Source organism: Mesorhizobium sp. M8A.F.Ca.ET.207.01.1.1, assembly GCF_004794715.1.
GTDB lineage: Bacteria > Pseudomonadota > Alphaproteobacteria > Rhizobiales > Rhizobiaceae > Mesorhizobium.
The window spans coordinates 226,718-284,388 of the sequence record NZ_SRUS01000006.1 but is presented as its reverse complement, the minus strand read 5'-3'; the positions used below and the strand labels follow the sequence as shown (position 1 = coordinate 284,388).

The following is a 57,671-nucleotide window of genomic DNA, read 5'->3' as shown; positions in this document are numbered from 1 at the left end:
GCGCGACGAGCAGTCGCTGGACGGCGTCGAAGTCGCCGACGGCCTGACCGGCAGCGTGCTGATCATCGGCTTCGGCCGCTTCGGCCAGATCGCCAGCCAACCACTGCTCTTGCGCGGTATCGACGTCTCGATCATCGACAACGATGTCGAGATGATCCAGGCGGCCGCCGATTTCGGCTTCAAGGTCTACTATGGCGATGGCACGCGGTTGGACATCCTGCACGCGGCCGGGGCCGGCCGGGCGCGGGCCGTGCTGATCTGTGTCGACAAGCCCGACGCCGCCATCCGCATCGCCGAACTCGTCAAGGCGGAGTTTCCCTTGCTTACGGTGTTGGCACGTGCGTTCGACCGCGGCACGGCGCTGCAGCTCATCCGCGCCGGCGTCGATTATCAGCTGCGCGAAACCTTCGAATCGGCGCTCGTCTTTGGTGGCTCGACCCTCGAGGCGCTGGGCGTCGATCCCGAAGACGTCGCCGAAACGATCGAGGACGTCAGGCGTCGCGACACGGCTCGCTTCGAGACCCAGCTCGCCGAAGGCATCCGCTCGGGACAGCGTTTCCTGAAAGGCAATATCGGCACGCCGATCCCGACCCCGCTTTCCACGCCCCGCCGTCCTGGCCAGGCGCTCAACGAGGAAACGGCCGGCGTCCTGCATAAATCCGAACCGGCGGATTGAACGGGGAAATCAACGATGGAACTGAACAGCAGAGCCCTCTCGGTCACCAAGTTCTGGCGCGACGCCGGCGAGGATGCCTGGTTCGAGAAGAACGACGCATTCGATGCCGATTTCCGCGCCCGCTTCCTCGACCTCCATTACGCCGCCGCGCGGCGCGAATGCGACGACTGGTCAGGACATGCCGAAGGCTCGCTGGCGCTGATGATCCTGCTGGACCAGTTTCCGCGCAATTGCTTTCGCGGCACCGGCCATATGTTTGCGACCGACCCCCTGGCAAAGCATTTCGCGCAAAAGGCGGTCGCTGCCGGCCACGATTTGGCGCTGGAACCGGAGGTCCGCGTGTTCCTCTATTTGCCGTTCGAGCATTCGGAAAATCTTGCCGACCAGGACCGGTCGGTTGAACTTCACACAGCCAGGGCCGAGTTCAATCTGAAATACGCCCTGGAACATCGTGACATCATCCAGCGCTTCGGCCGTTTCCCGCACCGCAACAAGATGCTTGGGCGCGAAACGACCGCTGAGGAAAAAGCATTCCTGGATGACGGTGGTTTCTCCGGCTGATACCAGCGGTCTAGCGCAGCCACCAATCCTGGCCTGACGGCAGGCGCTCGATGCCCGCGGCATCGACCGAGCCCAGGCGATCGACAACGCGTTTGCCGCCAATGGTGAGGTCCGGCGCGATCTCGGCCAGCGGTGCCAGCACGAAGGCGCGCTCCAGCATGCGCGGGTGTGGCACTTCCAGGCCCGTTTCATGGATGATGCGGTCGCCGAACACCAGGATGTCGATGTCGATCAGGCGCGGCCCCCACCTCTCCTCGCGCACGCGCTTGAGCTTTCGCTCGGCATCGAGGCAGAGGTCGAGCAATGCCCGCGGCGACAGCCGCGTCGACAGTGCTGCGGCCGCGTTGAGGAAATCCGGCTGGTCGAGCTTGCCCCAGGGCGGCGTCCGGTAGAGCGAGGAAACGGCGGCCATGTCAGTGTCGGCATCGGCGTCGAGCAGGCGCAACGCAGCCCCCATCGACTTGGCCGGATCACCGAGATTGCCGCCGAGGCTCAGATAGACGGTGTTACTCGGGCCAGACAACGGTCACCTCGACGTAATCGAGCACGCCAGGCACCGGCGCATTCGGCTTGCGAACGGTGACCTCGGCTTTGCGAATCTGGGGAAAGCGCCCGGTGAGGGCCTTTGCGACTTCCAGGGCCAGGGCCTCGATCAGGAAGCGCCTGTGTCCCGTGATGATCTCCTCGATGACGGTGAAGGCAACGCCGTAATTGACGGTTTCCCCGATGGCGTCATCGACGAGCGCACGTCCGGGCTCGACGGTGAGCGAGGCATCGACATAGAAGCGCTGCCCGAGCGCTTCTTCCTCGTCCAGCACGCCGTGCCGGGCAAAGAAGGCGCAATTCTTCATGCGGATGACATACATGGCTCAGCGTTCCGATCCGGTGTCCCGCGCCAGCATAGCATCCGCCACGGCCAGCGCGTCCACGTTGATTGCGACATCATGGACGCGAAACAGATGCGCGCCCTTGAGCCTGAGTATGACGCTGGTCGCCGCCGTACCGGCCGCCCGGTCGGCTGCGTCGCGGCCGGTGACAGTGCCGATAAAGCGTTTTCGCGACGTACCGGCCATCAGCGGGAAGCCGAGCGCGCCAAGCTCGGAAAACCGCGCCATCAGATCGAGGTTTTCCGCCGCCGTCTCCTTGGCGAAACCAAAGCCGGGGTCGAGCACGACATGGTCGTCGGCGACACCCTGCCCGCGCCCGATCTCCAGCGATTTTCCCAGGAACGCCAACTGGTCGGCGATCACGTCGGGCAGCTTTTCGCGGTCGCGGCCGGTATGCATGATGACGAGCCCGGCGCCGGTTTCGGCCGCCACCCGAGCAATGTCTGGCTCGCGCTGCAGACCCCAGACATCATTGACGATGTGCGCGCCGGCTGCCACCGCGAGCCGCGCTGTCTCCGCACGATAGGTGTCGACCGAGATCAGCACGTCGCCGGCACGCGCCAAGGCCTCGATTATCGGCAGGATACGGGCCTGCTCCTCGCTGGCCGAGATCGCCGCCGCGCCCGGCCGGGTCGATTCGCCGCCGATATCAATGACCGCGGCGCCTTCGCCGATCATGCGGCGCGCATGGACCAGCGCGGTTTCGGGAGCCTCAAACAGGCCGCCGTCGGAAAAGCTGTCGGGCGTGACATTGAGGATGCCGACCACCACGGCCTTGCCGCCAAGCTCGAGATGACGCCCGTGCGCCAGCTGCCATCGCCTCGCCGTCATTGCGCATCAACCATAGGCTCATCAACCAAGGGGGTCATCAACGATGTGTGATCCGCATCGGATCAGTTCCGTTGCGCCGGCAAAGGCCGTAAAGCAAGGTGACCGAAGAGGCAACATGATGACACGATCCCTGCTCTGCGCACTGCTGCTTACCGTCGCCGTTCCGGCGGATGCGGCCAATCTGGTGAAGACATACAGCTATTTCGCCATTGGCGGCAGAACGCTGGAGGATATCGAGCAGCAACTCGCCAAACACGGGCCGCAGGTCAAAAGCACGGGGTCGCGCCACCCGGGCGCCACCCAGATGGCCTTCACGACACGCATCAGCTACGCCAGCCAGTCCGGCTCCTGCCGGATCGCCGACGCGGTCGTGACCGTCAAGGTCAAGGTGATCCTTCCCGAATGGCGCCGCCCACGCAAAGCCGATGCCGATGTACGGCTGTTCTGGGATACATTGTCCGCCGACATCAAGCGCCATGAAGACCGCCATGTCGAGATCGCCAAGAACCACGGCCGCGCACTGGAAGACGCGCTGAAGGCAACCCATCCGCAGAAGGATTGCAATGCGGCAAAGGCCAAGGCCGCCGAGATAACGGCGGCCGAGCTTGCCAGACACGACCAGGACCAGTTGCGGTTCGACCGTGTCGAAGGCGTCAATTTCGAAAGCCGCATCCTGCGGCTGATGCGCTACCGGATGCAACGCATCGAGAGTGGCCAATTGCCGCCGCCAACCTGAATTTCCTCGCCGGCTCCGTTCGCCTGGATGCAAGCCAACCGGGCGGAAGCGTAGTGCCAGCTTCGAATTTTTTTCGAGCGGCGGTCGAAATCGGTCTATAGGGAACGACATATCCAGGGTTGCCTCGGGCACAAGCTGGAAGCACGACCATCACGATCGATCGCGCCGCGAATGCACCACAAAGACCCGATGGTGATGCGGCAGCGCAAGGCGCATGGACGAGAAATATGGACCAGGCAGTCGACAAGCAGGCCGTGGCGGCCGCGAGCGCGCCGCTGACCGAAAGCGAAAAGAACGCCATTATCGGCGGCGTCCTTCTGTCGATGCTGCTGGCGGCCCTCGACCAGACCATCGTCGCGCCCGCCATGCCGACCATCGGGCGCTCGCTCGGCCATGCCGAATACCTGCCCTGGATTGTCACCGGCTACCTCTTGACCGCAACCGCCGTGGCACCGCTCTACGGCAAGATTTCCGACGTCTATGGGCGTCGGCCGACCGTCTATGCGGCAATCCTCATCTTTCTTGCCGGATCGCTGGTCAGCGCACTGGCTCCCAACATGTTCGTCCTTATCCTGGGGCGCGCGATCCAGGGGGCCGGTGGCGGCGGCCTTTTCGCGCTGACGCAGACCGTGGTCGGCGACCTTGTCCCGCCGCGCGAGCGGGCGCGCTATGCGGCGTGGTTTTCCGGCACATGGGCCGTCGCCAGCGTCGCCGGGCCGCTGCTGGGCGGCACTTTTGCCGAACATCTGCACTGGTCCCTCATCTTCTGGATCAATATCCCGCTGGGCTTTGTTGCGATGGCGATCATCAACACGCCGCTCAAGAAGCTGCCGATCGCGGCCAAGAATCACAGCATCGATGGTCTTGGCGCATTGCTGCTCATCGTGGCCACGGCGCTGTTGCTGCTGGCGCTGAACTGGGGCGGCAGCGCTTACCCGTGGATGTCGCCGGAAGTCGTCGGCGTCCTGGCCGGCTCCGCGCTTTTCTGGGGAGCCTTTGCCCTGCGGCTGATGCGGGCGGCCGAACCGCTCATTTCGCTGGAAGTGCTGGGCAACCCGATCGTCCTGGCCGGCACTCTGTCGATGTTCCTGCTCCAGGCCTCCAGCGTCGGCCTTGCCGTCTATCTGCCCGTCTATCTGCAATCGATACTTGGCCTGACGGCCAGCGAGTCGGGCATTGCAATGCTAGGCCTTCTGCTTGGAACCGTGGGCGGCGCCGCTTCCAGCGGCCGCCTGATACCGCGCTTCACCCACTACAAGCGCATCGCCATGGTCGGCGTCCTCTTCGCCATCCTGTGCATGGGCCTGCTGGCCTTTGTCGCCGGCCAAGCATCGTTGCTGGTCGTCGAAGTCCTGACCATCTGTATCGGGCTGGGGACCGGGACGACATTTCCGGTAACCACCGTCTCCGTGCAGAATGCCGTCGACCGCATGCATCTTGGTGTGGCGACGGGGGTGCTTACCTTTCTGCGGTCGCTGGGCAGTGCATTGGGGGTCGCGATGCTCGGGGCCGTCGCTCTGGGCTTTGGGTTGCCTCTGGCCGGTGAAGGCGTTGCGGTGGCTGGACATGTCGCATCGGCCCAGCCCTTCGTGATGATCTTTCTCGTCGCGGCCGGCACTCTGGGACTGGGCCTCATCACGCTGACGCTGATGCCCGAGAAAGAACTTCGAGGCCACGTCGACGATCCGGCGCCCATCCTGGCGGAATAGCTAGCCGGAGACGCCGAGCTTCTTCTGCAGGCTGGTGGACGAAGTCGTATACTGGAACACGATTCGTTCGCCGGGGCTGACGACGCGCTTGGCGGCCTGCGCCATCAGCGCCACCTCGTGGAAACCCGACAGGATCAGCTTCAGCTTGCCCGGGTACCAGTTGATGTCGCCCACCGCGAAGATGCCGGGCACCGATGTCTGGAATTTCTCCGTATCGACCGGGATCAGGTTCTCATGGAGATTGAGCCCCCATTCCGCGATCGGGCCGAGCTTCATGGTCAGGCCGAAAAACGGCAGCATGCGGGTGCAAGGCACCTCGATGTCGCCATTCGGGCCTCCCTTGATGGTGGCCGATGCCAGCTGGCCATCGGCTCCGGTGAGCCCGGTCACCTGGCCAACCCGAAATTCCAGCTGCTTCATCTCCTGCATGGCGTACATCTTGTTGACGCTGTCGGGCGCCGCGCGAAACTCGGGCCGCCGGTGAACGAGTGTCACGCTCTTTGCCACCGGCTGCAGGTTGAGCGTCCAGTCCAGCGCCGAGTCGCCGCCGCCGACGATGACCAGGTCATGGTCGCGAAAATCCTCCATCCGGCGAACCGAATAGAAGACGCTCGTGCCTTCATAGGCCTCGATGCCGGGAATTGGCGGGCGCTTCGGCTGGAATGAGCCGCCGCCGGCGGCGATCACCACCACCTTGGCTTCGAACACCTCGTTCTCGTCCGTGGTCACGCGAAAGCCGCCGTCGTCCAACTTTTCGAGACTGGAGACCATGCGGTTGTAGGTGAAGTCAGGCTTGAACGGCTCAACCTGCTCAAGCAACTTGTCGACGAGCCCTTGCGCCGAGATCGAGGGCCAGCCGGGGATGTCGTAGATCGGCTTTTCCGGATAGAGTTCCGCGCATTGGCCGCCCGGTTTGTCGAGAATGTCGATCAGGTGGCACTTGAGGTCCAGCAGGCCGAGTTCGAACACGGCGAACAGGCCGACCGGCCCTGCCCCGACAATGAGGACGTCTGTGCTGATGATGCCGGTCATGATGCGCCTCGCTGCGAAAGTCCCGGCGAGACTGCATGACCATTGCCCCGCTGCCAAGCGTCAGCGGCAAAAATCGCCGATGCAGGCTTTCAACCCTGACGTTCGGGCACCCGCACGATCAGACCGTCGAGTGCGTCGCGCACCTTGATCTGGCAAGACAGGCGCGAGTTCGGCTGGACCTCATAGGCGAAGTCCAGCATGTCTTCTTCCATCGCCTCGGGCTCGCCGACTTCGGCCCTCCAGGCCTCGTCGACATAGACATGGCAGGTCGCGCAGGCGCAGGCGCCACCGCACTCCGCTTCGATGCCCGGAACGGCGTTGCGAATGGCGTTTTCCATGACCGTCGAGCCGTTTTCGGCATCCACGTCGAAATGTGTGCCGTCATGGGCGATGAAGGTCAGTTTGGTCATTTGTCACCTGAAGGGAGTTTCGCCCGGGACGAAGAGCCTTTCGCCTGGGACGAAAGAGAGTTTCGCCCGAGATAATCACTCCGGCAAACAAGTCAACTGCCGCGCGAAAGCGGCGCTCGGTGACGTTTTTGTCGCAAACCGGAATCAGCGATTGATGGCGGCGATGAAGTCGCGCATTTCGTCGATCAGCCGGCCGAGCCGCTTGAGGGTCTGGACGTCCTCCGGACGGCGTTCGATATCGGTGGCGCAATCGGCGATGGCGAAGGCGCCCACGCCGCGTGCCGATCCTTTCAAACCATGAGCCAGCAGCAGCCGGTCCTTGATGTCGGCATCGACTATTTTGTCGCGCACCGACAATGCCTGCTGCACAAACAGCGCCAGCACCTCCTGCTCAAGGGCGCGGTCGCCCATCGTTTGCCGGGCAAGGTGTGCCAAATCGACCGGCCGGGACTGCCTCGTTCCCGATACGTCGCCCCCGGGCATTGAGAAGGCAATGCCGCTTTCGCCACGCATGAACTCGAACTCCATTTTCTTCGGCCGCCTGAAAAACTAGGCGATTCCAGTGGACAACGGGTTAATGAATGGCCGGGAAAAATGTTGCGAAAACGGCGCCCAAATCACGGTTCCGTTAACCCTATATTTAAAGTTTTACGTATCCCGCGGAATGCATGTTTTCTTTACCCCCCTGTGTCATTACGATACGAGGGTCCATTTTCAGCCTCCTGCGCGGGGGTAAGATAACCAGAATTATAAGCCCCCGCGGCAGCTAGTACAGGGTAGCGAAGGCATGGCGAAGAAACCAACGACGACCAGAACTCTCGACAGCGACGTAGCCAGGGAACTCGAAAAAGCGCTCGATCTCGACCTGAGCAGCGATACCGACAGCGGCGACCTCGATATCGCGGCTTCGATGGAAGATCTGGAAGCGCAGATATCGCAGGCCGCCGACGAGCTGGCACGCGAGGGACGCAATCAGCAGCCGTCGGCGCCCGTCGTCAATCAGGCTCAGGCCGCAATGCCCGCGCCAAAGGCCAAGCCGGCCGAACTTCGCCCGGTGGAGACGCGCAATGGTGGCCAGCCCGCTGGTTTCGCGCCAGCCAACGACGATCGCCAGAAAGATTACAAGACCCTTCTGCACAGCCTGAACAGGCGCGCCTCCAACACCATCTACTGGGTCATCGCCTTTGTCTCGCTCGCCTGGATAGCGGGCGCCGGCGGACTGGCCAACCTGCTTTTTGGACCGGGAATCTGGCGGATACGCACGCTGGACCAGTTTTTTGCCCGCCCCGAACTGATCGGCCTCGCGGTCGCGGCAATCGTGCCCGTCATCCTGTTCTGGGCCTTCGCGGCGATGATCCGCCGCGCCCAGGACATGCGCATCGCCGCGCAATCGATGACGGAAGTGGCCTTCCGCCTGACCGAGCCGGAAAACATGGCCCAGGATCGCGTCATGATGATCGGCCAGGCCGTCCGCCGCGAGGTGGCCGCCATGGGCGAGGGCATCGAACGCACGCTTGCCCGTGCCGTGGAGCTGGAAACGCTGGTCCACAGCGAGGTCAACCAGATCGAACGCTCCTATTCGGAAAACGAAACCCGGATTCGGTCGCTGGTCGACGGATTGGGCAGTGAACGCGAAGCCGTGGTGTCTCATGCCGAACGTGTCCGCGCCTCGATCTCCGGCGCGCACGAGACCTTGCGCGATGAAATCGGCGCGGCAAGCGACATCATCCGCGACAGCATACTCAATGCGTCGACCAAGCTGTCGATGACGATCACCAATTCCGGCGACACGCTGATCGACCGCATCAATGAAAGCTCGATGTCGATCTTCGACTCGGTGGAAGGCCGGCTCGACAACATCACCGACCGGCTTTCGACCTCCGGCGAGGCTTTCGCCAGCCTGCTCGATACCCGCATCGCCAAGCTGACGGACACCACGGACGGCTTGACTCGCTCGTTGACCGACCTGCTCGACGACCGCACCACCGGCATGGTGTCTCTGCTCGGCGGCGCCGCGCGCACCCTCAATTCCGAGTTCGAGGCCAGCCTCAACGGCATCGAGCGCACCTTGGCCGAACGCGGCCAGGCGCTGATCAGCGAATTTCAGACCCGCGCCGAAGCGCTGGACACCGGCACGCAGAAGCTCAATGCGGCGCTGGAAGCCCGCGCCCGTCAGATCAACGAAACGCTGGTCGAGCGTGCGCGTGAAATCGCCCACACCTTCGCCGAGAGCAAGGACACGCTGTCGGCCATGATCGATCAGGGCAAGACCCAGATCGGCGCCGACATGGCCGACATCGTCACCTCGACCTCGTCGATGCTCGAAGCGCGCGCCAGCGATTTCGCCGGCCGCATGGAGGCAGCCCGCCACGTCGTGTCGCGCTCCTTCGACGCCGACATCCAGAGACTTGCCGACGCCCGCGTCGGTATCGAGGAAGCCGTCGAAAACCACAGCCGCAAGCTTTCCGAGAGCCGCGAGCGCATGGCGGAAGCCATGCAGGCGGACCTGGCGAAATTCGCCGAGGGCCGCGCCGGCATTGATGCCGCGGTGACCAACCAGGTGCAGAAGCTGGCCGAAGGCCGCGGCCTGATAGCGCGTGCGCTCGAAGAAGACCTGCGCAAGGTCAACGAATCGCGCGCCGCCATCGATGCGTCGCTCGGCAGCCACCTCGAAAGGCTGGAAGAAGGCCGCAACCGGCTCTCTCTGGCCCTCAACGAAGACTCTGGTAAATTGGTGCAAGCTCGTACGATCATTGATGAAATGGTCGCCGGACATGTCGGAAAACTGGCTGAAGGCCGCAACATCCTGTCGCGCGCGTTGGAAGCTGATCTTGGCAAATTGTCCGACAGCCGCGCCGACATAGACGGCCTTGTCGCCGGCCAGGTCGAGAAAATCGCCGAGGGCCGCGCGGTGCTCGCCAAGGCGCTGGAAAACGACATTGCCGGTATCAAGAACCTCATCGAGGCGCATTCGGCGAAACTGGCCGAAGACCGCACGCAGCTCGGCCGCTCGCTCGAAAGCGACCTGTCGGGCATACGCGGCCTGATCGACAGCCATTCGGGACGCCTGGCGGAAGACCGCGGGCTGCTGTCGCAGACGCTTGAAGCCGACCTCGCCAAGCTGGCCGAAAGCCGCGCCAGCATCGACGGGCTGGTCGCCGGCCAGGTCGAGAAGCTCGCCGAAGGCCGCGACATTCTCAAGCGTGCGCTGGAATCCGACCTCAACACCATCAAGAACGTCATATCGAGCCAGTCGGACAAACTTGCCGAGGATCGCGGGCAGCTCTCGCGCGTTCTGGAAGCCGATCTGCAGAATGTGAACAGCGTCATCGCCGACCACATGAACAGGCTGGTTCAGGATCGCTCGACCTTGTCGAAAGCGCTGGAAGACGATCTCGCGAAACTGGCCGAAAGCCGCTCCAGCATCGACGGGCTGGTCGCCGGCCAGGTCGAGAAGCTCGCCGAAGGTCGCGACATCCTGCGCCGCGCATTGGAAGCCGACCTCAACACGGTCAGGAACACCGTTGCCGACCAGTCCCAGAAACTGGTCGACGACCGCGCCCAGTTCGCCCGCGCGCTTGAGGCCGATCTCGAAACCGTCAACAGCCTTGTCAACAGCCACTCGGACCGGCTTGCCCAGGAGCGTTCGACATTGTCGAAGGCGCTTGAGGCCGACCTCGAGACTGTCGGCAGCCACGTCAACAGCCACACCGAGCGGCTCGCCCAGGATCGCTCGACCTTGTCGAGAGCGCTCGAGGCCGACCTGCTGACCGTTAGCGGCCACGTCAACAATCACGCGGAACGGCTTGTCCAGGAGCGTTCGACCTTGTCGAAGGCGCTCGAAGACGATCTTGCCAAGCTGGCCGAGAGCCGCTCCAGCATCGACGGGCTGGTCGCCGGCCAGGTCGAGAAGCTCGCCGAAGGCCGCGATGTCCTCAAGCGTGCGCTGGAGGCCGATCTCGCCAAGCTGGCCGAAAGCCGCTCCAGCATCGACGGCCTGGTCGCCGGCCAGGTCGAGAAGCTCGCCGAGGGCCGCGACATTCTCAAGCGCGCTCTCGAAGCCGACCTGCAGAGGCTGACCGAAAGCCGCGGCGATATCGACGACATCATCGCCGGGCATGTCGGCAAGTTGTCCGAAGGCCGCAATATGCTCAGCCGGGCGCTGGAAGATGATCTCGGCAAGCTCGCCGAGACCCGCAAGGACGTCGATCGCTCGCTGTCCGGCCATATCGACCAGATCGCGGCCCGGAGCACGGACATTTCCGCCGCCATCGCCGCCGATGTCGACAAGATCGAGCAGGCGTTCAGCCGCCAGACCGGCATCATCGAGGAACGCGCCGGCACCATGGAGCGCGCCCTGTCGACTGGTGTCGACAACGTCCGCAGCGTCCTCGAGAAGAGCGCGGTCTTCGTCGCCGGCGCCTTGCGCGAAAAGGTCCTGGAAGTCACCAGCACGCTGCACGAGCAGGCCGGTGCGGCCTTCAGCGACGCCGATCGCAAGATCGCCGAGCGCGCCGAACAGACGTCCGCCGCCCTGCTGGCACGGGCCGAAGACATTGCCCGCACCTTCGAGGAGGCCGATCGTCGCCTCCACGCCCGCGCGGAAGATACGTCGAACGCCTTGCTCGCCCGCGCCGACGACACGTCCAGCTCGCTGCTGGCCCGCGCCCATGAAACCGCCGATCAGCTCGCCGCTCGCGCTGGCGAGATCGCCGGCACCTTCGACATGACGGACCAAAAGCTCGCCGCCCGTGCCCAGGAGACTGCGGATCAGCTGGCCGCCCGCGCAAGCGAGATTGCCGGCACATTCGACGCGGCCGACCAGAAGCTCGTCGCCCGGGCCGTGGAAACGGCGCAATCGCTGGCCGCCCGCGCCGGCGACATCCTGCGCAACTTCGAAAGCGCCGACCAGCGGCTCGGCATGCGCATCGGCGAATCCGCCGAGGCGCTCGCCGCCCGCGCGTCGGACCTTGGCCGCATCTTCGACGCCGCCGACCAGCATTTGGTCTCGCGCATCGCCGAGGGGTCGGACGCGCTGTCCAGCCGGGCGTCCGAAATCGCCCGTATCTTCGACGACGCCGACCAGCGCCTGGTTTCGCGCATCGCCGACAGCACCTCGACGATCGGCGAGCATGCGCAGACCATTGTCGGCGCCTTCGCCAGCACCGAGCAGAGGGTCGCCGATCGTGCCCGCCAGACCGGCCAGGAACTGGCCGTGCATGCGCGCGAAATCGAGCAGGCGCTTGCCGGCGCCGACGAGCGTCTCGCGTCGAGCGCGGCGGCCGCGGCCGCCCGTGTCGAGGAGCAGATCGCCGGCGTCGAAAACCGGCTCGCCTACACGGCCGAGACGATGGGCCAGAAGCTCAACGAGCAGGTATCGACCGCCGAGGCGCAACTCGTATCGCGTGCCAATGTGATCGCGGAGACCTTCACCGCGGTCGGCCAGCATATCGGCCAGAGCACCAACGATGCCGCCAAGACGATCGGCGCCAACACCCGCGAGCTCAACACCATGCTCGCGGCGCGGTCCGCCGAGATGTCGAAGATCCTCGACGAAACCGCGCGTCCTTTGGTCGAGCGCTTCACCCAGGGCGGCTCGGACCTGCAAAAGAGCATGGAAGAGGTCACGGAACGCGCGACCGAGAAGCTGCGCAGCGAGAATGCGACCCTGGTCAACGCGCTGGCCAGCCGCACCGCCGAAACCTTGTCGGCGGTCGAAGGCGCCCGTTCGTCGCTGTCCGACAGCGTCGCCGATCTCATCGGCCGGATGACCAAGTCCAGCTCGCAGCTCGGTCAGTTGATCGAGCAGGCCGCGGTCAACCTCGGCGAGGTCGATCAACGTCTGACCGGCAGCACGCAAAGCTTCGCGGCAACCACCGAAAAGGCGGCGCAGACCTTTGCCAGCTCGGCGCGTCTGGTCGATTCGAACACGACAAGGCTGACGGAACTGTCGTCGTCGACCTTGCGTGAGGTCGCCTCGATCGCCACCAAGTTCGACGAACACAGCCGCCTGCTCGCCGGCGCCTCGGACCTCCTGAGCTCGGCCCAGAGCAACCTCGAACACACGCTGGAAAGACAGTCGTCGCTCGAGGATCTCGCCGTTGGCCTGGTCAAGAAGTCGGAAGATCTCGAAAGGGTCATGCGTTCTTTCGAAAACCTCGTCGGCCAGACGCTGCAGAACGCCGAAGGCAAGACGCTGGAATCGGCCGACAAGATCCGCAACGCCATCACCGAGGTCGTCGAGTCGGCAACCAAGCGCTTCGCCGATGCGACCGAGGAAATGCGGCGCACGGCGGGCTCGATCAAGAGCGAGCTCGACCTCACCCGCGCCGAGCTCAAGAAAGGCGTCATCGAGATGCCGGAAGAGGCCAAGGAATCGACCTCGGCCATCCGACGCGCCGTTTCCGAGCAGATCAACGCCTTGAAGGAGCTTTCGGATATCGTTGCGAAATCCGGTCGTGGCGGCGACTCCTCGGAACCGCGTCCCTTGCGTCCGGCGCCGCAGGCACCGGCGGCACGCGCCGCCGAGCCGCCCCGTCGCGCTCCGGCACCGCAGCAGGCGGATCTGCGCCCGCCGCAGGCACCGCTGGGCGGCGCGGCACTGCGCGGCACGCTCGATCTGGAGCGTCCGGCGGAGCCAGCACCACGCCAGCGTGCCACCGACGCCGGTGCCCGCGCGCCGCAAGGCGGCTGGGTGCGTGATCTGCTGACCGCCGCGTCGAACGATGCCGACCTCAGGCCGGCGGCCCCCCAAGCGCCCGCGGAAGCACCGCGCCCGGCCCATGCCCAGCGTTCCCCGCTGCATGTCGTGGAATCGCTGAACTCGCTGTCCGTCGATATCGCGCGGGCCATCGATCACGATGCGTCGATCGAGCTGTGGAACCGCTACCGGCGTGGCGAGCGTGACGTCTTCACGCGCAGGCTCTACACGCTGAAAGGCCAGCAGACGTTCGACGAAATCCGCCGCAAATACCAGGCGGAGGCCGAATTCCGCGCCGCCGTCGACCGCTATTGCGACGATTTCGAGAAGCTGCTCAAGGATGTCTCGCGCAACGACCGCGACAACATCATGGCGCAGACCTATCTCACGTCGGACACCGGCAAGGTCTACACCATGCTGGCCCATGCCAGCGGCCGCCTGCATTAAGCGGTCGCCAAGCCAAAACGAAAAAGGCGGGGGATTTGTCTCCCGCCTTTTTTCTTGAAGGGACTGATCTCGCCACCCGGAAGACGCATCCGGGTTTGGTCTCGCTTTTCCGGAACCGGATACTGACTTGTGAAGACGGCAATCATCTTCGACTGCGAGTTTCTCTGCCTTGAGGGCTCACAACGCAGATACTGGTGCGCGGCCCATGACCCGGATCCGGTCATCGCCCAGATCGGGGCTGCAAGGCTCGGCCTCGAAGGCGACTTCCCCGTGCTGGGCACGCACAAGGCCTACATCACGCCGATAGACCGATTCGGCGAGAGATACGCGCTTGATCCGTTCTTCACCGGGCTGACCGGCATCACCGAAGAAATCATCGAGGCCGAAGGCGTCGGGCTGGAAGAAGCCCTTGCCGGCGTCGATCGGTTTTCCGATGGAGCTCGGTTCTGGTCCTGGGGCAAGGACGAACTGAACATGATCGCCATCAGTTGCTATGTCGCGGGCATCAAGCCGCCCATCCCGGCCACCCGGTTCGACAACGCCGTGAAACTGCTGATCGCGGCCGGCATGCCGATCGAGGACCTGGCAAGGACACCGAGCAACAAGCTTGCGCAATATTACGGCGTCGAACACCCGCCATTGCAGGGGCATGACGCGCTAGACGATGCGCTGTCCGTCACCTACACCCTGCAGCACCTGATGAAGACTGGAAAGCTGCGGCCGGACGTCTTCGACCGTCCGTAGCCCGAAAGATGGAACTCCTGCGCGTCTGGCGCTCAGATCACCGAATCGGTCCAGCGGACGATCTGCTTGGCCGCATCGCCGAAGGCCGCGTCGAGCGCGCCGACATAGGCCGGGTTGCCGCTGCCTGATACGGGTGCGGATGCGGTGAAGTTCTTGGAAGCCTTCACTTCGCCGTTGCGGTCGTTGAGCAGGCGCACGAACAGGTCGACCTCGGCATGTTCGCCGCCATTGACGCGGACCTCGAAGGACCGGACCTCGACGATCACCTGATAGTCGATCGCCAGCCCCTCGCCCGGCTTGCCGACGCCGGCAAAGCTGCCCGAGCGCTGGAACGTCTCGGCCAGCCGCGCCTGCACGATCAGCGGCAGGCGGTCGGCCCATTGCGCGCCCTTCAGATACTGGATCGAGCGGTCGGAGGGTTTGATGACGATGTTCTGGCTGTCCAGCGCCTTCAACGCCGAAGGCTGGGCGATCAGGATTTGCTTGCGGCTATGGCCATGCGCGTCGACCGATGGCGCCGACAGTTCGAACGTGTCGAGCGGTGCCGGCTTGCCGCCGAGAGCCGCGCAACCGGCAACCGCCAGGACAGCCAGCAGCGCAGCTGATTTCAACCCGCCTGTTCCAAGCCTACTCAACGCCACGCGTGATCCCCGCTGTCCCCGATCGTAAGATCAAACCCGCATTCACGAGCACTGTTCTTGCGGCGGGGCGGCGCCGAAGTCAACGCCGCGCCCTGCCGTCGAACTGACGAACCTCGCCCTCGCCACCCGAAAGGATGCGCTGCGGATTGCGGCTGAGATCCGTCACCGCCTCCTCGATGCGGTTGATCGAGCGGCGGCTGTCCTGCACCAGCGCCTCGACATTCTGCAGCCCCTGGCCCGAGAAGCGCGCCAGATTGTCGGTGATGACCCCAAGGCGGGCGTTCAGCGTATCGGCGACCTGCTTGAAGGATTTCAGCGTATCCCTTGCGTCGGCCATCACGCCGTCGGCCTGACCCGAGCCGAGCAGCTTGTCGACCTTGGCGAGTATGCCGTCGACCCGCACCGAGGCGTCGTTGAGCCGTTGCGCCAATTGCCTGGCGTCCTTGATTGTCTGGTCGATGTCGTCGGCCCGATTGGCGATCTTGCCGGTCACCTCAGCGATATCGGCAGCCGCCTTGTTGGCGTTGTCGCTGGCCTTCTGGATGTTGGCGAGCGCTTGGCGCACCTGCGCCGGGTCGATGCCGTCGAGTACGCCATCGACCTTGGCCAGCGTGCCTTGCGTCTGCTTGGCGAAGTCGTTGACCGATCCGACAGCCGTATCGACGTTCTTGATCACGCCATCCAGCTGCCGCGAGGTTTCCTTGAGGTTCCCCGTCACCGTGTCGACATTGGCAACGATGCTCTTGATCTTGTCTTTGTCGACGGCATTGAGCAGGCCCTCCGCTGCCTTCAACGTGCCGTCGAGCTTGCCTGAAACGCCTTTCAGCTCATCGGACAGCGCGCTGACGGCGGACAAGAACTTGTCGATGCCGTCGGAATTCCTGGCCAGTGCATCGGAAAACGTCCGTACGTTCTGCACGGTCTGCGTCAGCGGCCCGCGGACATCCTTGGTGAAGCCCTCCAGCTCCGTCAGCACCTTGTCGGCGCGGGTAAAGATGTTCTGCGCCGTCTGCAGCAGATTGGTCACGGCCGAAGGATTGGCGATGATCTCGGCGACCTTGCCCTCCTTTTCAGCCTGGTCGAGCAGCTTCACTTCCTTGGGGTCGGCGCCCTTGAGCTCGATATTGGCCTGCCCGGTAAGGCCGGCAAGGCCGATATCGGCCTGCGTCGACTTGGTGATCGGCGTCATCCGGTCGATCTCGGTGTCGGCGATGGCGACAGTCGGATTGTCGACGTCGATATAGACACGCTTGACGTCGCCAACCTTGACGCCGTTGAACAGCACGAAGCTGCCGCGGCCGAGACCAGAGGCCGAGCCCGGAATGCGCACCCGCAGCAGCGTCGTCTCGCCCCTGTCGCCGATCGCGGCCGTCCAATAGACGAAGCCGAAAGCCGCCAGGATCGCAACCAGCGTGAAAATGCCGACAATGACGTAGTTGGCTCTGGTTTCCATTGCTTCACTTATGGCTATGCACGAGCGGCAAGATCAAGTTGCCGTGCGCGTTTTCCGCGGAAATAGGATTTCACCCACGGTTCCTCGCTCTTCAGCATGTCGTCGATAGTGCCTTCGACCAGGACCTTTTTCTTGCCCAGCACCGCCACGTGGTCGCAGGCTGTAAACAGCGTATCGAGGTCGTGGGTCACCATGTAGACGGTCAGATCCATGGTGTCGCGCAGCTTGACGACGAGTTCGTCGAACTCGGCCGCGCTGATCGGGTCGAGGCCCGACGTCGGCTCGTCGAGAAAGACGATGTCGGGGTCGAGCGCCAGCGCCCTGGCAAGCGCGGCGCGCTTGATCATGCCGCCGGAGAGTTCGGAGGGAAACTTCTGCGCCGCATCCGGCGGCAGCCCGACCAGCTCGATCTTGAGCAGCGCCAGCTCGTCCATCAGCTTCCTTGGCAGGTCGAGATATTCGCGCATCGGCACCTGCACGTTCTCCATCACGGTCAGCGCCGAAAACAGCGCACCATGCTGGAACAACACGCCAAGACGCATGTCGATGCGCAGCCGCTCGATGTCGCTTGCCTTGTCGACGTCGACGCCGAACAGTTTGATTGTTCCCGACTGCTTGGGCATCAAGCCCAGAATGGTGCGCAACAGCACGGACTTGCCGGCGCCCGAGGCCCCGACGAACCCCAGTATTTCGCCGCGCGTGATGTCGAGCGACAGCTTGTCGAGGATCAGTTTGTCGTCAATGGCAACGGTGACGTCGTGCACCGAAAGGACGATTTCGCTGTCGACCTCGTCCTTCACCTCGACCCCATTGCCCTTCGCCATCTTGTCAGAACTCGATCGCTGCGTAGAACATGGCGAAAAGCCCGTCGAGGATGATGACGACGAAGATCGACTTCACCACCGAAGCGGTCACGTGCTGGCCGAGCGATTCGGCGCTGCCGCCAACCTTCATGCCCTCGACGGAGGCGATCGTGCCGATGATCATGGCCATGAACGGCGCCTTGATCAGGCCGGCGAAAATCGTGCTGAGATCGATTGCGACACGCAACCGGTCGATGAAGGCAGCGGGCGGGATATCGGAGTAAAGCCAGGCGGCGACAATGCCGCCGCCAAGTGCGGCAAAATTCGCGATGATCGTCAGGCAGGGCAAGGCGATCACCAGGGCAACCAGCCGCGGAAAGACCAGGACGCCGATCGGATTGAGGCCGATGACCTTCAGCGCATCGACCTCCTCGCGCATCTTCATGGAGCCGATTTCGGCAGTGATCGCGCTGCCGGAGCGGCCGGCGATCATGATTGCCGTCATCAGCACGCCGAGTTCACGCAGGATCAGCACGCCGACGAGATCGACGACGAAGATGTCGGCGCCGAAATAACTGAGCTGATAGGCGCCCTGCTGGGCGACGATGGCCCCGACGATCGCCGACATCAGCACCACCACGGGGATAGCGCCGACGCCCATGCGATCGATCTGGTTGAAGATCGCTGCCGGGTTGACCGCATGGCCGCGGCCGAGCTTCATCTGCGCGCCGCGGATGGTAGCGCCCAATATGTTCATCGAGGCAAGGAAATCGTCACGCATCTCGTAGACGCGCCGGCCAACCGCCTCCAGCGCCCGAATGACAATGTTGGGCGGCCGCGCCGGTCCGGATTCGGGCTCGCGCCGGACGGCTTCGCCGACTGCTTCGAGCAATATGGAAGCGACATCACTTTGGCCTTGCAGCCGGACCTCGACATTCTTCTTCTCGAAGACGCTGACCAGCCGGTCGATCAGCCAGGCGCCGGCGGTATCGATCTTCTCGATTTTCGAAAGATCGAGCGCCAACGTCTTGAAACCGCTTCGCTTCTCGATCTTGCGCATCTCGGCGTCGATCAGCGCCACGGTCCGTGTCGTCCAGACTCCGGAAAACGCGCAGCCGAGGACGCCACCCTCCTCGCCGACCGCCACGCGCGGGTCGTGATCAGCCCCCGAGGCGGTCGTGCCGCTTGCGTCGCGTTTACCGATGGTCAACATGGCGTCCTGTTTAGCCTGATGGGTCCGACCTTGTCGATTTGCCGACAACCCTTCTCGCATAGCCGGAGCAGAAAAATATGGCGCGTGTCATTTCGGTCGAGGCCGAGCGTTTTCCGATCGCCGGGACCTTCACCATTTCGCGCGGCTCCAAGACCGAGGCCGAGGTCATCACCTGCACGATCAGCCAGGGTGGCCATAGCGGGCGTGGCGAATGCGTTCCCTACAGGCGCTATGGCGAGACCATGGCTGGTGTCCATGACGCGATCCAGGCGATGAGTGACCGGATCGCCGGCGGGATGGACCGCATCGCCCTGCTCGACGCAATGCCTGCCGGGGCGGCGCGCAACGCTGTAGACTGTGCCCTTTGGGATCTTGAAGCCAAGATCAGCGGCAATCCGGTGGCGAACGCAATCTGGCCGGACCCGTTGCATCGGCTCGAAACCGCTTACACGCTGTCGCTCGGAGAACCCGAGGCGATGGCGGCGCAGGCCCGCGCCAACGCCGGCCGGCCGCTGCTCAAGGTCAAGATCGGCGGCGACAACGACATCGCCCGCATCCGGGCGGTGAGACAGGCCGCGCCCGAGAGCCGGTTGATCCTCGATGCCAATGAAGGCTGGACCGACGACAACATCGTCGCGAACCTCGCCTTTGCCGCCGAGCAGGGCATCGCCCTGATCGAGCAGCCGCTGCCGGCGGGCCGTGACGGCATCCTGCGCCACATAGCGCACCCGGTCCCGATCTGCGCAGACGAGAGCGTTCATGAAGCAGGAAACCTCGAATCCCTTGTCGGACTCTACGATGCCGTCAACATCAAGCTCGACAAGTCCGGCGGGCTGACGGCGGCGCTAACCTTGCGCGACCGCGCTCGCGAACTGGGTTTCGGCGTCATGGTCGGCTGCATGGTCGGCACCTCGCTGGCAATGGCGCCGGCCGTTCTGCTCGCGCAAGGAGCCGATTTCGTCGACCTCGACGGCCCGCTGCTGCTTGCCCGGGATCGTGTGCCGGGTCTCGTCTACCAGGGATCGCTCGTCTCACCCCCGGACCGGGCGCTGTGGGGCTGAGCGGGCCGCAAGCCCGATCAGCACGAGGCCAATGATCGCGATCGGGATCATCGCCAGGAAGCCATCGACGCCGAGGCGGTCATAGAGCGGACCGGAGGCAAGCGTGACGGCGGCCATGAAGAACCCGTTGAAGAAATAGGCGATGCCTTGCGCGGCGCCCGTGCGTTCTTCTGAGACGGTTTCGGCGATCATCTTCTGCAGGCCGATCAGCACCATTGCGACAGACACCGAATGCAGCGACTGCACTGCGAAAAAGCCGCCGACGCCAAGGCCGAGCGGCCACACCAGCGGAAAGGCGATCCAACGCACGATCGAGCCGATGCCGGCAATGAGCATAACCCGGACGACGGGTACGGAGGCGAATATTCGATTGAAAAACAGGAACATGCAGACCTCGGACACCACCCCCCACGCCCATAGCAGGCCGACGACGGAATCGCTGATGCCGATCGATTTCCAATAGATCGAGACGAAGCCATAAAGGAAGGCGTGGCTGGCTGTGATGATGCCGACACCAAGCGTGAAATAGAGGAAATAGGCATTGAACAGGCCCGGCGCCGCCTGCTGGATTTCCGTCGCCGACAGCGGCGAGGCCTTGCGCGGCTTCCCCAGGCGCGGCGCCATCAGGCCTGCGGCGAGTGCCGCGCCAAGGGCAAGGAATATGATCACCGGAACGGCCCGGGGACCAGTAGCCGCCAGAATGAAGCCGCCCGCGACATTGGCCAGGAGATAGCAGATCGATCCCCATTTGCGCATGCCCGCATAGTTGGACCCGAAGCGGCGCACGCCCGAAAGCGCCAGTGAATCGGCGATCGGCGAATGCGGCGTCCAGACAATGGTCAGCAGCAACGACACCGCCAGCACCGTCGCGTAGGTCGGCGTCAGGAAATACCCCGCGGACAACAGGAACGAGGCCGCCACGAGCACGACATAGACATCGGCGCGGTCCCTGGCACGATCGGCAAGCGTGGTCAGCAGCGGTGTCGTCACCACGCGCAGGAACATGGGCGCCGCAAGGATGACGGCGATCTGCTCGGCGTGAAACCCCTTGGCCTGCAGCCAAAGCGGGAAATAGGGCAAATGGGTGCCAAGCGATATGAACAGCGTGCCGAAGATGAGGCTCATGCGCAGCTCAAAACGGCTCGGCTTCACGAGTTGTTCGGGCGAAAGCGGCGGCAGCGGCATGAATCGATCCAATGACGCTGCGCTCAACGACCGGCGAGCAGCGCAAACCGATCCTTAACATGAGGAAAAACCGGACGAAACCGGCTGGACCAGTCGATTAACACCAGAAAGTACAGGGCCGGCTTCCACCTCAGGCCGCATGCACCACCCTGTCCTCGATCAGCATCGGGATGAAGGGCTCGTCAGGCGCCTTGGGCAGCACATGCGCCCAGGTCAGGATCTCCATGCGGCCGTCGAAATGCTCGACCACGGCGGTGCAGCTCTCCACCCAGTCACCGGTATTGATATATTGCACGTCGCCATAGCTTTCGATGGCGGCATGGTGGATGTGCCCGCAGATGACACCGTCGACATGCGAGCGTCGCGCTTCCTCGCTGAGCACCGTCTGGAACGAGCCGATGAAGTTCACGGCCTTCTTGACCTTGACCTTGGCCCAGGACGAAAACGACCAATAAGGCAGGCCGAGCAGTTGGCGCAGCCGCGTGATCACCCGGTTGACCTGCATGGCGGCGTCATAGGCATGGTCGCCGAGATAAGCGAGCCAACGCTGGTTGTGGACGACGGTATCGAATTGGTCGCCATGGATGACCAGCAGTCGCCGACCATCGGCGGTTTCGTGGATGGCGCGGTCGGCCACGACGATGCCGCCGAAATGCACGCCCTGGAACTGACGGGCGAATTCGTCGTGATTGCCGGCGATATAGGTGATCGAGGCGCCCTTGCGCGCCTTGCGCAGCAGTTTCTGCACGACGTCATTGTGGCTTTGCGGCCAGTGCCAGCTGCGCCTCAGGCGCCAGCCGTCGACGATATCGCCGACCAGATAGATGATGTCGGCATCGTGGTAGCGCAGGAAATCGATCAGGAAATCGGCCTTCGCCGCTTTCGAGCCCAAATGGACATCGGAAATGAACATGCTGCGGAAAGTGCGGGGCTCTTGGCCTGACATCGGATTCACCCTTGCTTTCGAGCAGCCTATGCCCCGATTCATGCAACAACCGTATGACGGTTGCGATTGGTCCAGCGCTGGCGCTAGCCTGCCGGGCAAATCAAAGGAGAAATCGTCATGGATCTTGGTATCCGCGGAAAGAAGGCCATCGTCTGCGCTTCGAGCAAGGGGCTCGGGCGTGGCTGCGCCATGGCGCTGGCCGAGGCAGGCTGCGACATCGTCGTCAATGGGCGCAATGCGGAGCTGGTCGCCAAAACCGCCGCGGAGCTGCGCCAACGCCATGGCGTGACGGTGACGGAAGTCGTCGGCGACGTTTCGAAGCCGGAGGTACAAAAGGCGTTGCTCGCTGCCTGTCCGGAACCCGACATCCTCGTCAACAACAATGGCGGGCCGCCGCTTCGCGATTTCCGCGAACTCGATCGTGGAAAAATCCTCGAAGGCGTTACTCAGAACATGGTGACACCGATCGAACTGGTACAGGCGGTCATCGACGGCATGGCGGCGCGTGGCTTCGGACGCATCGTCAACATCACCTCGCTGTCGGTCTACGTCCCGATCCCCGGCCTTGACCTCTCATCGGGGGCGCGCGCCGGCCTGACGTCGTTCCTTGCCGGCGTGGCGCGCACGGTGATCGAGCGCAACGTGACCATCAACAGCCTGCTGCCGGGCAAGCTCGACACCGACCGGCTGCGCGGCCCGCATGAGGCCGGCACGTCGGAGGACCCCAAGGCGGCCACGGCGCGCAAGACCCGCATCAGCGCCGACGTACCGGCCAAGCGGCTTGGCACGCCGGAGGAGTTCGGCCAGATCTGCGCCTTCCTGTGCTCTGTCCATGCCGGCTATCTGACCGGGCAGAATATACCCGTCGACGGAGGCCTCTACGTCAGTGCCTTTTGACCGGCGCGCCTGCGAAGCAACGCAATCTGACTTTTCATGAAACAGCCGTAACCATCTGGCAAATATCGCATTTTGATGCTCCGGCATTTAAAGCTGCCGGCGCGTCAATTAGCGTCGCGAAAAACCTTGGCCTCATGCTAAAAGGACTCCGAAGCAGGTTTCGAGGAGCGGCCGCATGGAAGGCGAGAACAAGAAAACGGCACGTTCGGACCTCGACGAAGCCGCCCTCTATTTTCACAAGCACCCGACGCCGGGAAAGCTCGAGATTCAGGCCACCAAGCCGCTCGGCAACCAGCGCGACCTGGCGCTCGCCTATTCGCCCGGCGTCGCTGCTCCTTGCCTGGAGATCCGCGACAACCCGGCGACCGCCGCCGACTACACGGCGCGCGCCAACCTGGTCGGCGTCGTGTCGAACGGCTCGGCCGTGCTCGGTCTCGGCAATATTGGGCCGCTTGCCTCCAAGCCGGTGATGGAGGGCAAGGCGGTCCTGTTCAAGAAGTTCGCCGGCATCGACGTCTTCGACATCGAGATCGACGCGCCTGAAATCGAGCGCATGGTGGAAACGGTCGCCGCGCTGGAGCCGACCTTTGGCGGCATCAACCTCGAGGACATCAAGGCGCCGGAGTGTTTTGAGGTCGAGGAACGCCTGAAGGCCCGCATGAGCATACCGGTGTTCCATGACGACCAGCACGGCACCGCCATCATCGTCGCCGCCGCCGTGCTCAATGGGCTGGAATTCGCCGGCAAGACCATTTCGGAGATCAAGGTCGTCACCTCCGGAGCAGGTGCCGCCGCCCTTGCCTGCCTCAATCTGCTCGTTTCGCTCGGCGTGCGCGTCGAGAACATCTGGGTCACCGACCGTTTCGGCGTCGCCTACAAGGGCCGTGTCGACGAGATGGACCGCTGGAAAGACCCTTATGTGAAGGAAACCGAGGCGCGCACGCTGGCCGACGTCCTCCCGGGCGCCGATGTGTTCTTGGGGCTATCCGCCGCCGGCGTGCTGAAGCCGGAGCTGCTGCAACACATGGCGCCGAAGCCGTTGATCCTGGCGCTGGCCAATCCCAATCCCGAGATCATGCCGGAAGTGGCGCGCGCGGCGCGTCCGGACGCCATGATCTGCACGGGCCGTTCCGATTTTCCCAATCAGGTCAACAACGTGCTTTGCTTCCCCTACATCTTCAGGGGTGCGCTCGACTGCGGCGCCAGCGCCATCAACGAGGAGATGAAGATGGCGGCGGTGCGGGCAATCGCCGCCCTTGCCCGCGAGGAACCTTCCGATGTCGCCGCGCGCGCCTACTCCGGCGAAACGCCGATCTTTGGCCCCGAATTCCTGATTCCCTCGCCCTTCGACCCGCGCCTCATCCTGCGCATCGCGCCGGCCGTCGCCAAGGCAGCCTGCGACACCGGTGTCGCGACGCGGCCGATCACCGACTTCGCCGCCTATATCGACAAGCTCAACCGCTTCGTCTTCCGCTCCGGCCTGGTGATGAAGCCGGTATTCTCCTCCGCCAAGGCTTCCAGCGCCAAACGCGTCATCTACGCCGACGGCGAGGACGAGCGTGTCCTGCGTGCCGCCCAGGTTGTGCTCGAGGAAGGCATCGCCGAACCGATCCTGATCGGCCGCCCGCATGTCATCGAGGTCAGGCTGAAGCGTTACGGCCTGCGCATCAAGCCCGGTGTCGATTTCGGCCTGATCAACCCGGAGGACGATCCGCGCTACCGCCACTATGTCGACCTCCTGATCGAACTCGCCGGCCGCCGTGGCGTGACGACGGAGGCCGCGCGCACCATGGTGCGCACCGACAACACGGTGATCGCGGCGCTGGCGCTCAAGCGCGGCGACGCCGACGCCATGATCTGCGGCCTCGAAGGCCGTTTCGAGCGGCATCTGCGCAATGTGACGCTGATCATTGGGCCGCGCACCGGCATCAAGGACCGGGACCTGTCGACCCTTTCCATGCTGATCTCGCAGCGCGGCATCATCTTCCTCACCGACACTCACGTCTCCGTCGACCCCACGGCCGACGAAATCGCCGAGATGACCGTGCTGGCGGCCGAGGAAATCCAGCGCTTCGGCATCGAGCCGAAGGCGGCGCTGCTGTCGCATTCGGATTTCGGCTCGCGCGATTCGCCGAGCGCCCTGAAGATGCGTCAGGCCGCGGCCATTCTGGCGCGCATCGCACCGGAACTGCAGTGCGATGGCGAAATGCACGCCGATTCCGCTTTGTCGGAGCATCTGCGCCAGCGCGTCTATCCGCATTCACGCCTGAAGGGCGAAGCCAATCTCCTGGTGTTCCCGAACCTCGATTCGGCCAACATCACGCTAACGGCACTGCGCGCCATGATGGATGCCCTGCATGTCGGCCCCATCCTTCTCGGCACCGACAAGCCGGCGCACATATTGACGCCCTCGGTGACCTCGCGCGGCGTCGTCAACATGACCGCACTGGCGGTGGTCGAAGCGGCGCACAAGGCGCAAGCGATCGCCAATCTGGACTGAACTGGCTCTCGCGACCCGATTGATCCAGCCCCGCGTTGGGCGGATCAAGTGTTGCGAGCCCACAACTCTTGATCGAGAAATCCCGCATTGAACGAATGCGGATTTCACGGCACGGATCAATTTGATATGGTCAGGCCGTCTGACTAGGCCGTGAGAATGTCATGAGAGCCCTGTTGCTCGCTTCGGCAATGCTGATTGTGACTGGCGCAGAGGCGTTCGCCGCCGACGCCATCGGGTCCGAGCCGACCGTGCATGACTGGTCCGGCGTCTATGTCGGCGGGCATCTCGGCTATGGTTTTGGCAGCACCGACGCGACCTACAACCTGCCAAACACGCCAACGATCCGGGGCACGCAGGATTATGACACCGACGGCTTTCTGGGCGGTGTCCAGATCGGCTACAATTACCAGGTCAATTCCGCGGTTCTTGGAATCGAGGCCGATATTTCGGGCGCCGATATCAAGGGACATTCCGACGAGATCAATGTCGGCGGAGGTGATGTCTACGACACCAAGGTGGATTGGTTCGGAACGATCCGCGCCAGGGCGGGCTATGCTTTCGACAGCACCCTTGTCTACGGGACTGGCGGCCTTGCTTTCGGAGGCGTCGAAAACCAATATCTCGACGGACCCGCCAACAGCTATTCCGAAAAGAACACCAAGGTTGGCTGGACGATTGGCGCAGGGCTGGAGCAGGCAATCACCGATCATTGGTCGGCAAATGCCGAATATCGATATGTCGACCTGCGGGACCAGACGATCAACTACGCGCCCAACTCCAATACGACCTTCGACAATACGTTCAGTACCGTCAGGATCGGGATGAACTACAAGTTCTGACGGCCGGCCATGCCCATTGCCGCGGCTGACGGGCACCATCGAATGCGCGCCGCTTTTCAGCCGACACAAGATGACTTCCGAAATGGACGATTAACCGCGAACGGCGTAGCCTTGGCCATTACTGGCAAGCGGGATCGAGGCGGATGGCAAGCGGAGGTTTGAAGCAGGCGCATGCTGCCGTGCTGCTCGGCCTCCTGCTGTCCGGCGCGGCGGTCAGCGAGCCGCAGGCCGCTTCGCGGGTCTGCCGTCAACTGGAGGCTGACCTCGCCGCGACCTCACGCGGCGGTGGCGGAGGCCCGGCATTGGTGCGGAAATACGACGCCGCGATCGAAAGGCAGCGCGACCAGATCTCGAAGGCTCGCGGTCAGGCGAGCAGCGCCGGTTGCGGGTTCTCGCTGTTTTCACGCAACATCAACCAGTGTGCCGGGCTGAACGCCACCATCGAGCGCATGAACGCCAATCTCGACAGTCTACAGGCCAAGCGTGCCCAGCTCGCCGGCGGCGGCTCACGCCGCGACCGCGGCCGCATCCTGGCGGCGCTCGATGCCAATGACTGCCGTGACGATGCGGTGGGGCCTCGTCGCGCGCCTGCGCAGGAAGCCAATCGTGAAGATGGGGACAATGCCAACCTCTTCGACCAGCTTTTCGGCGCCGACAACCGGCGGATCGATACCTTGGACCAGCCTGACGATTCGGGCGAAGAAAGCGATGTCAGCCGCGTCCTGAACCAGCCCGGCATTCCGGACGTTGCGGGCAGCGGCGGCGAATTCCACACCAGTTGCGTGCGCACTTGCGACGGCTATTTCTTCCCCATGTCGAACGCCGCCTCGGCCGGCGATTTCGAGCGCGACCAGAAGAATTGCGAATCGGCCTGCCCCGGTACCGAGATGCAGGTCTTCTATTCGCGCGGCATGGACGACGATTCGGCATCGATGACGTCATCGGTCACCGGCAGGCCCTACGGCGAGTTGCCGACCGCCTATCTCTACAAACAGCCCAACATGTCGCGGCCACCCGCTTGCGGCTGCAATGCCGCGCAGAATTTCCAGATCATTGGCGGCAACTCGCCAAGCCAGCAACAATCACAGCCCGAACCGGACGCGGCGCCGTCTGTTCCGGTACCGGCCTCGAAGCCCGATCCGGGTGCCGACCCCGAGACCCTGGCCAACATGCAAGGCGGGCTCGACCGTGAAGCCATCAAACGTCTTTCGGCCAGGCCGGTGACATCGCCCGTTTCGGCCCTGCCCCCGGAACAGCGCAAGGTCAGGGTCGTCGGGCCAACGTTCCTTCCCGACCCATCAGCGGCAATAGATCTGCAAGCTCCGGCCCCGAAGACCGTCCAGTAAGGGCAAGCCTGAGCGGCATGAACAGCGCCTTGCCCTTGCGGCCGGTCGCTTCCCTGATCTTGCCGGTCCAATCCTTCCAGACCGTCCCGTTCCACGGCTCCTCAGGCAGGAGATCGAGTGCCTGGTGGAGAAAATCGCGGTCGTCATCGGAAAATTCGGGCATCTCCTGCGGCCCTTCGCGCAGGACACGCCACCAGGCAATCGCATCAGCCAGCCGGTCGAGATTGCCGCGCACCGCCAGCCAGAACGGCTCGGCGTGTTCGCCGGAAATACCCAGCACCATCAACCGGTCCCGCGCCTCGGCGAACGGCATACGGTGCAACAGCACCCGGTTGAGCACGAACAGCTCGGCCGGGTCGAACTTGGACGACGATTTCGAGGTCGCGGCCGGGTCGAAATGGCCGGCGAGTTCGGCCAGGTCATGCGCGGCCGCGACATTCTCCGATGTGCCGACCAGCACGGCCAGCGAAGCGACGGCCATCGGCTCGATGCCGTCCTCGCGCAGGCTCTCGATGGAAAGCGCGCCGGTGCGCTTCGAGAGTCCCTCGCCCGAGACGGTGGTCAGGAGATTGTGGTGGCCGAAAACGGGCGGCTCGGCGCCCAGCGCCTTGAACAGGGCGATCTGCACGCCGGTGTTCGTGACATGATCGTCGCCGCGGATGACGTGGCTGATGCCCATCTCGATATCGTCGACGACGGAGGGCAGCGTGTAGAGATAGGTGCCGTCCTCGCGCACCAGCACCGGATCGGACAGCGAAGCCAGATCCACCGTCTCGTCGCCACGCACCAGATCGTTCCAGTGGATCTCGGTGCGCTCCGGCTGCAGCGGATCGCTGGAGAAATTGGGCAGCAGGAAACGCCAGTGAGGCCGGCGCCCGTCGGCCTGATATTCGGCCACCTGCTCCGTCGTCAACGCCAACGCCTCGCGGCCATAGACTGGCGGCAAGCCTCGCGTGCGGCGCACCTTGCGCCTGAGGTCGAGTTCTTCCGGCGTTTCGTAGCAGGCGTAAAGGACACCCGCAGCCTTCAGCCGCTCGACCGCCGCGTCATAGATTTCGAAGCGTCGCGACTGATACTCGGTGGCATCCGGGAAAATGCCCAGCCAGTGCAGGTCGTAAAGGATGGCGTCGGCGAATTCCTGCTTCGAGCGGGCGACGTCGGTGTCGTCGAAGCGCTGGATGAAACGGCCCTTGTTGTTGAGGGCAAACAACCAGTTGAACAGAGCGGTGCGCGCATTGCCGATATGGATGCGGCCGGTCGGTGACGGGGCGAAACGAACGGTAACTGTCATGAGCGGGGCGTACCGGATGCCTTTGTGATTGACAAGATGCGCCCCCGCGCCGTGCCGCAGACATAGAACATGGCGGCTGGAATGAAAAGACCGGGCCGGGCGTGCCTCAGGCCGCGCATGGCCGGCAGCGCCCCGAAGAGGTAAGTCGAAGGCGATCAGCGGCCGAAGTCGTCGGAACTGAGGCGGGTCCAGCGGTCGCCCATCAAGCCGCCGATAGCGATGTCGCCGGAGCGGACCGCCTCCGTGACCTCGGCGATTCGCGAGCGGACCATCGTCCCCCCGGCATAGCGGAAGATGAGATTCCTATAACCGAAGAGGTGGGAAATGAACGTGCCCTGGGTCTGCCCGCTGATGCCCACGCAGCCCATATCCCGCGCTGCGGCGACAAGGCCATCCAGCGTCGCGCCCCAGTGAGGTGCGGACGCCTGGATTTGCAACAGGTTCGCCATGTCGCCGGCTTGGCCGTAGAAGGCATAGCAGCCGACCATTCTGCCGGTCTCGTCGTAAGTCCCGCCAAAATGAAGCGGGCCGTCGGCCCGCTTCTCGGCCGCCAATGCGAGCAGCCGCGGCAGCTCGCCATCCCTCCAACTCGGCCGAAGAGCGTAATCCGACAGGAGGGCCGGCAGCCGCTCGGCAAATTGCGCGGCATTGATCGGCTCGGCATGGACCCGATGCGACGATGAAGGCTGGACGGGCGCTTCGAACCTTCGCTTCGTGAGAGCATCGAACGCCCTCGCGCAGGGTTCGAGTGCAAGGCGAGGCAGGCGTGGCCATTTACGGTGCAGTGCGGCGGCCGCCATCGCGGCTGGCCGGAAGATATAGGTCCATCCCAGACAATGGACCGGCAGGAGCTGGTATTTCATCGGACGCGCGAAGGCCAGGGATACCCGGTTGGCCGAATCCGTCAGCTGCAGATCGAATTCGCCCTGATGCAAGGCGCGCAGCAATTGCGGTCCGGCCGAGCCGTGATCGGCGCCAGGGTCGGCCATGAACGGACCGATGATCGCCGCATTCAATGCCGCTCCGTTGAGTTCGTAACGGGTTTTCAGAACGCCAAGGAACCCTCCCAGATCGCCCTGCGGATTGATCTGGACAAGGGCACTGCTCTCACCGGACTGGCCGGCAGGGTCAAGATAGATCTTTCTCATATACTCGGCCGTCTCCACGATCGCGCGATCGAGGAGGTGACGGCGACGCCGGCGAAACTGCGTCAGGAAGAGTGCGGCGACGCGTTCGAGATCTTCGGCGGCGAGCGGCCGAACCGAGCCGTGCTGAGATCCCAGCACCGATGGCGCAGCCACCTTTTCCACGCCAGTAGTTCCGGAAGCAAGATGCATTGCGAAGACCGTTTAGGTTGCTTGTGCACCATACAACAACCAAAAGTAGAGGCAACGAATCTCGGTCGGTAACGTAAACAGACACCGCGATCTCGATATATGAAAAAGGACTTCGCAGGCGGATTTGCTTAGCCAGCATATGCCGGGTGACAGGGGCTCGGACGTCTCGCACCGCGTGATGGAGATGGCCTCCAGCCTAAGCCGGAGGCCATCTCGGGTCAGACCATGAGGCCCTTGGTCAGTTCCAGCGCCTGGCGCTCGAACAGGCGGCGGTAGATGCCGCCCTTCAGGCGGATCAACTCGTCATGCGAGCCTTCCTCGACGATCTTGCCGCGATCGAACACCAGCAGCCTGTCGAGCGCCCTCACCGTCGAAAGCCGGTGCGCGATGACCAGCGTCGTGCGGCCGACCATCAGCCGTTCCATCGCCTGCTGGATCAGCACCTCCGATTCCGAATCGAGGCTCGATGTCGCCTCGTCCAGGATCAGGATGCGCGCATCGGCCAGGAAAGCGCGGGCGATCGCCACGCGCTGACGCTCGCCGCCCGACAGTTTCACGCCACGCTCGCCGACCAGCGTGCCATAGCCTTTCGGCAGGTTGGCGATGAAATCGTGCGCGCTCGCCAGTCTCGCGGCATGCTCGATCTCCTCTTGGCTGGCGCCTGGCCTGCTATAGGCGATGTTTTCGGCCAGCGAACGGTGGAACAGGATCGGTTCCTGCTGGACGATGGCGATCTGGCCGCGCAGCGACGCCTGGGCGACCTGCGAGATATCCTGGCCGTCGATCGCGATCGTTCCCGCGTTCACGTCATAAAGCCGCTGGATGAGCTTGACGAAGGTGGTCTTGCCCGAGCCCGAGTGACCGACGAGCCCGACACGTTCACCCGGTGCGATATCCACCGAAAAGTCGCGATAGAGCGGAGACCGGTGATTGCCGTAGTGAAAGGTGACGTTGTCGAAGGCGATGTGGCCCTGCGTGATGGCAATCGGTCCGGCGCCAGGCCGATCTTCAATGCCCAGCGGTTCGGACTGGAAATCGACCAGTTCCTCCATGTCGTTGATCGAACGCTGCAAATTGCGGATATGCGTGCCGATATCGCGCAAATAGCCTTGCAGCACGAAGAACGAGGTCAGCACAAAGGCGACATCGCCGGCGCTCGCCTGTCCCCACGACCACAGCATCAGCGCCAGGCCGATCACCGCGGCCCGCATGACCAGCAGCAGCGCCCCTTGCGTGGTGCCGTTAATGGTGCCGCGCACCCAAGTGCGCCGCGTGCGCGCACGCCATTTGGCAACCACCCTGGCGAGGCGGCGCTCCTCGCGCTCCTCGGCGCCAAAGCCCTTGACCACGGCGTTGCAGCTCACCGCGTCGGCCAGCGAGCCACCCAGCCGCGTATCCCAGGTGTTGGCAAGTCTTGCCGCCGGCGCCACATAGCCAAGCGAAAGCATCGCCGTCACCATGATGAACAGCACGGAGCCAGCCGCGACCACCGCGCCCATCAGCGGCCAGAACCAGCCGAGCAGCAGCGTCGAGCCTAGGAGCATGACGACGGACGGCAGCAGCGCGATCAGGATAGTGTCGTTGAGCAGGTCGAGCGCCCACATGCCCCGCGTCACCTTGCGCACGGTCGAGCCGGCAAACGAGTTGGCATGCCAGTCGGTGGAAAAGCGCTGGACGCGATGGAAAGCGTCCGCCGCGATGTCGGCCATCATCTTCAGAGTCAATTCGACGATCGCCATGAAGGCAAGGTTGCGCAGCACGACGCCGGTGAGCGCCAGCGCCATCAGAATCAGGAATGCCGTCATCGCGGCATTCCAGGCAATCGCGTCCGCGCCGGCGCTGCTGGCGACGGCATCGACCAGCCGGCCGGAATAGAGCGGTGTCAGCACGTCGGCCAGCGTCGACAGCAGGAAACCGCCCATGATCAGCGAAAGCCGCCAGGGCTGGCGCCGCCAATGGATGAGCGTGAACCCAAGAACACTGCGAAAGGCGCTGGCGCGCAAATCGATCTTAAAACGAGCCATGATGTCATTCGGGCGCAAACGAGCCCGATCCCAGTAAGGTCGAAAATTGATAAGCCGCGCCGGGCAATTGCCCATGAATGCGGAGGTTCGGCTATGGTTGGTCGCCCGCCCAATGGGCGGCGACCGGCAGCGGTAAATGCCTTTTCTGCGTCGGGAATGGTTCCGATATTTCGGAACACCGGCGCAGACCTAGGCTTCGCGGCCTCGCATAACGATGTCAAATCCTGGCATTCGGTCCTCCCTGAAGGGAATCGCGGAGAGGTCGTTATAGGGATGCTTCGATCGTTCGCCAAGGCAAGCCATGGCCAAAAGCAGTGCTGGACCAGCCGATGAGGCGATTTTGCAACAGTCGCGACTGGTGCCTGTCGTCGTCGCGCGTTGCTTACCCGGCAGACACCGCACGATCGAGGCGCATGTATCGTCCATCCGTCGATGCCTTGAAGCCCAGTCTTTCATAGACCCCATGCGCGTCGCTGGTCGACAGGCTCCAGTGCGAGACGGTGCTGAGTTCAGGATGATCGATGAGTGCCCGCACCAGCCGCAAGCCAATGCCTTGCCCGCGATGTTCGGGCCAGATGATGATGTCGGCGAGATAGGCGAATACCGTGCGGTCGGTGATCGCCCGGCCGAAACCGACCTGCTTGCCAGCGATGTAAGCGGCGGCGCAGAACGAGTTGGCAAAGGCTCGGCGATGAAACGCATCGCTGCGTCCAGCTCCCCAGTAGCTCGCCATCAACAGGTCGGAGGTCGCGCGGAAATCGATGCGTGACAGGTCGAAGCTGATCTCACAGTCCGGCATGATGGCACTCTCGCCGCGGTCTCGCGCACTCTCGCTCAGCAGGCGAAAGGACGCCTATCCACGATCCCTGAAACGGTTGGTGATGGGATAGCGGCGGTCGCGGCCAAAATTCTTCCTGGTGATTTTTACACCCGGCGCCGCCTGCCGGCGCTTGTATTCGGCGATGTAGAGCAGATGTTCGATGCGTGTCACCGTCGCCCGGTCATGGCCGCGCGCGACGATGTCGTCGACGCCCATCTCGTTCTCGACCAGGCATTCCAGAATATCGTCCAGCACCGGATAGGGCGGCAGCGAATCCTGGTCGGTCTGGTTCTCACGCAATTCGGCCGACGGCGCCTTGTCGATGATGTTCTTCGGGATCACCTCGCCCGAAGGCCCGAGCGCGCCCGGCGGCACATGGCTGTTGCGCCAGCGCGACAGCGCATAGACCTGCATCTTGTAGAGGTCCTTGATCGGATTGAAGCCACCGTTCATGTCGCCATAGAGCGTGGCGTAGCCGACCGACATCTCACTCTTGTTGCCTGTGGTGACGACCATCGAGCCGAACTTGTTGGAGATCGCCATCAGGATGGTGCCGCGCGCGCGGCTCTGCAAATTCTCCTCGGTGATGCCTTCCTTGGTGCCTTCGAACAACTGCGTCAGCGTGTGCAAAAATCCTTCGACCGGCTCGAAGATCGGCACGATGTCATACCGGCAGCCAAGTGCACGGGCGCAGTCCTCGGCATCCTTGAGCGAGTCCTTCGAGGTGTAGCGGTAAGGCATCATGACGGCGCGCAGCCGCTCCTCGCCGAGCGCGTCGACCGCAAGGGCCGCACAGATCGCCGAATCGATGCCGCCGGACAGGCCGAGCACCACATTCTTGAAGCCGTTCTTGTTGACGTAGTCGCGCAAGCCAAGCATGCAGGCGCGGTAGTCGGCCTCCTCCTTGTCCGGGATTTTCGACATCGGTCCTTCCGAGCAGACCCAGCCATTGTCCGCACGTTTCCAGGTGGTGACGTCGACCGCGTCCTCGAACTGGCTCATCTGGAAGGCGAGCGTCTTGTCCGCACCGATGGCGAAGGAGGCGCCGTCGAAGATCAGCTCGTCCTGGCCGCCGAGCTGGTTGGCATAGATCATCGGCAAGCCGCATTCGATGACTTGCTTGATGACGACCTGGCGGCGAACGTCGATCTTGGCGCGATAATAGGGCGAGCCGTTCGGCACCAGCAGGATTTCCGCGCCGCTTTCGGCCAGCGTCTCGCAGATGCCGACCTCGCCCCAGATGTCTTCGCAGATCGGGACGCCGATGCGCACGCCACGGAAGTTGACCGGCCCCTGGATCTCGGGCCCGGCCTGGAAAACGCGCTTCTCGTCGAACTCGCCGTAATTGGGCAGGTCGAGCTTGTAGCGTTCGGCGATGATCTTGCCGCCATCGGCGAAGACGATGGAATTATGCGTGCCGCTCTTGCGCTTCAGCGGCGTGCCGATGATGGCGCCCGGACCACCGTCCGCAGTATCCCTGGCAAAGTCCTCGGCCGCCCGCTCGCATGCCCTGAGGAAGGCCGGCTTCAGCACCAGGTCCTCCGGCGGATAGCCGGCGAGGAAAAGCTCGGTGTAGAGCACGAGATCGGCGCCCTGGCGGGCAGCATCCGCCCTCGCCTCGCGCGCCTTGGCAAGATTGCCGGCGACATCGCCGACCGTCGGGTTGAGCTGGGCAATGGCGATACGCAGTATGTCGAGTTTTTTGGTCATGCCTGCTGACTTAGCGCGGCGGAATTCGCCCCGCAATGGCGTTCGTTTGGACCAATTCAGACCGTCAATCGTCGCCCATATACTCGCGCAGCGATTGCGGCGAATGGTTCTCTCCGATCGACATCGCCAGGATGCGCGAAATGTGCCGGCGCGGCAGGCCCGTCTCCCTCACCCATTGATTGATCTGGGCCTGGATCTTGTCGAGATCCTTCTTCGATGTCGGGTTCTCGGCGATGTCGAGGCCCGCGTCGCGAAGGGCGGCGGCCATATCGGCCGAAATGACGAAAGCGTCCCAGCCCAGCCAGCGCAGGAAATACTGGCCGGTGTTGCCGCCGAGCCGGCTGCCATGCTTGCCGAGATAGGCCATCAGCCCGACCTGGTCGTCGGCGGGCCAGTCGGCGAGAAACCGGCCGAAACCGCGATGCTCCCTGGACACGCGCTCGACGAAGGCGGCGTTGTCGCGAACGGATTTGATCTTCTGCGGATTGCGCACGATGCGTTGATCCGAAGCCAGGTCGTGCCAGAAATCGTCAGGCTGGAACAGCAACCGCTTGGGTTCGAAGCGCAGGAACGCCTCTTCGAATCCAGGCCATTTCTGCTCGATGACCCGCCAGACGAAACCGGCTGCGAAGACGCGCTCGGCCATCGTCGAGAGGATACGGTCATCGGTGATGTCGGCCACCGCCGCATTGTCGGGCATCGGCCCCAACAGGGAGGTCAGTTCCGCCTCGCCGCCCTTGCGATTTGCCGCGCGAGCGCGAATTTTCTTGAAGTCGGCCATCGGTCCCTCTCGGTTCGCCTCAATCTAGCACTTCCCGCCTGGGCCGGCAGCCTCTACCTCTAGCGCAGCAAAGCGCTTGGAGACGGCCATGAACAAGACGATCGACGATCTGGCGAACCGCTGGCTGAAGCGTAAGCCGGATGGACTGAGCCAGCTGGAAAGCCGGGTGCTGCAAAGCACCATCGAGCGTACCACCATCACCAGGGACACCAACAAGGCCGTCGCCTTCCATCAGACCTTTGGCGACCGCCTTGCCGATACGATTGCCCGCATCGGCGGCTCCTGGTCCTTCATCCTGACCTTCATCGCCTTCCTGGTCGTCTGGACATCAGGCAATGTCTGGCTGTTGTCACGCGATGCGTTCGACCCCTACCCCTTCATCTTCCTCAACCTCGTGCTGTCGATGATCGCCGCCCTGCAGGCGCCGGTGATCATGATGGCGCAGAACCGCCAGACCGAACGCGACCGCATCGATGCCGCCCACGACTACGAGGTCAATCTGAAGGCCGAGATCGAGATCATGGCGCTGCATGAGAAACTGGACGAATTGCGCCACAGCCAGATCATCGGCATGCGCGACGAGATCGTGCGGCTGGCGGAAGTGGTCAAGCGGATCGATGAAAGACTGTCACAGCAGTCGGCGTCATGACCGAGGCGATCCACCATTTCATCGAACAATACGGGTTGCTGGCGGTTTTTCTCGGCTGCGTGGCCGAAGGCGAAAGTGCCGCGATCCTGGGTGGCTTCTTCGCTCACCAACATGTTTTCGTGCTGTGGCATGCCTTTGCCGCGGCAGCGCTGGGCGCCTTCGCCGGCGATACCTTCTTCTTCATCCTCGGCAGGAGTTTCGCCGATAATCGCCATGTCGTCAGGCTGCGTCGGCGGCCCGGCTTTCGCCGCGCTTACCGTCTGCTCAACACCCATCCCAACATATTCGTGCTGTCGAACCGCTACATTTACGGCATGCGCCTGGTCGGCGGCGTCGCGGCCGGCCTTTCGACCATAGCGGCGCCCCGCTTCGTCATCCTCAACGCCATCTCATCGGTGATCTGGGCAGTGCTGTTCAGCACGATCGGCTATGTCTTCGGATTGGGAGCCGAACAGTTGATCGGCCAGGCGCTGATGCGCCACGAGCGGCTGTTCGTCGGGCTTGGCATCGGCCTTGCCGTGGCCGTGCTTGCCTGGCTTGCCGCCCGCCACATCGCCAAGCGGGAGCGCGCCAAGGAGGTTTGACCGGTTAGTCGATGCCGAGCGCCCGATCACCCCGATCGAGAATGAGCGGGATGATCAGGTCCTCCTCATCGGCGAGATGCCGGGTCAGCATCGCGATCAGCCGGCTGTTTTCGTCGGCGTAGGCATCGGCGGCGAAGCGCTGCTTGTCCTCACTCTCCTGAAGTGTGCGGATGAAGGCATTCGCCGCCTCGGCGTTGCGCTCCAGTCCTTCGTGGATCGTGTGGTGATCGGCATCGAGAATGTCGAAGCCGCGTTTCAGACGGGGCTCCGCCTTGGCGAAGGCCGGGAAATACTGGTAGTCCTCGACATTGTGGTGCCCATCGAGATCCCCGAGAAAATGGTTGAGGCGTGGTGCGAACCAGCGCGCGAAATCGGTAGCCGCCAGTCTGCCTTCGCGATAGTTGCCAATGCCGCCGGTGAGCATGCCGCCGAGTTCGCGGAACATGTCGTGCCGCTGCAGCCACATATTGGCCATGCCGTGAATATTGGCGTGACCCTGCCAGTTCTCGCGCGGATACTTTTCGGCCAGCCAGCGCAGGTCTTCCGGCAAGCCCAGGCGTTCGAGAAGCGAGGAATTCGTGACCTCTGCCATGACGGTCTCCTTTGGTGACTGTCATATAGGGATCAAGGTCTCAGATCGGCACCCCGGTAATGCGTTCGATCAGGGCAATGCCCCAGACGCCGCCAGCGATCACGACCGAAATCAGCACCGCCAGCGAGCCACAGTCCTTGGCCAGCTGGATGTCGACATTGAACTCGCGGCTGAACGCGTCGCATGCCGCCTCGATGCCGGTGTTCAGAACCTCGACCATGATCAGCAGCAGCACCGCGCCGATCAGCAAGGCATAACCACGCCAGGAGACCGAAATGAACCATCCGGCCGGCAAGGCGAGCGCCAGCAGCATCAGCTCCTGCTGGAATGCCTTCTCATGAGCGGCCAGCTTGCGAAACGCCCGCACCGAATTGATAAAAGCATCGATCAGCCGTTGCATGCCAAGGCCCCTCTCGGAATCACCGGCCCGGGATAAAGCAATGCTCCGATCAATGGAATAAGGCGGATCGTCCAAATTTCATTCGGCGACCGGTATGGATGGCGTCGACTTTTCAAACTGCGGCAGCCCGTCGTCTATCGAATAATAGTCGCCCTTGTCGCCGACGAAGATATGACATTCGCCCTTGAGCGCGGTCGGCTTGTCGAACGATCCCGCCATGACCGAAATATAGTCCTGATCCATTGCCTTCCAGAACAGCACCGATCCGCATGCCTTGCAGAAGCCGCGCCTGGCGAAAGCGGACGCTTCATACCAGGTGATGCTTTCCGTCCCTTCAATCGAGATGTCGGTATCGGCGACATTGGTCGCGGCATAGAAATGCCCGCTCTGTTTACGGCATTGCGAACAATGGCAGTAGACGACGCCACGCAGCGCCCCGCTTGTCCGGAAGCGGACCGCTCCGCACAGGCATGATCCCTGGTGGTTGTCGCTCATTTCGGCAGTCCTCGAAGAAACCTCGTCTCCAGCATCCTTGTCAGGATTCCAGCTTCGCCGTGGTTACGCGCAAGCAAATACGACATCGATTGGCGCGGCGAATTCGAAATTCAGTTTCATTTGCGGCAACACACCGCAAAAGTTTCGCCTTCAAGACCACCGAACAGCGGGTTGTCCCGGGATGGCGGTGCAAAAATTTATGCGTTTACAGCCACAGGTAGAGGAAACCTGTGGAAGTCGGGCGGATTAAGGAAACTTTAGCGCCGACGCAAGTATGATCTTCACAAGCGAAGGGCGCAGGTGGGGACGCGCCTCTTCGCAAGATGTTCTGGCGCACCGGGTAGCGCTCCCCAGGTCGGTGATCAATGGACCCGCGAATTCTGGCCGGGATCCGAGGGGAAGAGTGAATCAGACATGCAGCCGGCAGCAGCCTCGACCGAACGAAGCACCGATATCGCAACCACCGTTGTCGCCACCATGCGCCAGCTTGGCGTCCTCGGTCTGCCACGCAACTATGAGATTTTCTATGAGGCCTTGAGCGGCACCAACCGCGAACTCAGCCTCGCCGTCGTATCGCTGAGCAACCGGCCGACGCAGGACGAGCTCGATCAGATCGGACGCACCTTCTTCGCCCATAACCATGGCCCCGGCATCGTCGAGCATGCCAGGGACGTCATCGCCCGCGAGCTCGAAGAGGTCGCGTCGCTCCTGCGCAGCGAACGCAGCCACATCGAAAAATACGGCAGAATCCTCGATGAGACATCGAGCGGCCTGACCAACCGCAGCCTGCTCTCCCAGGATCTTCTGCAAAAAATCGCCAATGCAATGACCATCGCGACCAATTCGACGATCGATCACGGCCGGCAGATCGCCTCGACGCTGAGCGACAAGACGGCCGAACTCGAGAGCGTCAAGTCGAAGCTCGAGGAATACAAGCGGCTGGCCGACACGGATCCGTTGACCCAGATCTGGAATCGCCGCGCCTTCGACAAGGAAATCACCAGGATCTACAACAGCAACAAAGGTATCCTGTTCAATGCCCTGGTGCTTGTCGACATCGATCGGTTCAAGGACATCAATGACCGCTACGGCCATCCCGTGGGCGACAAGATCATCCAGATCATCGCCGAGATTTTCCGGACCAGCATTCGCGGCGACATGTTCGTCGCCCGCACCGGCGGCGAGGAGTTCGCGCTGATCATCGAGGGCGCCAGCGAGGACGCGACCTACGAGATCGCGGAACGCATCCGCACGCTGATCGAGCAGACCCCCTTCACCAGCAGCCAGACCGGCATGAATTACGGCACCGTGACGGTATCGATGGGTATCTGCATGGCATCCGAGGCCGAAGGCCCCGAAGACCTCTACACCAAGGCGGATCGGGCGCTCTATCGCTCGAAAGTCAGTGGCCGCAACCGCGTCACCAGGCATTCGGCCATGGCCGGCCGCGCCGGCAAGAGCTGGCTGCTCTACAAGCAAGACTGAACCCTGCGCTTTTCGCCGGCCGCGCCAGCACGGTCGGAGGCACAAAAGCCGAAAATGGAAAAGGCGCCGGGTTTCCCAGGCGCCTTTTGCTTCATCGGTCCAATTGCCAGGCTCAGCCGTTCGCGACTTGCTTGTGCTGCACCGGATGGCTCTTCTTCAACAGATCCGAGACCAGGAAGGCCAGTTCGATCGCCTGGTCGGCATTGAGGCGCGGATCGCAATGGGTGTGGTAGCGGTCCTGCAACTCCTCGGCCGTGATGGCGCGCGCGCCACCGGTGCATTCGGTGACGTTCTTGCCGGTCATCTCGACATGGATGCCGCCCGGATGGGTACCTTCGGCGCGGTGCACCTCGAAGAAGGTCTGCACCTCCTTCAGGATGCGATCGAAGGGCCGCGTCTTGTAGCCGGCGGCTTCGATGGTGTTGCCGTGCATCGGATCCGACGACCAGACCACGCTGCGGCCTTCCTTCTGCACCGCGCGCACCAGCTTCGGCAGATGGTCGGCAACCTTGTCGGAACCGAAGCGGGCGATCAGCGTCAGCCGCCCCGGCTCGTTCTCGGGGTTCAGCAGGTCGATCAGTTCCAGCAGGCCGTCCGGCGTCAGCGACGGACCGCATTTCAGCCCGAGCGGATTCTTGATGCCGCGGCAATATTCGACATGCGCATGGTCGGGCTGGCGCGTGCGGTCGCCGATCCAGATCATGTGGCCCGACGTGGCGTACCAGTCGCCGGAGGTCGAATCGACACGGGTCAGCGCTTCCTCGTAGCCGAGCAGCAGCGCCTCGTGGCTGGTGTAGAAGTCGGTTTCGCGCAGCGCGAAATTGGTTTCGGACGTAATGCCGACCGCGCGCATGAAATCCATCGTCTCGGTGATGCGGTTGGCAAGCGACTCGTATTTCTCGCCTTGGGGGCTGTCGGAGACGAAGCCGAGCATCCAGCGATGCACGTTCTCCAGGCTGGCATAGCCTCCCTGCGCGAACGCACGCAGAAGATTAAGGGTCGCCGCCGACTGGCGGTACGCCATTTCCTGGCGGGCAGGATCAGGGATGCGGGACTTGGCGTCGAATTCGATGCCGTTGATGATGTCGCCGCGATAGCTCGGCAGCGTCACCTCGCCCTTGGTCTCGTTGTCGGATGAGCGCGGCTTGGCGAACTGGCCGGCGACGCGGCCGACCTTCACCACCGGCTGCGCGCCGGCGAAGGTCAGCACGACCGACATTTGCAGGAAGACGCGGAAGAAGTCGCGGATGTTGTCCGCGCCATGTTCGGCAAAACTCTCGGCGCAGTCGCCGCCCTGGAGCAGGAAGGCCTCACCGGCGGCGACGGTAGCCAATTGCTTCTTCAGCTTGCGCGCCTCGCCGGCAAAGACCAGCGGCGGAAAGGTGGCGAGTTGGGCTTCCGTGTTCTTCAGCGCTGCAAGGTCCGGATAGGCGGGAACCTGCTTGATTGGCTTTGCTCTCCACGAATTCGGCGACCATTTCGTCATCGCTGCACCCACGCTCTTTCCGGCGAACACCCTTGCCCGCCATTTCCAGCCCCTAGATGGGGTGGCGGCTCCATACACGAAGCCGATTTCCTATTCTAGACCGGAATTTCGATGCTGGCGAATGGCTTGACGCCCCCAGGACGGCCCGAAAGCCGGGATCAGGCCGCCTTCTCCGCCAACTTCGCCAATTGCGTCATGACCACAGCCGAGCCCGCCAGGCGCTTTTCGGCATTCGGCCAATCGCGCGCGAAGACCACGCTATGGTCCGGCCTGATCTTGGCCAGCGAACCCTGCTCGCCGATATACTTGACCAGTCCGACGGGATTGGGGAATTCACGCTTGCGGAAATGGATGACGACGCCCTTCGGCCCGGCGTCGAGCTTCTCGACATTGGCCTTGCGGCAGAGCGCCTTGATGAAGACGATCTTCAAGAGATGCTTCACCTCGTCCGGCAGCGGGCCGAAACGGTCGATCAACTCGGCGCCGAAGGCGTCGATTTCCTCGGTGGTTTCGAGATCGCCGAGACGGCGATAAAGCGCCAGCCTGAGCTGCAGGTCCGGCACGTAGCCTTCCGGGATCATCACCGCCGTGCCGACGGCGATCTGCGGCGACCAGCCGCCATCCTGGACCTCGCCGGAATCCTTCACCTCGGCGACCGCTTCCTCCAGCATCTGCTGGTAGAGCTCGAAGCCGACCTCCTTGATGTGCCCGGACTGTTCTTCGCCCAGAAGATTGCCAGCGCCCCTGATGTCGAGATCATGGCTGGCGAGTTGGAAACCGGCGCCCAGCGTGTCGAGCGATTGCAGCACCTTCAGTCGGCGCTCGGCCGTGTCGGTCAGCTTGCGGTTGGCCGGCAGGGTGAACAGCGCATAGGCGCGCACCTTCGAGCGCCCGACGCGGCCGCGCAACTGGTAGAGCTGCGACAGGCCGAACATGTCGGCGCGATGGATGATCAGCGTGTTGGCGGTCGGGATGTCTAGGCCCGATTCGACGATGGTGGTCGACAGAAGCACGTCGTACTGCCCGTCATAGAAGGCGTTCATGATGTCATCGAGTTCGCCAGGCGGCATCTGCCCATGGGCCACCGCCACCTTCAGCTCGGAAACGGATTCCTTAAGGAAATCATGGATTTCAGCGAGATCGCTGATCCGCGGAACCACATAGAAGGAATGGCCACCGCGGTAGCGCTCGCGCAGCAGCGTCTCGCGGATGACCAGCGGATCGAAGGGCGAGATGAAGGTGCGCACCGCCATGCGGTCGACCGGCGGCGTGGCGATCAGCGACAGTTCGCGCACGCCGGTCAGGGCCAGTTGCAGAGTGCGCGGAATCGGCGTCGCCGACAACGTCAGGACGTGAACATCGCTCTTCAGGTCCTTCAGCCGTTCCTTGTGCTTGACGCCAAAATGCTGCTCCTCGTCGATGATCAGCAGGCCGAGATTCTTGAACGAGATCGACGACCCGAGCAGCGCGTGGGTGCCGACGACGATGTCGACCTGCCCCTCGGCCAGGGCCTTCTTCGTCTCGGCAAGTTCCTTGGCGCCGACCAGCCGCGAGGCCTGGGCGACACGGATGGGAAGCCCCGAGAAACGCTGCGAGAATGTCTTGAAGTGCTGGCGCGACAACAGCGTCGTGGGCACCACCACGGCGACCTGAAATCCTTCCATCGCCGCGATGAAGGCGGCACGCAGCGCCACTTCGGTCTTGCCGAAGCCGACGTCGCCGCAGATCAGCCGGTCCATCGGCTTGCCGGCGCCAAGGTCGTCGCGCACCGAGTCGATGGCCGTCTGCTGGTCGTCGGTTTCCTCGTAAGGGAAACGGGCGGCAAACTCATCATAGAGGCCCTCGGCCGGCACCAGCGCCGGCGCGGCGCGCATCTGCCGTTCGGCGGCGATGCGGATCAGCTGCCCGGCCATATCGAGCAGGCGCCGCTTCAGCTTGGCCTTGCGCGACTGCCAGGCGCCGCCGCCGAGCTTGTCGAGCGTTGCCTCGGCTGTGTCGGAGCCATAGCGCGACAAAAGCTCGATGTTTTCCACCGGCAGGAACAGCCGGTCGTCGCCCGCATAGTGGATTTCCAGGCAGTCATGCGGCGCGCCGACCGCTTCGATGGTGCGCAGGCCGATGAAGCGGCCAATGCCGTGGTCGGCATGGACGACAATGTCACCGGCCGACAGGGCCGAGGCTTCGGCGATGAAATCGGACGCACGCTTCTTGCGCTTCGAGCGACGGATCAGCCGATCGCCCAGAATGTCCTGTTCGGCGACAACGACCAGCTTTTCAGTCTCAAAGCCGGATTCCAGCGGCAAAACCGCCAATGCGGCCTGGCACGGCTCGAGCTGTTCGGCCTCGGCCAGCGTCTCGACCTGTTTGAGGTTGCCGAGATGGTGCTCGGCCAGGATCTGGCCAAGCCTGTCGAGCGAGCCTTCGGTCCAGCCGGCGATGACGACCCGGCGCCGCGCCGCGCGCTCGTCGGCTATGTGCCGGACGACGACATCGAAGACATTGACGTTCGGATCGGCTCGCTCCTCGACGAAGCTGCGGCCATGCCGCGAGCCGGCGTGGAAGACTTTCTTACCCCCTACGTCGGGCGCATCGAACACGGTAAAGTCGATGTCCTCGCGCTCGCCAAGCGAAGACTTGAGATTCTCCGGCGAGAGGTAGAGCAGGTCCGGCGCAACCGGCTTGTAGGGCACCGCATCCTTGAGCGCACCGTCAGCCTGCTTTTTGCGCGCCTCGTAGTGGTCGAGGATCAGCGTATGACGTTCGGCAAGCGCCTCATGCGCCAGATGGTCGAAAACCACGGGTGCGTCAGGCAAGTAATCGAACACCGTCTCCAGCCGCTCATAGAAGAACGGCAGCCAATGCTCCATGCCCGCGAAGCGCCGCCCCTCGCTGACCGCGGCGTAGAGCCCGTCGTCACGCGATGGCGCGCCGAAGGCCTCGATATAGGCGCGGCGGAAGCGGCTGATGGTTTGAGGCGTCAGCGCCACTTCGCTCATCGCCTGCAGCGCCATCGATTTGCGCTGGCCAGTGGTGCGCTGCGTGGCGGCGTCGAAGACGCGGATCGATTCCAGCGTGTCGCCGAAGAAATCAAGTCGCAGCGCCTCGGTCCAGCCGGGCGCGAAGAGGTCGAGAATGCCGCCGCGCACCGCGAATTCGCCGATGCCTCGCACGGTCGGCACGCGTTCGAATCCCGACGTCTCCAGCCGCGCGATCAGCGCATTCATGTCGATCTGGTTGCCGGGTCTGGCGTGGAAGGTCTGCGCCTCGACAAGCTCCGCGGGCGGAATACGCTGCAGCAACGCATTGGCGGTGGTGAGAATGACGGCACGATGCGGTTTCTTCGCCAGCGCGATCATGGCGGTCAGCGCATCGAGGCGCTTGGCGGCGGCATCGGAACCCGGCGACACACGGTCGTATGGTAGGCAGTCCCAGGCAGGCAGCTCCAGCACGGGCAGGCCGGGTGCGACGAAGGACAGCGCCTCGATGATGGAAGGCAGGCGCTGGCCGTCGCGGGCCACGAACAGCACCGGCTTGTCGGGTGCGATCTCGAGCGCCGTCTGGACCAGCGCGAAGGCCTCGTATCCATCGGCGACACCGTCGACGATGAACTGACCGGTGCGGCCCTTCGGCAAGCCAATGGTGGGAATGAGAGCCATCAAATCACGGTCTTGGTTGTCGCAATTCCCGTGGGAAAACCGCTTCGCACTTTTCCTGGAATTGCTTGTGTTCAGAAAGTCATGTGTTCAGAAAGTCATGGTCCGGCGGGACGCCAGGATTTTTTGCAGGACGGCACAGTCGATCTCCGTCGGCACCGGGCGTTCGCCAGTGACCAGCGGCAGGAATTCCGTGTCGGAAATGTCGAGGAGCCTCTCATATTGGTCGATTTCCTCGGCGGTCAAGGTGCCGATCTCGGCATCGGCGAAGGTGCCGAGGATGAGGTCCATCTCGCGCATGCCGCGATGCCAGGAGCGGAACAACAGCTTGCGGCGATGGGCGTCCAGACCCTCGCTTGATCGTTTCGTTCCGGTCATTGTGCCGCATCCTCGCTTCAAGCGGCGCATATAGCGTGGATAGTGGGCGGTGTCAGCCTTGCGCTGCGGCCGTCGCGACATAAGCTGACATCATGCGTCCTTCCATCCTCGATCCCCTGTTTGTCCCGATCACTTCGCTTGCCGGCATCGGACCGAAGGTCGGTGCGTTGATCGAGAAGGTCGTGGCGGCCGACCTCGGCGATCGCGCAGCGCGTGCCGGCGATCTGTTGTTCGTGCTGCCGCACACCGTCATCGACCGCCGCAACCGGCCAGGCATCGCACTCGCGGCCGAAGGCGCCATCGTGACGCTTGAGCTGCGCATAGACCGCCACCAGGCGCCGCCGCGCGGCAACAAATCAGTGCCCTATCGGGTCTACGCCCATGACGATACCGGCGAAATCGGCCTGACCTTCTTCCATGCCCATGCCGCCTATCTCGAAAAGGCGATGCCGGTGGGCGAGCATGTCGTGGTGTCAGGCCGCATGGAATGGTTCAATGGGCGCCCGACCATGGTCCATCCCGACCATATCGCACTCGCCAATGAAGCCGAGAACCTGCCGCTGGTCGAACCGGTATATCCGCTGACCGCGGGGCTGTCCGGCAAGGTTTTGCGCCGTGCCATCGGCCAGGCGCTCGGCCGCCTGCCGGACCTGCCGGAATGGCAGGACGATGCCTTCATGCGCCGCCAGGGCTTTGCGTCCTTCGGCGACGCGCTGACCCGCATCCATTATCCCGCCGACCCGATCGATGTCGCGGTCGAAGGGGCTGCATGGCGCCGCCTCGCCTATGACGAATTGCTCGCCGGGCAGGTTTCGCTGGCCCTGGTGCGGGCAAAGGTGCGACGCCTGTCAGGCCGACCGCTCGTCGGCGATGGCCGCATCGTCGAGAAGCTGCGTGCGGCCCTGCCCTATTCGCTTACCCCCTCGCAGGAATTCGCGCTCGCCGAAATCAACGCCGATCTCGCCGACCCCGAGCGCATGCTGCGGCTGCTGCAAGGCGATGTCGGCTCGGGCAAGACGGTCGTGGCTCTCCTGGCCATGGCACGCGCCGTCGAGGCCGGCGGCCAGGCGGCGCTGATGGCGCCGACCGAAATCCTGGCGCGCCAGCATCTGGCGACGATCACCCCGCTTGCCGCCAAGGTCGGATTGCGCATCGCCATCCTGACCGGCCGCGAAAAGGGCCGCGAGCGAGTCGAAACACTGGCGGGTCTCGCCAGCGGCGAAATCGACATCGTCGTCGGCACCCACGCGCTGTTTCAGGAAACGGTCAGCTTCCACGATCTGGTCCTGGCCGTCATCGACGAGCAGCATCGCTTCGGCGTCCACCAGCGGCTTGCCATCACCGCCAAGGGCGACGCGCCAGACATGCTGGTGATGACCGCGACCCCCATCCCGCGCACGCTGGTGCTGACCGCTTTCGGCGACATGGATGTGTCGAAGCTGACGGAAAAACCAGCCGGCCGCCAGCCGATCCGCACCGTCACGCTGCCGCTCGAACGGCTCGACGAACTGGTCGGCCGCATGCTCGATGCCGTCGCGGATGGCCAGAAAATCTATTGGATCTGTCCGTTGGTGGAGGAGTCAGAAGAGATAAAACTGATGTCGGCCGAGGATCGTTTCGCCTCGCTGAAGCCGCTATTCGGCGATCGCATCGGCCTTGTCCATGGCCGCATGAAGGGTGCCGAGAAGGACGAGGCAATGCGCGCCTTCAAGCAGGGCGAGACGCGCATCCTGATCGCCACCACTGTCATCGAGGTCGGCGTCGACGTGCCTGACGCCACGATCATGGTCATTGAGCATGCCGAGCGATTCGGTCTCGCCCAATTGCACCAGCTGCGCGGCCGGGTCGGGCGCGGCGATATCAAGTCATCCTGCGTGCTGCTCTACAAGGACCCGCTCGGCGAAACCGCCAAACGCCGGCTGTCGGTGATGCGTGAGACGGAGGACGGCTTCCTGATCGCCGAGGAGGACCTGAAATTGCGCGGCGAAGGCGAATTGCTCGGCACGCGCCAGTCCGGCACGCCGGGTTTCCAGGTGGCGCGGATCGAGGCGCATGCCGACCTTCTCGAAGCCGCGCGAGACGATGCCAGGCTGATCCTGTCGCGCGACCCCGAACTGCAATCGGATCGCGGCGAGGCGCTGCGGCTCCTGCTCTACTTGTTTGGCCGCGACGAGGCCGTGCGGCTCCTGCGCGCCGGATGAGGGCCTAGCGGCGGATTGGCCAGGGTTCCGTTGATCGGCTCACCGTTCAGCGTCACCAATTTCGTCTTTACCTCAGGGGCCACCAACCCGGCCGACACGATCAGCTTGGCGCCGTCCTCGATCGTCATGTCGAGCGGCACGATGTCGGATTTGGGCACATACATCAGGAAACCGGTCGTCGGGTTCGGCGTGCACGGCATGAACACGGCGATCAGCGGATCACCTTCCTGGTCGAGCTTCTGATTGATCTCGGTTTCCTTCTCGCTGGCGACAAACACCAGCGACCACACACCCTTGCGTGGATATTCGACCAGCCCAACCTGACGGAACATGTCGCCCTTGTTCGACAGCACGGTCTCGAAAATCTGCTTCAGCGAGCCATAGATGCCGCGCACCAGCGGCATGCGGCCAAGCAGGCGCTCGCCAAATCCGACTATGGCGCGGCCGACAATGTTGGCGGCGAGAAAACCGATCAGCGTTATCAGGATCAGCGCGACGATCAGCCCGAACCCCGGAACCGGGAACGGCAGGTAGGTATCGGGGCTGTAACGCGCCGGGATATAGGGTTTGACCCAGGAATCGACCCAGCCGATGAACGACCATGCGATATAGGCGGTGATCGCCAGTGGGGCGCAGACGACGAAGCCCGTGAGGAAATAGTTCCTCAGCCGGGTCATGCCGGAGGTCTTCGGAGCATCGGACATGGTTCACCGGGCGCGCGGGTTGCGGCGCAACATTAGTGAACCGGAAGACGGTTTGGAACTGCGAAGTTTTTAAAGGCGCCTGTTTAAGAGTGCCTATTCCACCGTCACCGATTTCGCCAGATTGCGCGGCTGATCGACGTCGGTGCCCATGAACACGGCGGCGAAATAGGCGAGCATCTGGATCGGCAGCGCATAGATGATCGGCGAGATGATTTCCGGCACATCCGGCAGCACGATCGTCTCCATCGTCTTGACGCTCACCTGTGCCGCGCCCTTGCTGTCCGTGATCAGGATGATCTTGCCGCCGCGCGCCGCCACTTCCTGCATGTTGGACACGGTCTTTTCGAAGATGCGGTCATGTGGCGCAATCACGATCACCGGCATGTTCTCGTCGATCAGCGCGATAGGCCCGTGCTTCAGCTCGCCCGCCGCATAGCCTTCGGCATGGATGTAGGAGATTTCCTTGAGCTTCAGCGCGCCTTCCATGGCCAGCGGGAAATTGGTGTCGCGCCCGAGATAGAGCACGTCCTTGTAGCGCGACAGCTCGCGCGCGATCCGTTCGATCTGCTCTTCGAGCTTCAGCACCTGGTTGGCATAGCGCGGTGCTTCCGAAAGCGCTCGCACCAGCGTCTTCTCTTGCTCCGTCGAGATCGCCCCGCGCGCCACGCCGGCGCGTACGGCAAGCGACGCGAGCACCGACAATTGACAGGTGAAAGCCTTGGTCGAAGCGACGCCGATCTCCGGCCCCGCGAGCGTCGGCAGCACCACGTCGGATTCGCGCGCCATGGTCGATTCCCGCACGTTGACGACGGCGCCGATCTTCATGCCGGCCTTGCGGCAATAGCGCAGCGAGGCCAGCGTATCGGCGGTCTCACCGGACTGCGAGATGAAGAAGGCCGCATCGTTCGCCGACAGCGGCATCTCGCGGTAACGGAATTCCGATGCGACATCGATATCGACCGGGAGTCTCGCATAGCGCTCGAACCAGTATTTACCGATAAGGCCGGCGAGATAGGCAGTGCCACAGGCGGAGATGGCCAAGCGGCCGATCTTGGCGAAATCGAATGGCAGGTCGAGCGGCTTGGACACGCCGGAGACAAAATCGACATAATGCGCCAGCGTGTGCGAGATCACCTCGGGCTGCTCGTGGATTTCCTTCTCCATGAAATGGCGGCGGTTGCCCTTGTCGACCATGAAGCTGGTCGACAGCGACTGCTGGCGCCTGCGGTCGACTTGTCTGCCGTCGATGTCGAAGATGGCGACGCTGTCGCGGCGCACCACCGCCCAGTCGCCGTCTTCGAGATAGGTGATCGAGTTGGTGAACGGAGCGAGCGCGATGGCGTCGGACCCCAAGAACATCTCGCCATCGCCATGGCCGACCGCCAGTGGGGGGCCGTTGCGGGCGCCGACGATCAGGTCCTCGTCGCCCTTGAACATGATGGCCAGCGCAAAAGCGCCTTCCAGCCGCTTCAGCGCCTTGTGCGCGGCCTCGACCGGCTTCAGCCCCTTGGCGAGCTCCCTCGCCACCAGATGCGCAACGACCTCCGTGTCGGTCTGCGACGAGAAGGAATAGCCGTCGCGGATCAACTCGTCGCGCAATTCGGCAAAATTCTCGATGATGCCGTTGTGGACAATAGCGACGCCGTCGGAAAAATGCGGATGCGCATTGGTCTCGTTGGGCACGCCGTGGGTCGCCCAGCGGGTGTGGCCGATACCGATCGTGCCATCGAGCGGCTCGTCCTTGAGCCGGCGTTCGAGGTTGACCAGCTTGCCTTCGGCGCGGCGGCGGCCGAGCACGCCCTTTTCGATGGTGGCGACGCCTGCCGAGTCATAGCCGCGATATTCGAGCCGCTTCAGCGCATCGACGATAAGCGGCGCAACCTGGGAGTGGCCGACGATTCCAACGATACCGCACATGCAGACAGTCCCCGATTGCCCATGGAAAACCAGCGCTATTTAGGGGTGGCCGGCCTGCCGCGAAAGTCACATTGCATTTCGTCCCGTGTAACGGACGCTTCTGCAGGCATGCACCATGACAGCCCGCCCTTGCAATCCGGTTACTGCAATCGCTCGGTTTTTCGATTGCTTCGGCGAGAAAGCAGCCCCGTCGACCAATCGCTAATGGTCGGCGCCAGCCGCCTTTTTCTTCGCCGCCGCTGCGGAGGCAAACCGTTCGCGCAATTCCTTGGCTTTGCCGGGAATCGTCTTCTGGCGGGCGCGGCCGAAGGCCAGCGCATCGTCGGGCACGCTTTCTGTGATGACGCTGCCCGAGGCGATATAGCCGCCCTTGCCGATGGTGACCGGCGCCACCAGTGAGGAATTCGAGCCGATGAAGGCGCCCTCGCCGATATCGGTGAAGAATTTCGAATAGCCGTCATAGTTGCAGGTGATGGTGCCGGCGCCGATATTGGCCCCGGCGCCGACGCGGGCATCCCCGATATAGGTCAAATGGTTGACCTTGGCGCCCTCCTCGATAACGGCCTGCTTGACCTCGCAAAAATTGCCGACCTTGGACTTCTGCTTGAGATCGGCGCCCGCCCGCAGCCGTGCGAACGGCCCGACATCGCAATTGGAAGCAATGGTGGCGCCCTCGATATGGCTGAAGGCGTGGATCTTGGCGCCCGAGGCAACCCTCACACCCGGTCCAAACCAGACATTGGGTTCGACGATCGTGTCGGCGCCAATTTCGGTATCGTGCGAGAAATAGACGGTTTCCGGAGCAATCAGCGTCACGCCCGACAGCATCGCCTCATGGCGCCGACGCGCCTGCCAGATGGCTTCGGCTTGCGCCAGTTCGGCGCGGTTGTTGATGCCCAGCGCACTTTCGAAGCTGGCTTCGGTGGCAACGACATCAAGGCCCTGTGCACTGGCGATCTCGACGATATCGGTGAGATAATACTCGCCCTTGGCATTCTTGTTGCCGACGGCGTCGAGCAGTTTGAGCGCGTGCGCGCCGGCCACCGCCATCATGCCGGCATTGCAGAAGGCGATCTTCTTCTCTTCTTCGGAGCAATCCTTTTCCTCGCGGATCGCTATCAGCTTGCCTCCCTTTTCGATCAGCCGGCCATAGCCGGTCGGGCTGGGCGGTCGGAAACCGATGACCACGACAGCGGCACCTTCAGCCAGTTTCAGTCGCGCCACCGTCAGGGCATCCGCATCGATCAGCGGCGTATCACCGAACATGACGAGGACATCGTCATAACCCTTTGATATCGCTTCGCGAGCGGCGAGGACGGCATGCGCCGTGCCAAGGCGTTTGTCCTGAACGAAGGTCTCCGCCTTCGGTGCAAATTTCGCCGCCGCCTTACGCATCTCATCCGCGCCATGCCCGATGACCAGCGCCTGGCCGCTGGCGCCAGCGGCCTCGGCCGCCTTCACCACATGAGCTACCATCGGCAACCCCGCGATCTGGTGCAGCACCTTCGGCAGCGCGCTCTTCATGCGCGTGCCTTCGCCGGCGGCGAGGATGACGGACAGGCAGGTTCTCTGGCTCATGAAGGCAACCATATGAAAAGGGTTGGGAATCAAATCATGCTAGCAGTGGCGCGATGCTGCACCAATGCGGTTAAATTCCGGTGAGATGCAGACGGAAGAGCAACTGACTTCTAATCAGTAGGCTTACCCCAGCCGCCCCAGCAGCGGAAAATTCTCCAGCAGCCAATAAGACACCGCCTGCACGCCGCCGGTGAGGAAAAACACGCCGGCGACGACCAGCAGCGCGCCGATCGCCTTTTCGACGCGGCCGAGATGGACGCGGAATTTGCCGAGGAAGCGCATGAAGGCGCCGGAGAACAGCGCGGCGATCAGGAACGGGATGCCGAGGCCGAGCGAATAGGCGGCGAGCAGCAGCGCGCCCTCGCCCACGGTTTCACGGCCACCGGCCAGGGTCAGGATCGGCCCCAGCACCGGGCCAATGCAGGGCGTCCAGCCGAAGGCGAAGGCAAGGCCCATGACATAGGCGGCGACGGCGCTGGCCGGCTTGCCCTGCGACTGGAAGCGCGCCTCGCGCGACAACAAGGGGATGCGCAGGATGCCCAGAAAATTCAGGCCCATCAGGATGATCAGCACCCCGGCGCCCATCGCCAGCGGCTCCTGCCAGACGCGCAGCAGCCGGCCGATGGTCGAGGCGCCGGCGCCGAGCGCGACGAACACGGTCGAAAAACCGAGCACGAAGGCGATCGAGGAGTAGAGCAGCGCGCCGCGTGCGCCCCGGCTTGCCGTCGCGCCCGCATTGCCGCGGAAATCGTCGACCGATACGCCGGCCATGTAGCAGAGATAGGGCGGCACCAGCGGCAGCACGCATGGCGACAGGAACGAGATGGCCCCCGCCCCGACCGCGCTGACATAGCCGATGTCCAATGCCATTCCAAAGCTCCTACTGTTCCGGCGCCGATATAGCGACGCGCCGACCTGTGCGCCAATCACCAATGTGTGGCAACCGGTCGCCGTTCGGGCAATCGCACTCGCCCCGAATTCAGCTGCGCCACCCATCTTAGTACGACCGAACCGAGAGAATTGTTACGGGCAACGAGGCCCGCCAGCTGCCAATGTCCTCAAGCCTCTCGGGAAGAAAACCCGACCGGCAGGCGTTGACACGACGAGGCCGCGATTTCCCGCGCACCTCCACATATTAGCCAGGGAGATTTCCATGAAGACCATAACTGTAGGGCTAGCCGCGCTTTTGCTCAGCACCGTCGCATCCCTCGCCGCCGATGCGTGGAAGGAAGCCAATGTCGGAGGCACCAAGATCTACACCAACGCCAAGGGCATGACGCTTTATACCTACGACAAGGATGAGAAGGGCAAGTCGAACTGCGACGACAAATGCGCCGCCAACTGGCCACCGTTGAAGGCCGAAGCCGGCGCAAAGGCCTCCGAAGGATGGACGACCGTCAAGCGCACCGACGGCACCAAGATGTGGGCCTATGACGGCAAGCCGGTCTACACCTTCATCAAGGACAAGAAAGCCGGAGATGTGAGCGGCGATGGCGTCGCCGGCGTCTGGCACATCGCCAAAGCCGACTGAACCCCTCAACGCCATATCCTGCCCGCTGGGGGACATGGGTTGGTCGCCGGCATCCTTGCCCGATCCGGCGATTGGCTTTTTTGTGAACCATGGCGCGCCCCGGTCCGGCATTCCGGCGGATCTTTCCTCGACTCACCGAAACTTGAACCGGGTCATCTTTCGAGACTGGTGACGATCATCCAGCCTGACCGAAATTCTGTGATTTCTCCATACACTCTTAGAGTGTATTGCTGGCGGCACCCCCGCAATTTGGCCCCTTCCCCTTGACCGGATGCAAAAGCGCGGCCATGTGAGCGACGAACAGAACCGAGATTTCGTCGCGCGCAGCGGAATTCTTCTGCCGCATCACAGCTGATATGAGACCTCATGGACGTCGTCGTCGTCGAATCGCCGGCCAAGGCGAAGACAATCAACAAATACCTCGGCAGGAACTACAAGGTTCTTGCCTCGTTCGGCCACGTCCGCGATTTGCCGGCCAAGGATGGCTCGGTGCGCCCGGATGAGGATTTCGCGATGTCCTGGGCGGTCGACACCGCCTCGGGCAAGCGCCTTACCGACATCGCCAATGCGGTCAAGGATGCCGACGGCCTGATCCTCGCCACCGACCCGGATCGCGAAGGCGAGGCTATCTCCTGGCATGTGCTGGAGGTGCTCAAGCAGAAGCGCGCGCTGAAGGACAAGCCCGTCAGCCGCGTCGTCTTCAACGCCATCACCAAGGCGTCGGTGCTGGAGGCGATGGCCAATCCGCGCCAGATCGATGCGCCTCTCGTCGATGCCTATCTCGCCCGCCGGGCGCTGGACTATCTCGTCGGCTTCACGCTGTCGCCGGTGCTGTGGCGCAAATTGCCGGGCGCCCGCTCCGCCGGCCGCGTCCAGTCGGTGGCGCTGCGCCTGGTCTGCGACCGCGAATCCGAAATCGAACGCTTCATCCGCGAGGAATATTGGCAGATCGCTGCCATCCTCGGCACACCGCGCAACGAGACCTTCGAAGCCCGCCTGACCGCATTCGAGCGCAAGAAGCTGCAAAAGCTCGACATTGCCAACAAGGCGCAGGCCGACGACATCAAGGCGATGCTCGAGGGGGCTACCTTCAAGGCGCTGTCCGTCGAAGCCAAGCCGACGAAGCGCAACCCCGGCCCGCCCTTCACCACCTCGACGCTGCAGCAGGCCGCCTCGTCGGGCCTCGGCTTCTCGGCCACGCGTACCATGCAGGTGGCGCAGCGGCTCTATGAAGGCATGGACATTGGCGGCGAGACCGCCGGCCTCATCACCTATATGCGAACCGACGGCGTGCAGATGGCCCCCGAGGCGATCGACGCCGCTCGCGACGCCATCGCCAAGGAATTCGGCCCGAAATACCTGCCGGAAAAGCCGCGCCAATACACCGCCAAGGCCAAGAACGCCCAGGAAGCGCACGAAGCGATCCGGCCGACGGATTTCATGCGCACCCCGGCGTCGGTCCGGCAATATCTCGATGCCGACCAGGCACGGCTCTATGAACTCATCTGGAAGCGCGCCATCGCCAGCCAGATGCAGTCGGCCGAGATCGAGCGTACCACCGTCGAAATCGAGGCGCTGAACGGCGCCCGCACCGCCGAGCTCCGCGCCGTTGGCTCGGTCGTCCGCTTCGATGGCTTCATCGCCGCCTACACCGACCAGAAGGATGACGACGCCGAAGACGAGGAAAACCGCCGTCTGCCCGAAATCCGCGCCGGCGAGCAGCTTGCCCGCCGCGCAATCAATGCCACCCAGCACACGACCGAGCCGCCGCCGCGCTACTCCGAGGCGTCGCTCATCAAGAAGCTGGAAGAGCTCGGCATCGGCCGTCCCTCTACCTACACGGCGATCCTGAAGACGCTCGAGGACCGTGACTATGTCACGATCGACAAGCGCCGGCTGGTGCCGCAGGCCAAGGGCCGCCTGCTGTCGGCCTTCCTCGAAAGCTTCTTCGAGCGCTATGTCGAATACGACTTCACCGCCTCGCTGGAGGAAAAGCTCGACGAGATTTCCGACGGCAAGCTCGCCTGGAAGGACGTGCTGCGGGACTTCTGGAAGGATTTTTCCGGTGCCGTCGCCGACATCAAGGAGCTGCGCGTCACCGACGTGCTCGATGCGCTGAACGAAGAACTGGCGCCGCTGGTTTTCCCTGCCCGCGAGGACGGCTCCAATCCGCGTATCTGCCCGAAATGCGGCACCGGCAATCTGTCGCTGAAGCTCGGCAAGTTCGGGGCTTTCGTCGGCTGTTCGAACTATCCCGAATGCTCCTTCACCCGCCAGCTCGGCGACGCCGCCAATCCCAATGGGGAGAACGGCGGTGGCGACGACGGCACCAAGCTGCTTGGCAAGGATCCTTACACGGCCGAGGAAATCACGCTGCGCTCGGGCCGCTTCGGCCCCTACATCCAGCGCGGTGACGGCAAGGAAGCCAAGCGATCGAGCCTGCCCAAGGGCTGGACGCCTGAATCCATAGATCACGAGAAGGCGCTCGCCTTGCTGGCGCTGCCGCGCGACGTGGGGCAGCATCCGGAAAGCGGCAAGATGATCTCGGCCGGTCTTGGCCGCTACGGCCCATTCGTGCTGCACGATGGCACCTACGCCAATCTCGACAGCATCGAGGACGTGTTCTCGATCGGCCTCAACCGCGCGGTCACCGTGATTGCCGAGAAGCAGTCGAAGGGCAAGGGCGGCCGCAACGGCGGCACGCCGGCAGCCCTGAAGGAGCTTGGCGACCATCCGGACGGCGGCGGCAAGATCGTCGTGCGCGACGGCAAATACGGCCCTTATGTAAATTTCGGCAAGGTCAACGCCACGCTGCCCAAGGGCAAGGATCCGCAATCGGTGACCGTCGAGGATGCGCTGGCGCTGATTGCCGAGAAGGAAGCCAAGGGCGGCGGTGGCAAGAAGCCGTTCCGCAAGGCGGCCGCGGCCAAGGCCCCCACAGCCAAGAAAACCACGACCAAGAAGGCAGCCGCCAAGAAGCCGGCCGCGAAGAAAAAAGGATAGGACGGCGTGGCGCGCAGGATCACCGGAAGAAGCCACGGCGATCCGCGCACCGCCGACACCAGGGCCAAGGTCAAGGACGATTACCGGCCCTCGCGCGATGAAATCCTGCGCTATATCGCCGAAAACCCCGATCGTGCCGGAAAGCGCGATATCGCGAAGGCGTTCGCGCTGCGCGGCGACGACCGAATCTGGCTAAAGGATCTCCTGCGCAACCTGCAGGACGAAGGCGTTCTGACCAAGGAACGCAAGCGGCTGGCCCGCGTCGGCGCCCTGCCCCAAGTCGCAGTGCTCGACATCTTTGGCCGCGATGGCGACGGGGTCTTGCTGGCGCATCCGGCCGAGGCGGTCGGCCCGGGCGAACCTCCCGTGGTCTCGATCCGTGTTTCGCGCGGGGGGAACGGACCGGCGCCCGGCATCGGCGACCGTGTGCTGGCCAAGACCTTCCCGACTGACGATCCGTCAGGGCCTGCCTATACCGGCCGGGTGATGAAGATCTTCGAGAAGCGCACGGATGCCGTCCTCGGTGTCTTTCGCGTGCTTCAGGACGGCAGCTTCCGCATCGAGCCGGTGGAACGGCGCCAGCCCGAGCTGATCGTCGACAAGGAATTCCAGAACGGCGCCAAAAACGGCGACCTTGTCGAGGTCGAGCCCGCGCGAGCCTCGCGTTATGGGCTGCCGAGAGCCAAGGTGCTCAACGTGCTGGGTTCGCTGACGAGCGAAAAGGCGGTCTCGATGATCGCCATCCACGCGCACGACATTCCGCATATCTTCCCGGCCGAGGTGATAGCCGAATCCGAAGCCGTCAAGCCGGCGACGCTTGCCCATCGCGAGGACTGGCGCGACCTGCCCCTGGTGACCATCGATCCGGCTGATGCCAAGGACCATGACGACGCCGTCTTCGCCACCCCTGACCTCGACGAGAGAAATCTCGGCGGCTTTATCGCCACCGTCGCGATCGCCGATGTCGCCGCCTATGTCCGCTACGGCACGGCGCTCGACCGCGAGGCCCTGAAGCGTGGCAATTCGGTTTATTTCCCGGATCGCGTCGTGCCGATGCTGCCCGAGCGCATCTCCAACGATCTCTGCTCGCTGCGCGAGGGCCAGGATCGCCCGGCGCTAGCGGTGCGCATGACCTTCTCCGCCGATGGCCGCAAGATCAGGCATTCCTTTCACCGCGTCATGATGAAGTCGGCGGCCAAGGTCGCCTACAGCCAAGCCCAGGCGGCGATCGACGGCGTGCCGGACGACAAGACCGGCCCGATCCTCGACACGGTGCTGAGGCCGTTGTGGGACGCCTACGCGATCCTCAAGCGCGGGCGCGACAGCCGCCAGCCGCTCGAACTCGACCTGCCGGAGCGCAAGATCCTGCTCAAACCGGATGGCACGGTCGACCGCGTCATCGTGCCGGAGCGGCTCGACGCCCACAAGCTGATCG

General features: G+C 63.5%; 46 protein-coding genes (2 of these 46 running past the window's edge). 18 read left to right on the top strand and 28 right to left on the bottom strand.

Annotation, left to right across the window (positions count from 1 at the left end):
• Positions 1 to 676 carry the end of a monovalent cation:proton antiporter-2 (CPA2) family protein gene (locus EN850_RS19695; protein WP_136092055.1) on the top strand. 1,160 nt of this gene lie to the left of the window's left edge, so only the last 676 of its 1,836 coding nucleotides appear in the window; its start codon lies beyond the left edge, outside the window; its stop codon occupies positions 674 to 676.
• A 15-nt stretch (positions 677 to 691) separates the two neighbouring features.
• The gene (locus EN850_RS19690; RefSeq protein ID WP_127872554.1) at positions 692 to 1,237 is read left to right on the top strand and encodes a DUF924 family protein; all 546 of its coding nucleotides are present in this window, start codon (positions 692 to 694) and stop codon (positions 1,235 to 1,237) included.
• A 10-nt stretch (positions 1,238 to 1,247) separates the two neighbouring features.
• Here EN850_RS19690 and folK read toward each other — a convergent pair whose 3' ends face one another.
• The 3 genes from folK to folP are packed head-to-tail and all read right to left on the bottom strand — an operon-like array spanning position 1,248 to position 2,955.
• The gene (gene folK / locus EN850_RS19685; RefSeq protein ID WP_127281141.1) at positions 1,248 to 1,760 is read right to left on the bottom strand and encodes a 2-amino-4-hydroxy-6-hydroxymethyldihydropteridine diphosphokinase; all 513 of its coding nucleotides are present in this window, start codon (positions 1,758 to 1,760) and stop codon (positions 1,248 to 1,250) included.
• The gene (gene folB, locus EN850_RS19680) at positions 1,744 to 2,103 is read right to left on the bottom strand and encodes a dihydroneopterin aldolase (protein ID WP_023773903.1); all 360 of its coding nucleotides are present in this window, start codon (positions 2,101 to 2,103) and stop codon (positions 1,744 to 1,746) included. The genes folK and folB overlap by 17 nt, the downstream gene beginning before the upstream one ends.
• 3 nt (positions 2,104 to 2,106) lie before the next feature.
• Positions 2,107 to 2,955, bottom strand: coding sequence for a dihydropteroate synthase (gene folP, locus EN850_RS19675; RefSeq protein WP_135880462.1), 849 nt, complete (start codon positions 2,953 to 2,955; stop codon positions 2,107 to 2,109).
• 115 nt (positions 2,956 to 3,070) lie between these two features.
• On the opposite strand from folP, the gene EN850_RS19670 reads away from it, so the two are divergent.
• Both EN850_RS19670 and EN850_RS19665 read left to right on the top strand, forming a co-directional pair.
• Positions 3,071 to 3,691, top strand: coding sequence for a DUF922 domain-containing protein (locus tag EN850_RS19670; RefSeq protein ID WP_167531424.1), 621 nt, complete (start codon positions 3,071 to 3,073; stop codon positions 3,689 to 3,691).
• Positions 3,692 to 3,918: 227 nt separating this feature from the next.
• The gene (locus EN850_RS19665; protein WP_127872557.1) at positions 3,919 to 5,400 is read left to right on the top strand and encodes an MDR family MFS transporter; all 1,482 of its coding nucleotides are present in this window, start codon (positions 3,919 to 3,921) and stop codon (positions 5,398 to 5,400) included.
• Here EN850_RS19665 and EN850_RS19660 read toward each other — a convergent pair whose 3' ends face one another.
• The 3 genes from EN850_RS19660 to EN850_RS19650 all read right to left on the bottom strand — a co-directional run bounded on the left by EN850_RS19660 (position 5,401) and on the right by EN850_RS19650 (position 7,355).
• On the bottom strand, positions 5,401 to 6,432 hold the full coding sequence (locus EN850_RS19660) for an NAD(P)/FAD-dependent oxidoreductase (RefSeq protein ID WP_135915836.1): 1,032 nt from the start codon (positions 6,430 to 6,432) through the stop codon (positions 5,401 to 5,403).
• Between the two features lie 89 nt (positions 6,433 to 6,521).
• Entirely contained in the window at positions 6,522 to 6,842 is a 321-nt protein-coding gene (locus EN850_RS19655) for a 2Fe-2S iron-sulfur cluster-binding protein (protein WP_135915835.1), read from the bottom strand.
• Between the two features lie 144 nt (positions 6,843 to 6,986).
• Positions 6,987 to 7,355 carry an Hpt domain-containing protein gene (locus EN850_RS19650; protein WP_135880465.1) on the bottom strand — a complete coding sequence of 123 codons (369 nt, stop codon included), beginning with the start codon at positions 7,353 to 7,355 and terminating at the stop codon, positions 6,987 to 6,989.
• Between the two features lie 274 nt (positions 7,356 to 7,629).
• Here EN850_RS19650 and EN850_RS19645 point away from each other — a divergent pair, with 274 nt between their 5' ends.
• Together EN850_RS19645 and EN850_RS19640 are read left to right on the top strand one after the other, a co-directional pair.
• Positions 7,630 to 13,989 carry a kinesin gene (locus tag EN850_RS19645; protein WP_136092054.1) on the top strand — a complete coding sequence of 2,120 codons (6,360 nt, stop codon included), beginning with the start codon at positions 7,630 to 7,632 and terminating at the stop codon, positions 13,987 to 13,989.
• Between the two features lie 129 nt (positions 13,990 to 14,118).
• On the top strand, positions 14,119 to 14,733 hold the full coding sequence (locus EN850_RS19640; RefSeq protein ID WP_135880467.1) for a 3'-5' exonuclease: 615 nt from the start codon (positions 14,119 to 14,121) through the stop codon (positions 14,731 to 14,733).
• A 32-nt stretch (positions 14,734 to 14,765) separates the two neighbouring features.
• Here EN850_RS19640 and EN850_RS19635 read toward each other — a convergent pair whose 3' ends face one another.
• The 4 genes from EN850_RS19635 to EN850_RS19620 form a co-directional block, all read right to left on the bottom strand.
• Entirely contained in the window at positions 14,766 to 15,344 is a 579-nt protein-coding gene (locus EN850_RS19635) for an ABC-type transport auxiliary lipoprotein family protein (protein WP_245511798.1), read from the bottom strand.
• Positions 15,345 to 15,453: 109 nt separating this feature from the next.
• A complete protein-coding gene (locus EN850_RS19630) occupies positions 15,454 to 16,827 on the bottom strand; it encodes an MlaD family protein (RefSeq protein WP_127279083.1) in 1,374 nt (457 codons plus the stop codon).
• A 14-nt stretch (positions 16,828 to 16,841) separates the two neighbouring features.
• Positions 16,842 to 17,651 (bottom strand): ABC transporter ATP-binding protein, encoded by an 810-nt coding sequence (locus EN850_RS19625; protein WP_127872567.1) that lies wholly within the window; start codon positions 17,649 to 17,651, stop codon positions 16,842 to 16,844.
• A 4-nt stretch (positions 17,652 to 17,655) separates the two neighbouring features.
• Positions 17,656 to 18,843 (bottom strand): ABC transporter permease, encoded by a 1,188-nt coding sequence (locus tag EN850_RS19620; RefSeq protein ID WP_127872568.1) that lies wholly within the window; start codon positions 18,841 to 18,843, stop codon positions 17,656 to 17,658.
• 77 nt (positions 18,844 to 18,920) lie between these two features.
• Between EN850_RS19620 and dgcA the strand changes: the two genes are divergently transcribed.
• Positions 18,921 to 19,904 (top strand): N-acetyl-D-Glu racemase DgcA, encoded by a 984-nt coding sequence (dgcA, locus tag EN850_RS19615; protein WP_127872569.1) that lies wholly within the window; start codon positions 18,921 to 18,923, stop codon positions 19,902 to 19,904.
• Here dgcA and EN850_RS19610 read toward each other — a convergent pair.
• Both EN850_RS19610 and EN850_RS19605 read right to left on the bottom strand, forming a co-directional pair.
• On the bottom strand, positions 19,875 to 21,089 hold the full coding sequence (locus tag EN850_RS19610) for an MFS transporter (protein ID WP_136092053.1): 1,215 nt from the start codon (positions 21,087 to 21,089) through the stop codon (positions 19,875 to 19,877). The genes dgcA and EN850_RS19610 overlap by 30 nt on opposite strands.
• A gap of 130 nt (positions 21,090 to 21,219) precedes the next feature.
• Positions 21,220 to 22,035, bottom strand: a complete 816-nt coding sequence (locus EN850_RS19605) for a UDP-2,3-diacylglucosamine diphosphatase (protein WP_135915828.1) — start codon at positions 22,033 to 22,035, stop codon at positions 21,220 to 21,222.
• A gap of 117 nt (positions 22,036 to 22,152) precedes the next feature.
• Here EN850_RS19605 and EN850_RS19600 point away from each other — a divergent pair, with 117 nt between their 5' ends.
• The 4 genes from EN850_RS19600 to EN850_RS19585 all read left to right on the top strand — a co-directional run bounded on the left by EN850_RS19600 (position 22,153) and on the right by EN850_RS19585 (position 27,617).
• A complete protein-coding gene (locus tag EN850_RS19600; RefSeq protein WP_135880471.1) occupies positions 22,153 to 22,932 on the top strand; it encodes an SDR family oxidoreductase in 780 nt (259 codons plus the stop codon).
• Positions 22,933 to 23,107: 175 nt separating this feature from the next.
• Positions 23,108 to 25,432 (top strand): NADP-dependent malic enzyme, encoded by a 2,325-nt coding sequence (locus EN850_RS19595; protein WP_127872573.1) that lies wholly within the window; start codon positions 23,108 to 23,110, stop codon positions 25,430 to 25,432.
• 161 nt (positions 25,433 to 25,593) lie between these two features.
• On the top strand, positions 25,594 to 26,271 hold the full coding sequence (locus EN850_RS19590; RefSeq protein ID WP_127280094.1) for an outer membrane protein: 678 nt from the start codon (positions 25,594 to 25,596) through the stop codon (positions 26,269 to 26,271).
• A 143-nt stretch (positions 26,272 to 26,414) separates the two neighbouring features.
• A complete protein-coding gene (locus EN850_RS19585) occupies positions 26,415 to 27,617 on the top strand; it encodes a DUF2865 domain-containing protein (protein ID WP_136092052.1) in 1,203 nt (400 codons plus the stop codon).
• Here the strand turns inward: EN850_RS19585 and gltX are convergent.
• The 6 genes from gltX to EN850_RS19555 all read right to left on the bottom strand — a co-directional run bounded on the left by gltX (position 27,535) and on the right by EN850_RS19555 (position 35,580).
• The gene (gltX, locus tag EN850_RS19580; RefSeq protein WP_127872575.1) at positions 27,535 to 28,908 is read right to left on the bottom strand and encodes a glutamate--tRNA ligase; all 1,374 of its coding nucleotides are present in this window, start codon (positions 28,906 to 28,908) and stop codon (positions 27,535 to 27,537) included. The genes EN850_RS19585 and gltX overlap by 83 nt on opposite strands.
• A gap of 155 nt (positions 28,909 to 29,063) precedes the next feature.
• On the bottom strand, positions 29,064 to 30,245 hold the full coding sequence (locus tag EN850_RS19575; protein WP_127872576.1) for a hypothetical protein: 1,182 nt from the start codon (positions 30,243 to 30,245) through the stop codon (positions 29,064 to 29,066).
• A 218-nt stretch (positions 30,246 to 30,463) separates the two neighbouring features.
• On the bottom strand, positions 30,464 to 32,269 hold the full coding sequence (locus tag EN850_RS19570; RefSeq protein ID WP_127872577.1) for an ABC transporter ATP-binding protein: 1,806 nt from the start codon (positions 32,267 to 32,269) through the stop codon (positions 30,464 to 30,466).
• Positions 32,270 to 32,651: 382 nt separating this feature from the next.
• Positions 32,652 to 33,068, bottom strand: a complete 417-nt coding sequence (locus EN850_RS19565) for a GNAT family N-acetyltransferase (protein ID WP_127872578.1) — start codon at positions 33,066 to 33,068, stop codon at positions 32,652 to 32,654.
• A 54-nt stretch (positions 33,069 to 33,122) separates the two neighbouring features.
• Positions 33,123 to 34,799 carry an NAD+ synthase gene (locus EN850_RS19560; protein ID WP_136092051.1) on the bottom strand — a complete coding sequence of 559 codons (1,677 nt, stop codon included), beginning with the start codon at positions 34,797 to 34,799 and terminating at the stop codon, positions 33,123 to 33,125.
• Positions 34,800 to 34,863: 64 nt separating this feature from the next.
• The gene (locus EN850_RS19555; protein WP_127872580.1) at positions 34,864 to 35,580 is read right to left on the bottom strand and encodes a DNA-3-methyladenine glycosylase I; all 717 of its coding nucleotides are present in this window, start codon (positions 35,578 to 35,580) and stop codon (positions 34,864 to 34,866) included.
• 88 nt (positions 35,581 to 35,668) lie between these two features.
• On the opposite strand from EN850_RS19555, the gene EN850_RS19550 reads away from it, so the two are divergent.
• Positions 35,669 to 36,229 (top strand): DUF1003 domain-containing protein, encoded by a 561-nt coding sequence (locus EN850_RS19550; protein ID WP_127872581.1) that lies wholly within the window; start codon positions 35,669 to 35,671, stop codon positions 36,227 to 36,229.
• Positions 36,226 to 36,813 carry a DedA family protein gene (locus EN850_RS19545; RefSeq protein WP_127278685.1) on the top strand — a complete coding sequence of 196 codons (588 nt, stop codon included), beginning with the start codon at positions 36,226 to 36,228 and terminating at the stop codon, positions 36,811 to 36,813. The genes EN850_RS19550 and EN850_RS19545 overlap by 4 nt, the downstream gene beginning before the upstream one ends.
• Positions 36,814 to 36,817: 4 nt before the next feature.
• Here EN850_RS19545 and EN850_RS19540 read toward each other — a convergent pair whose 3' ends face one another.
• From EN850_RS19540 to EN850_RS19530, 3 genes are all read right to left on the bottom strand, one after another.
• Positions 36,818 to 37,405 carry a hemerythrin domain-containing protein gene (locus EN850_RS19540; protein ID WP_127872582.1) on the bottom strand — a complete coding sequence of 196 codons (588 nt, stop codon included), beginning with the start codon at positions 37,403 to 37,405 and terminating at the stop codon, positions 36,818 to 36,820.
• Between the two features lie 40 nt (positions 37,406 to 37,445).
• Positions 37,446 to 37,805: a diacylglycerol kinase gene (locus EN850_RS19535; RefSeq protein ID WP_127278686.1), complete on the bottom strand. Its 360-nt coding sequence runs from the start codon at positions 37,803 to 37,805 to the stop codon at positions 37,446 to 37,448.
• A 78-nt stretch (positions 37,806 to 37,883) separates the two neighbouring features.
• Entirely contained in the window at positions 37,884 to 38,300 is a 417-nt protein-coding gene (locus EN850_RS19530; RefSeq protein ID WP_127872583.1) for a GFA family protein, read from the bottom strand.
• Positions 38,301 to 38,714: 414 nt separating this feature from the next.
• On the opposite strand from EN850_RS19530, the gene EN850_RS19525 reads away from it, so the two are divergent.
• Complete coding sequence (locus tag EN850_RS19525) at positions 38,715 to 39,785, top strand: diguanylate cyclase (RefSeq protein ID WP_127872584.1); 1,071 nt, start codon at positions 38,715 to 38,717, stop codon at positions 39,783 to 39,785.
• A 112-nt stretch (positions 39,786 to 39,897) separates the two neighbouring features.
• Here EN850_RS19525 and EN850_RS19520 read toward each other — a convergent pair whose 3' ends face one another.
• The 3 genes from EN850_RS19520 to EN850_RS19510 all read right to left on the bottom strand — a co-directional run bounded on the left by EN850_RS19520 (position 39,898) and on the right by EN850_RS19510 (position 45,302).
• On the bottom strand, positions 39,898 to 41,271 hold the full coding sequence (locus EN850_RS19520) for a 3-deoxy-7-phosphoheptulonate synthase class II (protein WP_127872585.1): 1,374 nt from the start codon (positions 41,269 to 41,271) through the stop codon (positions 39,898 to 39,900).
• Between the two features lie 158 nt (positions 41,272 to 41,429).
• Entirely contained in the window at positions 41,430 to 44,927 is a 3,498-nt protein-coding gene (gene mfd, locus EN850_RS19515; protein ID WP_136092050.1) for a transcription-repair coupling factor, read from the bottom strand.
• An 87-nt stretch (positions 44,928 to 45,014) separates the two neighbouring features.
• Complete coding sequence (locus tag EN850_RS19510) at positions 45,015 to 45,302, bottom strand: succinate dehydrogenase assembly factor 2 (protein ID WP_127281115.1); 288 nt, start codon at positions 45,300 to 45,302, stop codon at positions 45,015 to 45,017.
• Between the two features lie 92 nt (positions 45,303 to 45,394).
• Between EN850_RS19510 and recG the strand changes: the two genes are divergently transcribed.
• Entirely contained in the window at positions 45,395 to 47,503 is a 2,109-nt protein-coding gene (gene recG, locus EN850_RS19505) for an ATP-dependent DNA helicase RecG (RefSeq protein WP_136092049.1), read from the top strand.
• On the opposite strand, the gene EN850_RS19500 is transcribed toward recG, so the two are convergent.
• The 4 genes from EN850_RS19500 to EN850_RS19485 form a co-directional block, all read right to left on the bottom strand.
• Positions 47,455 to 48,207 (bottom strand): DUF502 domain-containing protein, encoded by a 753-nt coding sequence (locus EN850_RS19500; RefSeq protein ID WP_135880484.1) that lies wholly within the window; start codon positions 48,205 to 48,207, stop codon positions 47,455 to 47,457. The two genes, recG and EN850_RS19500, sit on opposite strands and share 49 nt — an antisense overlap.
• 93 nt (positions 48,208 to 48,300) lie before the next feature.
• Positions 48,301 to 50,124 carry a glutamine--fructose-6-phosphate transaminase (isomerizing) gene (gene glmS / locus EN850_RS19495; RefSeq protein ID WP_135928629.1) on the bottom strand — a complete coding sequence of 608 codons (1,824 nt, stop codon included), beginning with the start codon at positions 50,122 to 50,124 and terminating at the stop codon, positions 48,301 to 48,303.
• A 201-nt stretch (positions 50,125 to 50,325) separates the two neighbouring features.
• Positions 50,326 to 51,702: a bifunctional UDP-N-acetylglucosamine diphosphorylase/glucosamine-1-phosphate N-acetyltransferase GlmU gene (gene glmU, locus EN850_RS19490; protein WP_136092048.1), complete on the bottom strand. Its 1,377-nt coding sequence runs from the start codon at positions 51,700 to 51,702 to the stop codon at positions 50,326 to 50,328.
• A gap of 123 nt (positions 51,703 to 51,825) precedes the next feature.
• The gene (locus EN850_RS19485) at positions 51,826 to 52,572 is read right to left on the bottom strand and encodes a cytochrome c biogenesis CcdA family protein (RefSeq protein WP_135880489.1); all 747 of its coding nucleotides are present in this window, start codon (positions 52,570 to 52,572) and stop codon (positions 51,826 to 51,828) included.
• 283 nt (positions 52,573 to 52,855) lie between these two features.
• Between EN850_RS19485 and EN850_RS19480 the strand changes: the two genes are divergently transcribed.
• From EN850_RS19480 to rnr, 3 genes are all read left to right on the top strand, one after another.
• Positions 52,856 to 53,233: a hypothetical protein gene (locus tag EN850_RS19480; protein WP_135864404.1), complete on the top strand. Its 378-nt coding sequence runs from the start codon at positions 52,856 to 52,858 to the stop codon at positions 53,231 to 53,233.
• A 366-nt stretch (positions 53,234 to 53,599) separates the two neighbouring features.
• Positions 53,600 to 56,236 carry a type I DNA topoisomerase gene (topA, locus tag EN850_RS19475; protein WP_136092047.1) on the top strand — a complete coding sequence of 879 codons (2,637 nt, stop codon included), beginning with the start codon at positions 53,600 to 53,602 and terminating at the stop codon, positions 56,234 to 56,236.
• A 6-nt stretch (positions 56,237 to 56,242) separates the two neighbouring features.
• On the top strand, positions 56,243 to 57,671 hold the 5' portion of the coding sequence (rnr, locus tag EN850_RS19470; protein WP_136092046.1) for a ribonuclease R. 878 nt of this gene lie beyond the right edge of the window; the window shows 1,429 of its 2,307 coding nt (coding positions 1-1,429); the start codon lies at positions 56,243 to 56,245; its stop codon lies beyond the right edge, outside the window.

Excerpts from the sequence above, each read along its gene's own strand:
- EN850_RS19690 (WP_127872554.1), top strand. The coding sequence starts at position 692 with ATGGAACTGAACAGCAGAGCCCTCTCGGTCACCAAGTTCTGGCGCGAC.
- folB (WP_023773903.1), bottom strand. The coding sequence starts at position 2,103 with ATGTATGTCATCCGCATGAAGAATTGCGCCTTCTTTGCCCGGCACGGC.
- folP (WP_135880462.1), bottom strand. The coding sequence starts at position 2,955 with ATGACGGCGAGGCGATGGCAGCTGGCGCACGGGCGTCATCTCGAGCTT.
- EN850_RS19670 (WP_167531424.1), top strand. The coding sequence starts at position 3,071 with ATGATGACACGATCCCTGCTCTGCGCACTGCTGCTTACCGTCGCCGTT.
- EN850_RS19665 (WP_127872557.1), top strand. The coding sequence starts at position 3,919 with ATGGACCAGGCAGTCGACAAGCAGGCCGTGGCGGCCGCGAGCGCGCCG.
- EN850_RS19660 (WP_135915836.1), bottom strand. The coding sequence starts at position 6,432 with ATGACCGGCATCATCAGCACAGACGTCCTCATTGTCGGGGCAGGGCCG.
- EN850_RS19655 (WP_135915835.1), bottom strand. The coding sequence starts at position 6,842 with ATGACCAAACTGACCTTCATCGCCCATGACGGCACACATTTCGACGTG.
- EN850_RS19650 (WP_135880465.1), bottom strand. The coding sequence starts at position 7,355 with ATGCGTGGCGAAAGCGGCATTGCCTTCTCAATGCCCGGGGGCGACGTA.
- EN850_RS19645 (WP_136092054.1), top strand. The coding sequence starts at position 7,630 with ATGGCGAAGAAACCAACGACGACCAGAACTCTCGACAGCGACGTAGCC.
- EN850_RS19630 (WP_127279083.1), bottom strand. The coding sequence starts at position 16,827 with ATGGAAACCAGAGCCAACTACGTCATTGTCGGCATTTTCACGCTGGTT.
- EN850_RS19625 (WP_127872567.1), bottom strand. The coding sequence starts at position 17,651 with ATGGCGAAGGGCAATGGGGTCGAGGTGAAGGACGAGGTCGACAGCGAA.
- EN850_RS19620 (WP_127872568.1), bottom strand. The coding sequence starts at position 18,843 with ATGTTGACCATCGGTAAACGCGACGCAAGCGGCACGACCGCCTCGGGG.
- dgcA (WP_127872569.1), top strand. The coding sequence starts at position 18,921 with ATGGCGCGTGTCATTTCGGTCGAGGCCGAGCGTTTTCCGATCGCCGGG.
- EN850_RS19610 (WP_136092053.1), bottom strand. The coding sequence starts at position 21,089 with ATGCCGCTGCCGCCGCTTTCGCCCGAACAACTCGTGAAGCCGAGCCGT.
- EN850_RS19605 (WP_135915828.1), bottom strand. The coding sequence starts at position 22,035 with ATGTCAGGCCAAGAGCCCCGCACTTTCCGCAGCATGTTCATTTCCGAT.
- EN850_RS19600 (WP_135880471.1), top strand. The coding sequence starts at position 22,153 with ATGGATCTTGGTATCCGCGGAAAGAAGGCCATCGTCTGCGCTTCGAGC.
- EN850_RS19595 (WP_127872573.1), top strand. The coding sequence starts at position 23,108 with ATGGAAGGCGAGAACAAGAAAACGGCACGTTCGGACCTCGACGAAGCC.
- EN850_RS19590 (WP_127280094.1), top strand. The coding sequence starts at position 25,594 with ATGAGAGCCCTGTTGCTCGCTTCGGCAATGCTGATTGTGACTGGCGCA.
- EN850_RS19585 (WP_136092052.1), top strand. The coding sequence starts at position 26,415 with ATGGCAAGCGGAGGTTTGAAGCAGGCGCATGCTGCCGTGCTGCTCGGC.
- gltX (WP_127872575.1), bottom strand. The coding sequence starts at position 28,908 with ATGACAGTTACCGTTCGTTTCGCCCCGTCACCGACCGGCCGCATCCAT.
- EN850_RS19575 (WP_127872576.1), bottom strand. The coding sequence starts at position 30,245 with ATGCATCTTGCTTCCGGAACTACTGGCGTGGAAAAGGTGGCTGCGCCA.
- EN850_RS19570 (WP_127872577.1), bottom strand. The coding sequence starts at position 32,269 with ATGGCTCGTTTTAAGATCGATTTGCGCGCCAGCGCCTTTCGCAGTGTT.
- EN850_RS19565 (WP_127872578.1), bottom strand. The coding sequence starts at position 33,068 with ATGCCGGACTGTGAGATCAGCTTCGACCTGTCACGCATCGATTTCCGC.
- EN850_RS19560 (WP_136092051.1), bottom strand. The coding sequence starts at position 34,799 with ATGACCAAAAAACTCGACATACTGCGTATCGCCATTGCCCAGCTCAAC.
- EN850_RS19555 (WP_127872580.1), bottom strand. The coding sequence starts at position 35,580 with ATGGCCGACTTCAAGAAAATTCGCGCTCGCGCGGCAAATCGCAAGGGC.
- EN850_RS19550 (WP_127872581.1), top strand. The coding sequence starts at position 35,669 with ATGAACAAGACGATCGACGATCTGGCGAACCGCTGGCTGAAGCGTAAG.
- EN850_RS19545 (WP_127278685.1), top strand. The coding sequence starts at position 36,226 with ATGACCGAGGCGATCCACCATTTCATCGAACAATACGGGTTGCTGGCG.
- EN850_RS19540 (WP_127872582.1), bottom strand. The coding sequence starts at position 37,405 with ATGGCAGAGGTCACGAATTCCTCGCTTCTCGAACGCCTGGGCTTGCCG.
- EN850_RS19535 (WP_127278686.1), bottom strand. The coding sequence starts at position 37,805 with ATGCAACGGCTGATCGATGCTTTTATCAATTCGGTGCGGGCGTTTCGC.
- EN850_RS19530 (WP_127872583.1), bottom strand. The coding sequence starts at position 38,300 with ATGAGCGACAACCACCAGGGATCATGCCTGTGCGGAGCGGTCCGCTTC.
- EN850_RS19525 (WP_127872584.1), top strand. The coding sequence starts at position 38,715 with ATGCAGCCGGCAGCAGCCTCGACCGAACGAAGCACCGATATCGCAACC.
- EN850_RS19520 (WP_127872585.1), bottom strand. The coding sequence starts at position 41,271 with ATGACGAAATGGTCGCCGAATTCGTGGAGAGCAAAGCCAATCAAGCAG.
- mfd (WP_136092050.1), bottom strand. The coding sequence starts at position 44,927 with ATGGCTCTCATTCCCACCATTGGCTTGCCGAAGGGCCGCACCGGTCAG.
- EN850_RS19510 (WP_127281115.1), bottom strand. The coding sequence starts at position 45,302 with ATGACCGGAACGAAACGATCAAGCGAGGGTCTGGACGCCCATCGCCGC.
- recG (WP_136092049.1), top strand. The coding sequence starts at position 45,395 with ATGCGTCCTTCCATCCTCGATCCCCTGTTTGTCCCGATCACTTCGCTT.
- EN850_RS19500 (WP_135880484.1), bottom strand. The coding sequence starts at position 48,207 with ATGTCCGATGCTCCGAAGACCTCCGGCATGACCCGGCTGAGGAACTAT.
- glmS (WP_135928629.1), bottom strand. The coding sequence starts at position 50,124 with ATGTGCGGTATCGTTGGAATCGTCGGCCACTCCCAGGTTGCGCCGCTT.
- glmU (WP_136092048.1), bottom strand. The coding sequence starts at position 51,702 with ATGAGCCAGAGAACCTGCCTGTCCGTCATCCTCGCCGCCGGCGAAGGC.
- EN850_RS19485 (WP_135880489.1), bottom strand. The coding sequence starts at position 52,572 with ATGGCATTGGACATCGGCTATGTCAGCGCGGTCGGGGCGGGGGCCATC.
- EN850_RS19480 (WP_135864404.1), top strand. The coding sequence starts at position 52,856 with ATGAAGACCATAACTGTAGGGCTAGCCGCGCTTTTGCTCAGCACCGTC.
- topA (WP_136092047.1), top strand. The coding sequence starts at position 53,600 with ATGGACGTCGTCGTCGTCGAATCGCCGGCCAAGGCGAAGACAATCAAC.